The following is a 57,671-nucleotide window of genomic DNA, read 5'->3' as shown; positions in this document are numbered from 1 at the left end:
CAACGGCAAATCGGAAACTGTATTGTTCTCGAGAGGTTTGCCGCAGCTCTCGCATAGTACGGTGCCAATCGAATTTTGATGGCCGCATTCACACTTTGTGTTTTCAACCACTAACACAATAAAACCTCCTACGGCTGAAGCAGCCGTTCAATCCGTTCATCAATTTCCTCTTCTGTCATGCCTCCTACTTTTATTTCCATAATCGACCCGTTCGGTTTAATGAAAAAAGTAGTAGGGTATGACTTTAGACCATAGATGCGTTCTGTTTTGCGATTTACATCGCGTAAAATCGGATAGTTCAATTCAAATCGGCGAACGAAATTGTTCACGGTCAACGTGTCCTCGCTTAAATTTATAGCTAAGATCACAAGGCCTTGATCCTTCCATTTTGCATACTGTCGTTCAAACTCCGGCATTTCCTTCACGCAAGGTGGACAGAACGTACCCCAGAAATTAATGACGACAGCTTTACCTTCATAATCAGATAGTTTTCGCAAATTGCCTTCTAAATCGACAAGTTCAAATGCAGGCGGCTTCCCGCCTTCCTTTAGAGGACCTTTGTCATCCGCGTCAAATAAGGTAGATCCAATAGCGTACCCACCTATGATCAAGACGGCTATCAAAATGACAATTTGTACCGTCTTGCGCGATTTTCCCATAATTGTTTTTCACCACCAGCTTCTTTCTATGCAGCCACGAATATTACCATTATAACGAAAAGTCGACGGCAATTACTGCCGCCGTCGATTACTTTTTATGAACTTTATGTGTCTTGCTTTGCGCGATTGCAAGCAATTCTTTAATTTCCTGAGGCGTTAGATGACGATACTTTCCTCTGCCTAGGTTTTCAAGTCCAACCTCACCAAAACGAATCCTTTTCAGCCGAATAACCTTATGTCCAATTGCTTCAAACATTCGGCGAACCTGACGGTTACGACCTTCAAAAATCGTTATTGTAATCGTTGCTTCATTTCCGTCCGTGTCTACATCATGATACTCCACTTCAGCAGGCGCGGTCATGCCATCCTCTAGCTTAATTCCCTTTTGCAACTGCTCCAATGCCGTTCCATGAGGAACGCCCTTGACGGTCGCACGATAAGTTTTAGGAACATGATGGCTCGGATGTGTTAACAAATTAGCGAATTCGCCATCATTTGTTAGGATGAGAAGTCCTTCCGTATCATAATCCAATCGACCGACCGGATATACTCTCTCTTTAATACCTGGCAAGAAATCAGAAACCACCTTGCGGCCTTGCGGATCCTTGGCGCTTGTGATGACTCCCTTGGATTTGTTAAGCATGAGATAGAGCTTCTTCTCGCTCCGAATCGGCTTGCCGTTAACCGTAATGGCATCTACAGCTGGATCGGCCTTAACGCCAAGCGTCGTAACCTTCTCACCATTAACCTCAACCATTCCTGCCAAAATCATTTCTTCACATTTGCGACGGGATGCGATTCCCGCTGCTGCTAATATTTTCTGTAAACGTTCCAATGCTTTCACCTCAATCTCCATCATAACGATATGACGAAGAAAGCACAAGCTTCACTACCCGAATATGTATAAGCAAATGAAAATTGCAGCAAAAAATCCTACTATATCCGAAAATAAACCAACTTTTAACGCATATCGTGACTTTCTTATGCCAATGGCTCCAAAATATACAGTAAGTACATACAAGGTTGTATCTGTGCTGCCTTGAATCGTTGAAGCAATTCTGCCAATCATGGAATCCGGACCGAAATTTTGAATGAGATCTGTCGTGAAGGCTAATGAACCAGCGCCAGTCAATGGCCGTAAAATCCCGAGCGGCAGTACTTCACTTGGTATGCCCACCCAGTCAAAAAGGGGCCGCACCGTTGACAGTAGTAATTCCAAAGCGCCAGATGCGCGAAACATACTGATAGCAACCATCATTCCGACTAAATGAGGAATGATATTGATGGCAGTACCAAAGCCATCCTTAGCCCCCTCAACAAACGTTTCATAAACAGGCACCTTACGTCTTAAAGCGGCATAAAGCGGAATAAATACAATAATGGCAGGAATCATCCAAGCTGATAGGTTTGTAAAAAGATTATACAACCGCCTCACCTCCAGCAACTGGTGAACCCGCCTTCTTGTTCTCCGTTCTTGGTGGAGAAGGCGCTATCGGCGGCGGTGGAGATTTTCTTCGATACCAGCGGTCGGCAAGTATTGCAGCCGTGGTGGCAACGAACGTCGCTGCTAACGTCGTACCAATAATTTCAGCAGGGTTAGCTGAACCATAATTCATACGAATGGCAATAAGCGTGGTCGGAATGATCGTAATGCTTGATGTATTCAGTGCAAGCAGCGTGCACATTGCTGGTGTTGCCGTTGCAGGATCAGGATTAAGTTTCTGCAGCTCCTGCATCGCTTTTATTCCCATTGGCGTAGCTGCATTTCCTAACCCGAAGAGGTTGGCACTTAAATTACTCATAATGTAGCCGATAGCCGGGTGATTGGGAGGTACGTCAGGAAAAAGTTTGCGCACCGCAGGCCCGAGCATTCGAGCCAAGGTACGCAGCAGCCCCGCGTCCTCCGCAATTCGCATCATTCCGAGCCAAAAGACCATTATACTAATTAATCCGAAACTAACGGTGACACCCGACTTGGCTCCCTCGAAAGCTGCTTGCGTCACCGCATCCATCTTGCCTGTTATCGCAGCTACTACTACACTCGCTACGATGAAAAACAACCAAATCCAGTTAACCATTTAGGCCGCCTCCCCCTCTACGCACCCGTACTATTTTGCTATCAGTCCGCGTCTCCCTCGCAGAATGTAAGCTAATGCTCAAATAATGCATCTAAAACTTTAATGATGGAACCAAACAACGGTCCTTGCTGGTCTAGCTTGTTTACCTTTTGGAAATCTGCTAACGATTGCATGGATTTTTGCGAAATCGTCGATAGTTGAAGTCTGCTGCTGTTTGGATCATATACGGGAACGGATCCAATTTGAATATTGTTCAAATACCATTCCAAAAATCCGCGGTCCCCTAACAAATATCGCGTTGTACCAGCATCAAGCAGTACCAAGCGTGATTGAACATTATCAATTTCTTGCTCAGCTAAAGGATATTTAAACGATTGTCCAATCGCGTACGGATATCCGGTAATTAGTTGGCCTTTGGCAGCAATCTCCTGCAGCGGATAATGACCGAAGCCCCAATCGAGCATTTTTCGATGATCTGCCCAGTCATCGCTATCATTTATCGTAACAGCAGCCAGCTGTTGCCCATTTCTAGTTGCTGAGCTAACCAAACAACGCAGCGCTTTTTTTGTATAGCCGGTCTTTACGCCGTCTGCTCCCTCATACATTGTTAGCATTTTATTTTTGTTCGTATAGCTGTACTCCCATTTCTCATGAGGATTAGGCACTTTTTTGACGCGTGTGCTTACGATTTCTGCAAATACATCATTTTTCAAAGCATATGCAGTCAGCTTGGCCAAATCATTGGCTGAGGAATAATGACCATCATCATCCAAACCATGTGGATTTTTAAATTGCGTGTGCTCCAAACCTAGAAAAGCTGCTTTCTCGTTCATTAGATGTACAAAACCTTCCTCTGATCCTCCTACATGCTCTGCGATTGCTGTTGCTGCATCGTTGCCGGATCTGAGCATAAGTCCATATAACATATGAAGCAGACTCATTTCTTCCCCAAGCTGAAGATAAATGGACGAGCCCTCTTTACCGACCGCACGTTTGCTTGTTTTCACCATATCAGTCAGCTTCCCATGATCTATAGCAACAATAGCCGTCATGATCTTCGTTAAGCTTGCAATTCTCATCGAGGTATCACCATTACTGCTATACAATAATCTGCCAGACTCAACATCAATTAGAGCCGATGCTTTAGCATTCGTATACAGCTTGCTTGGATCTGCACTAACTGAGGGCAATACGCTTGTCCCAATCAACAAAGCAGCCAACAATCCCACTGCAATAACCCTTTGCAGCTTTTTGAAATACATATTCATACTTGCCCCTCCCGCAGCGTTAGTAGATAAAGCTTGTGTGTGCGTATTTCAGTATATGCCTGTACATGTTACTCTAGACGAAAAGTAGCTAACAAAAATGAAAAACTGCCCTCTCGGGCAGTTATGTCATCAGTATTGCTCGCTTGCTTCGAATCGGTCACTGATCACAGTCTGGGACGTATCCAAGTTTACACCAGTGCTCGAAGGCTGCTTCATCATCGATTGAAGCTTATCAAATACATGCGGTGCGGAGTCGATGACCCGCTCAAGCAGATGTGTTTGATTATCGAGCGGAACAATTTTTACGCCATGCGTTCCTACAACCAGAAAGGCAATTGGCGTAATCGATACGCCGCCCCCGCTGCCCCCGCCGAATGGCAGTGCGACTGAAGCATGCTGTGCATCAGATTGAGAGCCGTTCTTATGATCGGCTTCATCTAATCGAATGTCACTACCTCCCGCAACAAATCCAAAACCGACTTTGGAGATTGGCATAATAATGCTGCCATCCGGCGTTTGGACTGGGTCACCTACAATTGTATTGACGTCAACCATCTCTTTAATATTTTCCATTGCAGTTTGCATTAAGCCTTGAATAGGATGTTCTGCCATACCTTGACGCCTCCTTTCAATTTCCTCATCCGAACTAAAAGCTGCAGTCCGGCAAGAATAGCATAACCGAAGCGGATTTGAGCTATGCATGACCATTCGGTTGTAAAAGCAGATCGTTGATAAATAGGTTGAACATTCATTTTCGGCTCCGTTTTGAGCTTAACCATTTGGGATAATACTCCAATGATTGATGTTTTTACTGACCAAACTAACCCTGTAGTCATAGCCGTCCACATCGCGTCCCCGGTTCCGACTGATGTTGTCCAGTTCCATTCTAAAAGGCGTACCCTCGTAAGCGACTTTCTGACCCACCCTGTTAAGTTTTTCGTCATGTGCAACAGATGTTTTGATTTTTCGATCAGATTTGCTATTTTTTCAGCGTCAATATCCTCATTAAATTGTTTCCATGTGTCTACGGCCACGTTCTTCTTCGAAACCTGTTCCTTCAGTTGGATGGAGGTTCCTGTGAACTGAATAATCGGCACTTTAATACGGTATCTGAGGATTCCAAATAAGGCCTTTATATTCAACTCAAAATCATCGTTATTTTCTATTCTCCTCAGATGGCCTCTTAATTCGACCTGTGAGGTAAGGCCGACAACCAAAATGAGCAAAAAAAAGAGACCGACCGCCGTCATCCAACCGTAAGGGTAACCGAGCATCATGATGCTTCCTCCGTTTCCCTAATATGGGTTGAATATAGTATGACCCGGCGGCCAAATCTCATTCTTTTATTTCTTCAATTGTCATCTGCTTGCCATCCAAACGTTCGAATAGCAGCTGAGTTTGTTCCTCCAGGGCATCATCGATATCAACGCTGCCTGGTTCTGGCAATTCTTTTATAGAAGGCAATCCAAAATAATCTAAAAATGATTTCGTTGTTCCATACAAGATGGGTCTACCAATCTGCTCGGCGCGACCAACCTCTTCGATTAAATCCTTCGATACAAGCGATTGTATCGCTCTATCACTCTTTACGCCCCGAATCTCTTCTATCGATATTCTCGTTATCGGCTGGCGATATGCGACGATAGAAAGCGTTTCTAGTGCGGCTTGTGATAGCTGTGATCTCGTAGGAGTGTAAGCCATGCGCTCAAAATAAGGTGCATGCTCCAAATGAGTCGTCAGCCGATATGAAGCTGCTACTTCTGCGATTTGAATACCGCGCCCCTCGCGCTCCAAATCCCGTTGCAAATCATAAACCAGATCAGAGGCCAGTTCGGCATCCAGCTCCAAAATATCTGCGAGCTGTCGCTTCGTAAGACCCTCATCACCTGCCATAAACAGCAGACCCTCAATAATTGTCTTCAACTTCGGATAATCCAATTTGCGACGACTCTCCTCTCCAATGAATGACGATGTCGTCAAATAACTGATGCTGAAAACAACGAATATGCTTCATTTTCATTAACTCCAGAATCGCTAGAAAAGTAACCACGATTTCATGCCTGTCCATATTCTCTCGAATAAGCCGTGAAAAACGAACCGTTTCAAATTGCTTCAGCACTTCGACAATGTCCCGTATTCGATCCTTAACGGAAATTTCATCACGATGTATGGTCGCAACAACATTACGTCTTGAAGCGCGTCGCAGCGCTTTTTGAAAGGCATTAATGAGATCCGACAAGTGTAGTCCCTCAACCGGATTTACAATCTCTTCCTTCAAAAATGGCGTCATATCCTCTGGTTCCCTTGAATAGACAAGACTGCGCTCGAATTCCTTCTCGCGCAGCTGCTCGGCAATTTGCTTGAATTTCCGGTATTCTACGAGCTTCTGGATGAGCTCATCTCGTGGATCCAATCCATCATCCGGCCAATCCTCATAGTCTTCCTCAAATATAGGCGGCTTTGGAAGTAGCTGCTTGCTCTTTATCGCCAAGAGGGTTGCCGCCATAACTAAAAACTCACTCGTGACCTCAAGCTCGAGCTCCTTCATCGCATGCAGGTAATCCATGTATTGAATCGTAATCTCACTGATAGACACCTCATGGATATCGATCTCAGCCTTGTCGATCAAGTGAAGCAGTAGATCTAGCGGCCCCTCAAAAGAATCCAGCTTATAAAGCACTGACACTTACATTTCCTCCCGCCTAGCCTTATCTTCGCTGCTTAGCCTTGCAATTGTTTGGTTAGATTCGCCATTTCAATCGCGCTTGTAGCAGCCTCATAACCTTTGTTGCCAGCTTTCGTGCCTGCACGCTCTATAGCCTGTTCGATCGAGTCAACTGTCAATACCCCGAAAATTGTCGGTATACCCGTCTTCAAAGCGATTGCCGCAACGCCTTTAGCTGCTTCGTTGCAAACAAAATCGAAATGCGGAGTTGAACCACGAATAACAGCGCCAAGCGTAATTACAGCATCATACTTTCCGCTTTCCGCCATTTTTTGGGCAATCAAAGGAATTTCAAATGCTCCTGGTACCCATGCTACCTCAACATCCGAATCTTGTGCGCCATGACGTTTGAAAGCATCGAGTGCGCCTCCAAGCAGCTTGCTTGAAATAAACTCATTAAAACGTCCTACTACTACTCCATATTTTAAACCTTCTGATACTAAATGTCCCTCATAAATTCGTGTCATTTTTCATCTTCCTTCCATTATTTTAAATGATGTAGTCAATATCTTCAAAGCTAAGTAAATGACCAAGCTTGGATTTCTTTGTGCGGAGATAACTTTTATTATCTTCCTTTAACTCCATTTGTATAGGAATACGCTCTACAACTTCTAGTCCGTAGCCTTCAAGACCTTTAATTTTTCTTGGATTGTTCGTCATCAAACGCATTTGGCGTACGCCAAGATCTTTCAAAATTTGCGCGCCTATACCATAATCGCGCAAATCAGCCGGAAAGCCAAGCTTTAAATTAGCATCTACCGTATCAAAACCTTCTTCTTGCAGTGCATAAGCCTTCAATTTGTTAATCAGACCAATGCCTCTACCTTCTTGACGCATATAAAGCAATACGCCGCTGCCTGCTTCTTCGATCTGTTTAAGCGCAGCCTCTAGCTGCGGTCCGCAGTCGCAACGATGAGAATGGAAAACATCGCCTGTTAAGCATTCAGAGTGAACTCGCACAAGCAGTGGACGCTCAGGATCGATGTCGCCTTTTACGAGTGCGATATGCTCTTTATTATCAACTAAATTCGTATAGGCAATCGCACGGAAAGTACCAAAATCAGTCGGCAGCTTCACATCAACCGCACGCTCAACAAGCTTTTCCTTCTCATTGCGATATTGAATAAGCTCTTGAATGGTGATGAGTTTCAGATTGTGCTTTTTTTTGAAGGCTAGCAAATCTGGTAAACGAGACATCGTGCCGTCTTCGTTAATAATTTCGCAAATAGCCGCAGCAGGCGCTGAGCCGCACATGACCGCAAGATCTATTGCCGCTTCTGTATGTCCTGCACGACGGAGTACGCCTCCAGGTCTTGCAATTAAGGGGAAAATATGACCAGGCCTGCGGAAATCTGCTGCTTTTGTCGTTGGATCAATAAGCGCTTTAACGGTTTCCGAACGCTCAAATGCGGAAATTCCCGTCGTTGTTCCAATATAATCAACCGATACAGTAAATGCCGTACCATGATAATCGGTATTATGCGTAACCATTGGCGGAAGATCAAGCTGGTCTGCTCGCTCTTGTGTAATCGGAACACACACTAGACCTCTAGCTTCCGTAATCATAAAATTAATAACCTCAGGCGTCATTGTATCCGCAAGCGCAATAAGGTCACCTTCATTTTCCCGATCCTCGTCATCCACGACAATAATCGGCTTGCCTAGCTTAAGATCAGCAAGTGCTTCTTCAATCAAATCAAATGGTTTTTTATCTGTTTGTTCCATGTGGGTTTCCCTCCTTTGTGACAACCAAACCTTTATAAGGCTTCTACCTAACCTTCAAAGGAATTTTAAAGTTTAAAGGCTACTACAACCTTAAAGGCTACTTCAAACCTTAAAGGCCACTTCAAACCTTAAAGGTTACTACCAACCTTAAAGGCCATTTCCAACCTTAAAGCTTTTCGAACCCACCCAAACCCTCCCTTCCAAGGGAGGGCCCCAAGGACTGCGTCCTCTGGACACCTGCAATTGGACTAACGTAGGCATTACTCAGGTGGTTGTGTGTTAACTTTGGTTTAGGATCGCTTTCGTCCCTGTGGGACACGCTTACGGTTTGAGCGGCCTATTAGTTAGTTCATTAGTTAGTTCAGTAGTTACATAAAAACTACTTACCTGTTAGTTGGGTTTCACCTCATCTTCAAAGGCCATTTCCAACCTTAAAACCTTTCGAACCCACCCAAACCCTCCCTTCCAAGGGAGGGCCCCAAGGACTGCGTCCTCTGGACACCTGCAACTGGACTAACGTAGGCATTACTAAGGTGGTTGTGTGCTAACTTTGGTTTAGGATCGCTTTCGTCCCTGGGGGACACGCTTACTGTTTGAGTGGCCTAGTAGGTAGTTCAGTAGTTACATAAAACTAAATACCTGTTAGTTGGGTTTAACTTCATCTTCAAAGGCCATTTCCAACCTAAAGCTTTTCGAACCCCCCCAAACCCTCCAGCACCAAAGCAAATACCTGCTTACACTAGTATTAGACCACTTACGTCTTGCGCTCCATAGTTAAATGGAAAAACTCCATCTAATTCGCTTGATTAGCCGTTTATTCTTTAATTAGCTGGAATTTATCATGTTAATTCAGCACATTATTCGAAAATGTGATGTTTCTGTCCAATTTACATGGAGTATTTCCTGTTAAATGGAATCTAGAGCTGATTAGAACTAAACTAACAGGAGGTTTTACCGTTAAATTGAGAACTTACTAGTAAGTTAAGAAAGCTAACCTATTTTCACATCGACTTACAAAAAACCATTTTCCATAAGGAATGATGTGGTGAGCTTGGACTTGGCTGATGCCGCTTCAGGTTGCTTGAAATGAAGCAGGTGATCAACATACTTGCCGATGACATCACACTCGATATTTACGGTATCGCCTGCACGCTTATGCTGTAAGGCCGTTTCGCCTAATGTGTGTGGAATGATCGATACGGAAAAGGAATGTGACGATGTATCCACTACAGTAAGACTAATGCCATCAATCGTAATCGAGCCTTTTGGAATCACATAACGCAGCATGTCTGCGTCGTCGATATGGATTTTATAAACAACAGCATTGGCATCCGTTTCTCGCGAAATGATTTTGCCTGTTCCATCGACATGGCCTTGAACAATATGTCCGCCAAAGCGCCCGCCAGCTTGCATCGCTCTTTCTAAATTCACCTGTTCGCCAGCACGAAGCTGATGAAGATTAGACTTGCGATAAGTCTCAGGCATCACATCAGCAGCAAATGATGCTCCATCAAACGACGTAACCGTTAAACATACACCGTTTACCGATATACTATCACCAAGCATAACGCCATCCGTCACTCGAGCAGCTCCGATTACTAACCTCATTGCTTCGCCCTGCTTCGTGATTCCTTTCATCTTTCCCACTTCTTCCACTAATCCGGTAAACATGGGGCTTCCTCCTCAAAGATCCGCTAATGCAGCGAACCTACTTCAAAACAACATAAAATTTCACTCTGATGTTGAAGCAACTTTCAGTCTCATTTTAATAAACAGGATATCCAGAGACACAAATGTCCTCGCCCGCCATCTCTACACTTACACGATCCAATGAAATAGCATCAGCCATTTTGTCGAATCCAGCGAAAGTAAATGTACCTGGCGCATCAATTCCGCCGATAATCTTGGTCGCATAATAAAGCATGATTTTATCGATAAGACCTGCCTCTAACATTGCGCCGTTTAATTGCCCGCCGCCCTCAAGTAAAATTGAACCGATCTCGAGCTCACCCAGCTTTTTCATCGCGTCAGTGAGATCTACTCTCGCTTCTGTTCCGCATGTGATGACCTCAATTCCCGCTGCTTCAAGCGCTTGACGATTTTCCGTGCTTGCTTGGCTAGAAGTTAAAACGATCGTTCTTATCGAGCGATCCGTTACAACCCTTGCACTAGTTGGTAACCGCAGCGTTGAATCCACGATGATGCGAATCGGATTAATGGCCGGGACAGATGCCCTCGTGTTGAGCAGCGGATCATCTGCAAGCAAAGTTCCTATGCCAACCATAATGGCCTCATGCTGATGACGGAGCGTATGAACCTGCTCACGAGCAATTGCACCTGTAACCCAGCGGCTATCACCTGTATGGGAAGCAATTTTACCATCTAGCGTACTTGCGGTTTTTAAAGTAACGAATGGAAGGCGTGTCGTAATGTACTTATTAAATTTTTCATTCATTTGTTGCGATTTTTGCTCGAATACACCAACCGTAACATCGATTCCTTCTTCACGAAGCCTTGCAATGCCTCGACCTGACACTGCTGGATTGGGGTCGCCACTTGCGACTACAACCCTAGCAGCCTTCGCATCGATAATTCTTTCACAGCATGGCGGTGTCTTTCCAAAATGACTGCATGGCTCTAACGTTACATAAACGGTAGCTCCTTCAGCCGCATCTCCCGCCATCTGAAGAGCATGCACTTCAGCATGACCGGTTCCTCGCTTTAGATGAGTGCCAATTCCGACAATTGTTCCATCCTTTACGACTACACAGCCGACAACAGGATTAATTCCGGTTTGGCCTGAAGCTTTTGCAGCCATTTCTAGCGCTAACCCCATATAATATTCGTCATTTAAAATGTCCATGAACAAAAAACACCCCCATCGGCATACGATCCGACAGGGGTGATGAAAGATAAATCGAGAACTACGACAAAACCGATCGACGTTGTCGGCTTTGAATTCCGACGTTATCGTTAATCGCAAAATCTGCGAAAATGGTTTGTAAAATACGCCAAATAAACACACCTATTTTGCATGTGAAATAAAACACATACAAATAAGCAGTAAATTGTAGCTGTCGAAGCATCCCCTTCTCCCATCCAGACTGTACTGTCGGTCCCGGAGTTTCACCAGGTCCACCGTTCTAATCGTATTATATCCGAATTCATTCGGATATAATGCCGTTTAGACGGGTCACGGACTGACGAGGGGCACAGAAATTCGGTTATCCGATATTCTGTGCCTTCTCGATCACCGCCGGTTAGGAATTTCACCTACCCCGAAGGATTGCTGCACTTACAATATTATAGTTAGTATCTTAACATTAAATCGTTTCAACTTCAACCTTTTCCATTTTGTCTCCGCCTTTGAAAGCATCAACAAACTCCATACCTTTTGAAACCTTGCCAAAAACAGTATGTCCGCCATCCAAATGCGGTTGTGGAGCATAACCGATATAGAATTGGCTGCCGCCTGTATTGCGACCAGCATGTGCCATTGCAAGTGAACCGCGCTCATGCTTATTAGGGTTGATTTCACAATTGATTTGGTAACCAGGACCGCCTGTACCTGTTCCGCTTGGACATCCGCCTTGTGCTACGAAACCTGGGATAACGCGGTGGAATGTAAGCCCATTGTAAAAGCCATCATTAGCAAGCTTCTCAAAGTTTGCTACTGTGTTTGGAGCATCTTGGTCGAATAGATCGATTAGTACCTCTCCGCCGTTTGCTAGTGTGATTTTTGCTTGTTTAGCCATTGCTGCATCTACCTTTCTTTTATCCGAATAAGACTACGTTACCAATTTCGCTCTTATTTCGCAAGCGATGATTTTTGAAGTCTAGCCGGAATGACGTCATTGCATACGATATTTTCAAGCGATTCACGCTTAACTGCAAGGTCTGCCTGACCATCTTTAACGAATACGACAGCCGGACGACGAATGCGGTTGTAGTTGCTCGCCATTGCATAATTATAAGCACCCGTACAGAAAACAGCAAGTAAGTCGCCATTTTTTGCTTTAGGCAATTCCAAATCCCAAATTAGCATGTCGCCGCTTTCGCAGCATTTGCCTGCGATAGAAACCGTTTCTTCAGCAGCTTCATTCGCACGATTAGCAAGCACTGCTTCATATTTGGATTGGTAAAGCGCTGGGCGAGGGTTGTCCGTCATACCACCGTCTACCGCAATGTATTTACGTACGCCTGGAATATTTTTGCTTGTACCTACTGTATACAATGTTGTTCCTGCATCGCCAACCATACTACGGCCTGGCTCTACCCAAATCTCAGGCAACGGGAACTCGGCATTCGTAAACTTCGAAATAATTGCACCTGTAATTGCTGCTACATATTCACTGATTGGCAAAGGAGTGTCGCCTTCAACATAACGAATACCGAAGCCACCGCCAAGATTGATTACCTTGAACGTAAGGTTAAGTTCATCGCGAATCGCAACCGCAAAATCAGCAACCTTATCTACAGCCATACGGAAGCCTTCAACTTCAAAAATTTGCGATCCAATATGTGAATGAACGCCCAAAATAATAAGGTTAGGCAAAGCAAGAGCTTCTTGAATCGCTTGTTTCGCAGCGCCGTTACCAAGGTCAAACCCAAACTTCGAATCCGTCTGGCCAGTTGAAATATAGTCATGCGTATGTGCTTCAACACCTGGTGTAATACGAAGCAGGATATTTACTTTCTTGCCTTTATCGCCAGCAAGTGCATTCAGAAGCTGAAGCTCCATGAAATTGTCAACAACGAAGCAGCCGATGCCAGCATCAAGCGCCATGTTGATTTCTTCAGGCGTTTTGTTGTTTCCGTGGAAATGAATGCGTTCTGCAGGGAAGCCTGCTTGCATAGCTGTGTAAAGCTCACCGTCGGATACAACATCCAGCGACAGCCCTTCTTGCTCAGCAATCGCACACATTGCCATTACACTGAACGCTTTGCTTGCGTAAGCGACTTGAAATCTAAGTCCTGATGCTTTGAAAGCTTCAACATACTCGCTTGCACGTTTACGAACAAGAGCCTCATCCACAATATATAGTGGCGTACCGAATTGTGCAGCCAAATCAGCTACATCACAACCGCCAATTTCCAAATGTCCTTTGTCGTTAATTTTACTAGTTCCATGCAGGTACATAATTTCCCCTCAGCTTTCTTCTATCTGCTTGCAGATAGAACGGATAGAATTTGCATTAATACGATTAGTATAACGCAACCTACCCGTATTTCGAAATGGATAAATCCACATTTCATTTGCATTTTATGAATTTACTCTGTATCTGGCAGCTTGTTTGACTGCTGCGGCTTCAAAATGTTTGGACGTGTTCGATTGTAAAGGACTGGCTGACGGATAATAATACTCCAAAGCGCGTGAATATCAAACGGAATAATTGGCCACATATATGGGCGGTTGAACGAGCGCTCTACGACCAGCATCAGCAGGATGGCCGTCGTCGCAATGACGAAACCCGGCACACTGAAGGCAGCCACCGCGATAATTAGCACGAGGCGTACAATACGGTTCGCAAGCCCCAGCTCATAGCTTGGTGTTGCAAACATGCCAATCGCTGAAATCGCCATATACAAAATAACCTCATTAATAAAGACGCCAGTCTTAACTGCAATATCGCCAATGAGAATCGCCGCGACTAACGACATAGCCGTTGCAAGCGAGGTCGGCGTATGGACCGAAGCCATCCTCAGCAAATCCACGCCAATCTCAGCAAGTAGAAATTGTACGACTAGCGGGAGCTTGCCTGTTTTATTCGGTCCAATAAAATCAAGCGCCAACGGCTTCATCTCAGGATGCATAACAAACAACAGCCATAACGGCAGCATAAACAACGATGCAAAAATACCTATAAATCGCACCCATCGCAAATAGGTTCCGATAAATGGTGTTTGTCGATTCTCCTCTGCATGCTGCATCAGATCGGTATAAGTAGTCGGTAGCGTCATTACACTTGGCGAAGTATCAACGAATACAGCTACAGATCCCTCCAGCAGATGTGCAGCCACCGTATCGGGCCTCTCTGAATATCGGACGAGTGGGAATGGATTCCAGCCCCTTTTTACTGTGGACTCCTCAAGCTGCTTGTCAGCAAGCGGCAGCCCGTCTATTTTCACCATTGAGATTTTATCTTTAACGGACTTAAGCAGCTCCTTGTCCACAATATCGTCAATATAAGCGATACAAACGTCAGTTTGTGTCCGATCACCCACCCGCATAATTTCATACCGAAGCTGGGGATCACGCAGTCGTCTGCGAACAAGCGATATGTTGACCATCAACGTTTCCACGAAACCATCCCTGCTGCCGCGTACGACTTTCTCAAGCGACGGTTCCTCTGGTCCTCTTGCGGGGAAAGCCTTTGCATCAATCATGAGAACACTAGATTCACCATCAATAAACAAAGCCGTTACACCCGATAATACGCACGTCAGCATATTATTCCAATCATCTTCCTTTATTACCTGCGCAGCAGGAACATACAAATCAAGGAAGGAATGAAAGGCGTGAGTAGACAAATCCTCGGGTTGGAGATATGTTAATCGCTTGAGTACATCTGACAGCAAAGTATCCTTAACCAAACCGTTCAGCGATAACATTGCTGTGCGCTTCTCACCAAACGTCATCTCTCTCACTACAACATCAAAGCTTACTTTATAACCGATCTCATTTTCCAATCTCGTCAGAACCTCATCCAAATCGCTAGGAATCGGCGTTATGTCATTGTTGCCGTTGCTATTTGAAACAGCTGTGCTAATATTATTTTTTTTATTACCACTAACGAATGATGCTTTATTTCCCGTAACTCCCGATTCCTCTTGCTGCTGATCGTTGTTGATTTCTAAAAATGGAGACCCTCCATTTTCTTCGTTATCTTTGTCATAATAATTTTCATTGTCTTTCATCTTCGCTCACTCCATCCTGACTGAATCACCATTGAAATACTAACCAATCGAACAACGAGCCCAACGTTTTCCCAAGAACCATCGCCATGACGAGACTGATCATGTAAGCAGATAAGTTCATTCTTTTTGCCAAAATAGGGAGAACATTCATTACCTCAGTTAAGGCAGCTGCGAGCATTCCGACAAACATGCCATCGATTAAACCTGTCACACTCAAAAATAATCCGGAGGGCAGTGAAAGCTTCCAGCTCATAAAATCAGCAAAGGTCCAGTACAACGATCCGCATATGACGGCTGTCTCAAACCACACCGACATCCGGTAAGCATTAGCAACCTGAGCAAGTCGTGGAATAAGATCAAGGACGATGAGCAAGGCCACCAATCCACTGCCTACAGCAAGTCCGCCTGCTAAGCCGAGCAGAGCAATAAAAATATTGGCCGCAGCATTAATCATGCTTGTTATCCTGTGTCTGATCGTAATCCGATTTTTTACGCATTTCGTCGGCGATGACATAGGCATTTACATTTTCTTGATACATATAGAGCTCAACCTCAAGCGGGTTAGGCTCCTCATTGAATCGTTTACGGAATAAATGGTTGAAAAACAACACCATTCCAAGACCGATGCCGAGCGAATACGGAATTTGAAACCACAGTGGATGCTCCGTCCGTTTCCCCGTTATCAACTCAACAATTCGAATATGAACCTCCTTCATACTGACGTCCGTATGAAAGTTCATAATAGCAAGTCCCGCTCCAAAAAACAGAAGCAGCCATGCAAAAATAAGCACAGCAATACGCGGCTTAACGGGCTTCTCCGCCACCATGACAAGAACCTGAGGATCTCCATAGGCTTCAACCGTTAAGCCCGGCTCAAGCTCTCGTATGGCTTTGACAATTTGCAGTAAGTCTATAACGACGCGATTGCCGTCCGCCTTCTTGTGCTCGTAGAGAACAAGGTCCTTCAGGCGATTCTCAAGCATATCGTCCTTTGCTAGCAGCCTTGCTGCTTGACCCAAGGAGACGCGTTGATTCGGTTTCGTATAAATCCGTTTTTTCAGACGCAGATAGAGGACCGAATGGTTGGGCTTTTCCATTTGTCAACTTCCCTTCTGCTGATATGTTGGTGTATGTTTCCCTTTTAGTATGATAAAAGGACGATTCGGATACTCATGCAAATAGAGGTAAAAAATAGAAAAAAACCAAACCGCCTTAAAGGGCGATTTGGTCTCGGATGGACTGCAATATTTTTTTCTCAAGTCGTGATACCTGCACCTGTGATATTCCCAGCCTGCTTGCTACTTCGGATTGCGTTTTGTCGCGGTAATACCGCAAGTACACAATTAATCGTTCACGCTCGCTTAGACCTTCAATGGCTTCCACAAGCGCTAGCTTGTCAAACCATCGATCTTGAGATTCATCGGCTATTTGGTCCATCAGTGTGATAGGGTCCCCATCATTTTCAAACACGGTTTCGTGTATGGACGTTGGCGGTTTATTCGCTTCTTGGGCGAACACGACATCCTCTGGGGTGATGCCCAGCCGCTCTGCAACCTCACTGATGGTGGGCAATCGACCTAATGTTTTGGAAAGCTCATCCTTCATTTTGCGCACCTTATTGGCTGTTTCCTTGAGGGATCTGCTAACTTTCAACGTACCATCATCGCGTAAAAACCGTTGGATTTCCCCAATGATCATAGGTACAGCATAGGTTGAAAACTTAACATCATAGGACAAGTCGAATTTGTCTACTGATTTAAGTAAACCGATGCAGCCGATTTGGAACAAATCATCGGGCTCATAACCACGATTGATGAACCGCTGCACGACTGACCAAACGAGCCGAATATTACACTGTACGAGTGTATCTCTTGCAAGCGTATCGCCGGATTGACTTAACGCAATAAGCCGCTTCACTTCCGCGTCATCCAAGTATGGCTGGGCCGTCTGCTTTAGATTGACATCCATGAGGTTCAACCCCTATACGCTAATTGTAGAGCGCTTTTTTCGATTCAATTCGTTTCAGCATTGTTACGCATGTGCCACCGTCTACCTGACTTGAAACCTCAAAACGATCCATAAAGTTTTCCATAATCGTAAAGCCCATACCAGAGCGTTCCAGTTCAGGCTTCGACGTGTAAAGCGGCTGACGAGCAAGCTCCAAATCTTCAATGCCAAGGCCATTATCCGACACCGTAATAGATACTGAATCTCCTTCGATTCTCGCCTCTATTTTGACCTGACAGGAGGGATCGTTCACGTAGCCATGTATGATCGCATTAGTAACAGCCTCAGACACAGCAGTCTTCAAATCATTCAGCTCCTCGAGCGTCGGATCCAGCTGTGACACAAATGCAGCTACCGCGATTCGTGCAAAGGCTTCGTTTTCCGATCGGGCGCTGAAGGAAAGCGTCATTTCATTGGAACCGTTCATGACACCACCTCCAAACTGGAAATTGCGGTACGTTCGTTTTCATGAATCGTCAGTATTTTGAACAGGCCCGACATTTCGAATAAGCGATGAACATTTGGATTCACATCACAGACGACCATTTTGCCGCCCTTGCTCTTCACCTGCTTGTATCGGCCCAATATGACACCGAGACCAGAGCTGTCCATGAATTGCAGCTCCTTCAAGCTAAGAATGATATGATCGCTGTTGCCGCGGAGAAGGGCCTCTTCCATCTTAAAGCGTACGACATCGGCTGTATGGTGATCCAACTCGCCCCGAAGCCTTACGATCAGCACATTGCGGTATTGCTCCAATTCTGCTTGCAGACTCATTATGCTGTTCATCTCCTCTAGGTTTTTTCAAACACAAGCAAAAACGCCTTCGGCGTCTTTCAGACGCTGATGCAGCTTTGACGGTGAAATATAAGACAAGTATGAGAAATTGATATACTTGCTTATATTTTAAGAAAGAATAGGCCTTACCTGTATGCCTTCCTTACATTTCACCGTAAAACATGGACTGATCTTCGATGAGTCAGATTCAGACGTTTACACTTGCCGAGATAGAACTAGCAATTCTCCAAAATGCTTCACGATTCCTGCATGCCGACAAAACTAGAAGCATACCGCTAACAGATGACAAAATACGAGTCGTTATCAGACATAAAGTTTATGTCTGCGTTAAGTAAATAGACCAGAGAAGGAACGCTTCAACAATCTCCACCAGCCTGCCCGTTCGATTGACAGCGGCGCATCCACATCAAATTCTTTGAGCACTTGATCACCTTGATAGACAACAAGTTTACCTATCTGCTGGCCAATTTGAACCGGCGCCTTAAGCGGGCCATCAATTTTCAGTTCATAACGAATATCTTTTGTTGGACTGCCTTTTTTAAGAAGTACGCTGTACGCATGCTTAGCTACAAGCGGGAGCTCAGGAGCGGTTCCCTTCTCGATTTTCAGCGTTCCCATCGACTCTCCTTCTTTGATAATCGAGTGATTCATATATTGTGCGAATGTATAATCGAACATTTGAGAGACTTCAGCATTTCTAGTCTTCGTATCCGGCTCTCCCATTACAACAGCAATTACACGCATATTATCGCGCCTTGCTGTAGCCGATAGACAATATTTCGCTTCACTCGTAAAGCCAGTCTTTAAACCGTCGGCTCCACTATAAAAACGTACTAGCTTATTCGTATTTACGAGCCAAAAAGGCTTCACAGACGTCTTCCGCAAATAATCCTGGTAAAGCCCTGTATATTTAGTGACTTCAGAATGCTTTAACAGCTCCCGAGACATAACCGCAATATCATGTGCCGAAGAATAATGATTGACTACAGGCAAGCCGTTTGGATTGGAAAACTGCGTATCGTTCATGCCTAGCTGCTGAGCCCTCTCGTTCATCATCGTAACGAATTGCTGTTCTGTACCAGCGAGCTTCTCAGCCATTGCCACGGATGCATCATTGCCGGAGGCAAGTGCTATGCCTTTGATCATATCTTCAACGGTCATTTCCTCTCCCGGCTCAAGAAAAATTTGGGATCCGCCCATAGAAGCTGCGTATTCGCTTGTTTGTACCTTGTCTGTTAATTTAATCTTGCCGTCATCAAGAGCCTCCATAATGAGCAACAGCGTCATTATTTTGGTAATGCTTGCAGGCGGAAGCTTATCATGACTGTTTTTTTCGTAAATAACCGTCCCGCTATCTGCATCCATAAGAATGGCAGAACGAGCTGAAGGTGCCAAATTCGCGTTAGAGGCTTGACTTTGTGGCGCAGGGGTCGGACCGGGAGCTGGTGTTGGCTCCACAGCGGCAAAAGCGGCTGTCGGCAGCACAAGCGCAAATGCAAGAATGAGTATACAGAACTTGATAGTACGATTTACCAACTAAATCTCCTCCTGTTAAAGTTTTGTGAAGCAAAACTTGCTTCATAAGCATACGCTTAGTTTTGAGAAGCAAAACTTGCTTCGTAAGCATACGCTTAGTTTTGAGAAGCAAAAAGTTTGCTGCACAATTCGCTTATATTTCTCTTTTTAGTGTTGACTCTTAAGTTGGAAATTATTCCATCAGCTAGAGTTAATTGCAAAGCAAAAAAATCCGCCCCTAATTTCGGGACGGATTTCATAATATATTTTTTAATTATACCGAGTTATGCCTTCAGCAGTTATGACGGATAGTAATAGTGCACGCGACTGCGGCTTCTCTGAAGAAATCGTATATGCATTCCTTACCCGGTCAGCAACAGCAAGCGCGGATTCATTTGATTCACGGACATGCAGCAGGGCAAGCGTTTCACCCGCATTAACCGGATCGCCAATTTTTTTGCGAAGCGTGACCCCAACCGCATAATCAATTTCTGCATCGTATGTTGCTCTTCCGGCACCAAGGAGCATAGCAGCAAGACCCAGCTGTTCGGCTTCAATTGCATTGACAAAGCCTGAATCTTCAGCTTTTACTTCAATAATTTCAGGTGCTTGTGGAAGCTTGGCATTATCGTCAACAATTGAAGCGTCTCCACCCTGCGCAGTAATAAACGCTTTGAACTTCTCAAGCGCAGCTCCGCTTGCGATCTGATTACGCAGCAGCTGCTTCGCATCCTCTACAGAATCGGATTTACCACCCAATACGACCATATGCGCCCCTAGTGTCAAGCAAAGCTCTGTAAGATCCTCTGGGCCGTTTCCTTTGAGCGTTTCAATTGATTCTTGTACTTCTAAAGCATTTCCGATTGCAAAGCCGAGAGGCTGATCCATGTCGCTTATAACAGCAGTCGTATTTCGACCGACCTCTGTCCCGATATCTACCATTGCTCGTGCCAATTGCTCTGAGTGCTCCAACGTTTTCATAAATGCTCCGCTGCCGGTTTTCACATCAAGCACAATCGCATCAGCGCCTGCAGCAATTTTCTTGCTCATCACGGAACTCGCAATAAGTGGTATCGACTCTACTGTAGCGGTAACATCACGCAGTGCGTAAAGCTTCTTGTCCGCTGGCGCAAGATTTCCGCTTTGCCCGATAACCGCTAACCCGATATCGTTCACCTGCGTCATGAACTTCTCGCGTGAGAGCTCGGTACGGAAGCCTTCGATGGATTCAAGCTTATCAATGGTGCCGCCGGTATGACCTAAGCCACGACCGGACATTTTGGCAACAGGAATGCCTACTGATGCAACTAATGGCGCAAGGATCAAAGTTGTTTTATCCCCCACGCCTCCTGTGCTATGTTTGTCTACTTTAATTCCGCTAATAGGACCAAGATCAACCTGATCACCTGAATTAGCCATCGCAAGCGTAAGCGCAGCTGTTTCTCTTGAGGTCATCCCACGAAAAAAAACAGCCATCGCCCATGCTGATAACTGATAATCCGGAATATCACCACGAGAATATCCGTCAATTAAAAAAGTCAGCTCCGAAGCGGTCAGCTCGCCGCCATCTCTTTTCTTCTGAATAAGATCTACCGACCGCATTTGTCTCTCTCCATTCACCATTACGTTGTTGATTAGTTATATAATGCACGTCGCTCCCTTTGCACCTGGACGATAATCTCATCTAAAGTTTGGCTTAGTACAAGCACGTCCAAGTGCTGAAGGCTTTCATTCAATAGAGCTGCTTCAATCATCTTTTTACGTAACTGCTCCATCTGCGTGAGAACTTGCTTGTCCATGTCATTGTCCACTCCATCTGTCTTTAATCATGGACATTATACGACGAATCATAAAAAAAACACTGTCATAATGAGTCGACGAAAATATTACAATTGTGTTACGAAATTGTTAGATTTGCGCAATTAATGCGTTAACAAGACCCAAAAATTGGGACTTGACACGTTCCGTCGTTTCCATAACTTCAGCATGCGACAACGGTTGATCCAAAATACCCGCTGCCATATTGCTAATACACGATATTCCAATGACTTCAATCCCTGAATGACGTGCTGCTATGACCTCGGCAACAGTCGACATTCCGACAGCGTCGGCTCCAAGAACACGCAGCATTCGAATTTCTGCAGGTGTCTCATAAGTTGGTCCTAGCAGACCTGCATATACACCTTCACGTAGTGTAAAACCTTGAGCTGTGGCAATATCGCGTGCTACTGTACGCAGACGCTTGCTATATGCTTCTGACATGTCTGGGAATCTTACGCCTAGCTCATTGTCATTTGGACCGATCAATGGATTTTTGCCAGTCATATTTAAATGGTCAGAAATTAACATCAGGTTGCCCGCTTCATAATCCAGATTGATGCCGCCTGCTGCATTTGTAACAAGCAATGTTTTCACCCCAAGCGCCTTCATGACACGAACAGGAAACGCCGTTAGTTCCGGTCCGTATCCTTCGTACATGTGAAAACGTCCGCGCATCAACAATACCGTTTTGCCTGAAAGTGTTCCAATCAACAGCTCACCCGCATGTCCTTCGACAGTGGAAATTGGGAAATGTGGGATATCATGATATTGAATCGTAACTGCATTCTCCAAATAGTCGCCAAGCACACCAAGTCCCGAGCCCATAATTAATCCAATTTCCGGTCTTTGCTCTGTTTGAGCCTCGATATATTTTGCTGCTTCCTTAATGTTCGCTGCTGTTAGTCCTGCTGATGTAATTGTAGTCATCCTATTTCCTCCTAAAGGTATGTTCATAAAACGATTGGTATCTATTCTAAAAAAAAATTACTCTTGTTCACTTGTGACAAGCTCAGATAGGAAGCTAGTTCCGTTAGGCGGTGCCACAACTCCAAAATTATCGGCAATTGTTGCTCCAAGATCTGAGAACGTTGAACGTATTTGGAGTGGTCCTGGTTCAATAAAAGCAGGACTCACGATCAATATCGGTACGTATTCACGAGTATGGTCTGTACCTGGATGTACAGGGTCATTCCCATGGTCCGCTGTCACAATAAGCAAGTCTCGCTCGCCAAGCTGCTGTTCAAGCAAAGGAATGGCGCGATCGAACTCTTCCAAAGCCGATGCATAACCAATTGGATCACGGCGATGTCCGTATAGCGAATCAAAATCAACAAGGTTCGTGAACAGCAGTCCTTTAAAAGGCTGTTTCAGCTGCTCGATTGTTTTTTCGATGCCGTCCGCATTGCTTTTTGTCGGTGTAGAAGCCGTAATGCCCTCTCCGTCAAAAATATCGTTTATTTTCCCGATTGCAATGGAATCAAAACCAGCATCTTTCATAGCATTCAATACCGTTGGCTGCGGAGGCTTCACTGCGTAATCATGACGATTAGGCGTGCGTTTGAAAGCTCCCGGCTCGCCAATATACGGCCTTGCAATAACGCGTCCTACCGTGAAACGCTCGTCCATTGTCAGTTCTCTTGCTATTTCACAAGCGCGATATAGTTCTTCCAAAGGAATGACATCCTCATGCGCAGCAATTTGAAAAACACTGTCAGCTGATGTATACACTATCCATGCACCAGTTTCCATTTGCTCGGCACCTAGCTCATCGAGAATATCTGTGCCGCTCGCTGGCTTGTTGCCAATGACTTTACGCCCCGTTCTCTCTTCGAAAGGAATAAGCAGCTCAGGCGGAAAACCATTTGGGAATGTTTGAAATGGCACCGTCATCTCTAGTCCCATAAGCTCCCAGTGACCAGTCATCGTATCTTTGCCAACCGACACCTCGGCCATTTTACCATAATAAGCTGCAGGCGCTTCAGAAGATGGACTCCAATCATGGATATTCGCTATACGATCAAGCCCCCATCTTCTGAGATTTGGAAGCTGCGTTAACGGAGCTCTCTCTATGATATGGCCAAGCGTGTGTGAGCCTAGATCACCGAATGCCTCAGCATCTGGCAGCTCACCGATTCCAACGCTATCCAGTACGATTACTGTAATTCGATTAAATCTCATATGTATGACTTCCTCCTCTGTAATTGGGATTTATCGACGTCGATCCCGTTAAGCACGCGGATGAGCTCGAGAATAAACTTCTTTCATACGCACTTTGGACACTTGTGTATACTTGAGCGTAGATGATATATCCGCATGTCCGAGCAATTCCTGAACAGATCGAATATCCGCGCCATTATCGAGTAAATGTGCTGCTACGGAATGTCTAAGGGTATGAGGCGTAATCTCTTCTTCAATCCCAGCTTCCTTCGCGTACTTCTTTATCGTCTTCCAAAATCCTTGTCTTGTCAAACGTGTCCCTAGATGGTTTAGAAACAACGCCGATTCAGACGATCTTTCTGTCAACAATTCATCTCGGCCCGATTGTAAATATTCTAATATCGCATCTGAGGCTAATTTTCCAAAAGGAACAAGCCTTTCCTTCTGTCCAGTGCCGATGCATTGTATAAACTCAAGCTGCATATTAACATGCTCAACATTAAGTGACACAAGCTCTGATACTCTAATTCCGGTTGCATAAATAAGCTCCAACATCGCTTTATCGCGTTTACCGGAAGCACTTGAGCTGTTAGGCGTCTCAAGCAGAGTATTCGTGACAGCCACACTTAATATGCTTGGCGGCTTCTTCTCCTGTTTGGGTGCCTCGATATAGATCGAAGGGTTATTCGGAATAACGCCCTCGGCAAGCAAATAATGAAAAAATGCTCGAACCGAAACGATATGCCTTGATAACGTAGCGACCTTTCTGCCCTGTTCCTTCAAATGGAGCATATACCTTGACATGTGATGACGCTGCACAGCAGTAATCTCGCTCAATCCTTGCTGATTCACATAAGTAATAAATTGATTCAAATCCCGCTCATAGGAAGAGAGCGTATTTGCTGACAAACCTCGTTCTACCCGCAAATATTGAATGTAACGATTTAAATGAGCCTTCATTGGACTTCCTTTCACATAAGACACCATTCTAACATGCTTTTCTACAAAAATATTCAACATTCGACTCTATTAATCCTGCTTGTAATCGTTTATCTGCACAACCTTAACAATCCATTACTCGCCGTACCAATAAAACCAGCGAAGCCGATCGGCAGCATCTTTACTGTCAGGCGAATTGGGATCCGTCACAAAAACCTTCATTGCATGCCCTTTAGGCTCGCGATAAGGATGTATAGGAGAAATCGCGTCGGCAAGCCAGCGATAGCCACCAGTGACGACAAAAAGCAGAACAACAAAAACAAAAATAAAGAAAATACGGCTCGTCCATCTCCGAATCGAGAAAACCATATAAACCAGCCTCCTTCATATGCTGATACGTTGTCGTTTGTCCATTCGTATCACCATATGAGGAGGCAGGTACTAATATGTCATTCATCCAGCAAATGCTCATAAGGAACGCTGTTCAACCAATTTTCTAAAGGTACATAAGGCTGGTTAGTCGCTGTTGCAACCGGTTTATAGGTTACCTTGCCGGCATGAGTGTTTACGCCTTTTTGCAACGGCAAGCTATCACGAACAGCCTTCAAGCCATTATTCGCCAAATCAAGCGCATACGAGATCGTTACGTTTGTTAAAGCGAGTGTTGAAGTCCGCGGCACTGCTCCTGGGATATTGGCAACTGCGTAATGAACGACACCATGCTTCACATAGATTGGGTCCTTATGGGTTGTCGGTCGATCTACGGTTGCAATCGATCCGCCTTGATCGACTGCAACATCCACGATAACGGCTCCTTTTTTCATACTTTGTACCATTTGCTCTGTCACCAGATGAGGTGCCCGTGCACCTGGAATGAGAACTGCCCCAATGAGCAAATCTGCTTTTGCGACAGCTTCAGCAATATGGTAGGGACTTGACATCAGCGTATGAACTCTGCCGCCAAAAATATCATCCAAATATCTCATGCGGTCCGCACTTTTCTCTAAAATAACTACATTGGCACCCATACCTAGAGCAATTTTGGCCGCATTCGTGCCTACAATTCCACCGCCAATGATTACAACCTCCGCAGGTGGAACACCGGGAACCCCGCCGAGCAGGACGCCTCTTCCTCCGTTAAATGCTTCTAAAAACTGTGCGCCTACCTGCACTGACATTCTTCCAGCCACTTCACTCATCGGAGTAAGCAGCGGCAGACTGCCGTTTGCAAGTTGTATCGTCTCATAAGCAATGCCAGTAACACCACTATCAACGAGCGCTTTCGTCAATTCAGGTGCCGCTGCCAAATGCAAGTACGTAAACAGCAATAAACCTTCGCGAAAATAACCAAACTCCTCGGAAAGAGGCTCTTTCACTTTCATGATCATTTCCGCGCGCGACCATACTTCTGCTGCTGTTGCAACGAGCTCTGCTCCTTCACGCTCATAATCGTTGTCTTCAAAACCGCTGCCACTGCCCGCCCCTGTTTCTACAAGTACTTGATGACCAGCTGCAGACAGCATCGTAACGCCTGCGGGCGTTAAAGCAACGCGATACTCGCTTTGTTTAATTTCTTTCGGTACTCCTACAATCATACCCATTTCCTCCTCTAAAGCTTTTGTGATTGAAATGCTTAAATAATCGCTTTCTATGTTGTATGAGAGTTCTAGATGGAATGATCGTCCTTTTCGTGATCTTCACAGTGAAATATATGTAGAACATAAACTTCATTTCTATACTTTGTTATATTTCGAAAAATATGTGCGCGAATGACAAGTACCCATACCAAAAAGCAAGCTATCCCATAGACTGAGAAAGGAATTGCTTGATTAGGGGGTTCTAGGTCATTGTCAAAACTTAAAGGTATTTATAAAAGCTGTATTTCTTGCAAATCATCCCGAAACACCCACCGCAAGCTAATAACACTCCAATCAGCTAAATCCTATAAACGCTGTCTTCGGCATCTTAAACAATTAGGGATTACACCGTTCAAAACCGTCTCAAAAAGCCGAATAATCGGTTGTCATTTTCATAAAAACTCTTCTTTACAGTCATTACTAAGTCTTCCGCAAATTAAGCTTGTTGAAAAAGACTATAGAATCCGTGCTCACGGTCTTCCCGTTAGTAAACCACGAAAGTGCAGCTATTCAATGCCTTTGCTCACACCAGCTACTATACCCGCCCTTGTGCCATGGAATATTAACCTTGTAAAAGCACCAGACGCTTGGGCTACAACACGAGGTAAATCCATTAATGTTGCAATCCTCGACACCGGGATCGCGAGCCACCCCGATTTGCAAATAGCAGGTGGGATCAATACGATCAATAGAGGCTCATACGCTGACGATAATGGTCATGGGACCCATGTAGCTGGAATCGTAGCAGCAGTAGGGAAAGCAGGTAATCTCATAGGTACCGCGCCTGAAGTGAATTTATATGCGGTTAAAGCACTGAATAAGGACGGAGAAGGATTTGTTTCGGATATTATCGAGGGAATCAATTGGTGCGTCAAAAACCGCATGCATGTCATTAACATGAGCTTTGGCATCCTCGGATCAGAAAACAGTGATACGTTGCACAACGCGATAAAACGTGCAGCGAAGCAAGGTATTGTCATCGTTGCTTCTGCTGGAAATGAAGGAAGTACAAGCCAAAAAATTGACGTGCCGGCTTCATTTAATGAAACGATTGCGGTTGCTGCTACAACACGGGCGAATAAAATTGCTAGTTTTAGCAGCAGAGGCAGCGGTATCGGCGTTTCAGCACCTGGTGAAAATATTACGTCCACTTGGCTAGGCAACAAATATGAGAAGCTCTCTGGCACAAGCATGGCCTCTCCTCATGTTGCAGGCGGAGCAGCTTTGCTTCTAGCTGAGAAACCTGGACTCCGCCCCAATTCAGTAAAAACAATGCTGCGAAAACATGCGCTCAAGCTGAATGATTATAGTACGATCGCACAAGGAGCAGGTTTAATGCAGCTTGATCATATTTTTGAAGCTTAATAGAATGCCAAAACGGCTTGCCGTCCAGTTATGCTGGGCAGCCAAGCCGTTTATGATTGATTTTCATTTGGGTTTGCATTATCGTTCTTTTCTTTGCATCGATGGCAGATCCCTTGAAAGTCAAGGCGATGATCGACTACAAAAAATCCATACTCCTGCTCAAGCCTTTCTTCTAAAGGCAATAGCCAGTCTTCCTTGATCTCATCCATAGTTCCACATTGTACACATATAAGGTGATGGTGATGATGCTTATTGCTGTCCGTACGAAGATCGTACCGCGCTACCCCGTCGCCAAAATTCAATTTTTCGACAACATGCATTTCACTAAGCAATTCCAATGTCCGATAAACCGTTGCAAGTCCGATTTCTGGGGCTTTATCCTTAACTAGCATAAATACATCTTCAGCGCTAAGATGGTCATCTTCATTTTCAAGTAAAACTCGTACCGTTGCTTCGCGCTGCGGGGTTAATTTGTAGCCCTGCGACTGCAACTGTTGTTTAATCTTATCAATCCGGGCTTCCATGATTTCCCCCCTACCACATGACTGCGCCTTTTTCAGGAAAGGTTTCCTCTCATTATAGGGGCTAACATGCCGTAAAGTCAAACATTTTGGTGTCAGATTGTGGCGCTAACGGACGCAAGAAGTGGCGAAACCCAGCTGATCATTGCAGGTGAAATATAAGCTTCAAATAATGCTGCACCTGCAAAAACTAACAACATCAGCACAGCTGTGGATGTAAACGAGCCTAGCTCAGGCGCAAGTTCCCCTTTTTGCCGGAGGAGCCTATTTTTGATAACGAACATGGAAAATGAGATCGCAGCTGCGCTCATAATAACCATCGCTGGAACTGCAATGATGTTCTGAGGTGCGATGGACACCAGTGAAAACAACACTCCTTTCCATGCATATTGATTGATGAGCGTTCCAACAGAAAATCCAACTAATGCTCCCTTCAAAAAATTAAGAGCGAGCACTCCCGGTATGCCTATAACCGTAATCCCAAGCAACCACAACACAAGAAGCCACTTGCTATGGAAAAAAAATCGATCCCAAAACGAATCCGCAGCTCCAGAACCAATCCCCTGGTTGATCATTTGAACATATTGATCTACATCTAGAGCTAGATCCTGCTGCTGCTCCAGCGTAAGTGCATTCACCATCAAAGCGCCAAAAATGACACCCACAATAAATAATACGGACACAAAAACGTATAACGACAATTGATTTTTGGCCATGGTCACCGGACCTTTCGGAGTTGTTTGACCCCGCCCTAAATTTAGGGCTTCTACCAAACCTACATAGGCTTTTTCTTCGTTTAATAGGCTTTACACCAAACCTTTAAAGGCTTAGTGCTAAACCTTTGAATGCTTAAATCTTAACCTTTGAAGGCTTAATACTGAACCTTTAAAAGCTTTTATGAAAATCTGTAAACATTTTTTTGTAAAGATTTGTAATAACAGTATCATTAGAAACTTACCCTACCCCAAGGGCTTTTCGAACCCACCCAAACCCTCCCTTCCAAGGGAGGGCCCCAAGGGTTGCACCCTCTGGACACCCGCAACTCGACTAACGTTGGAGAAAATCTGGCTCGGGATGCTAGGTTTACTTTGGAGCGCTTTCGTCCCTTTGGGACACGCTGGAAGCTTCTCGTTGGCTGTTGCTCATTTCAATTTTGATTGGCTTCTTCCAGACTTTAATGGCTAGTACCATACATTCAAACAAACTTTCAAAGGCTCATCTTTTATCTAAATCTTCTGTCTCCCAAGTACTTTTCGAACCCTCCCAAACCCTCCCTTCCAAGGGAGGGCCCCAAGGGTTGCACCCTCTGGACACCCGCAACTCGACTAACGTTGGAGAAAATCTGGCGCGGGATGCTAAGTTTTCTTTGGAGCGCTTTCGTCCCTTTGGGACACGCTGGAAGTTTGTGGTCTTTCTTTTGTTTAAGTTCAGTAAAAACAAAAAGCAGAGCGTGAAAAAAATGAATATTTTTGAAGAAAGAAATCCATGTTTTGTTTTATTTCAATACTCCAATGAAGATAACTATCGCTACCAAATGTCTATTCCGATGAAGTTAATGGACACTAGGGATCTTATTTTTCTTGATTCCACACTTTTGCAGCACTAACGGACATAGAAGCCCTTATTAGGTTCAAAAGTTACGTTTAGGCTCCATTTCACCTATATAACGGCTTCTGTGTCCGTTAGGTGTTCGTTTGCACCTTAATTCTCGCAATTAGCGCCTCTTATGTCCGTTAGGGTCGAGTTTAAACACATCAATTACTGATTCATAACCTAAATCAAGAAAAGGATAAGGGTTGTCTTACTTTTTATTATATGAGGAGTTATAGAGAGGTATGACGGGTATGTTGTGGGAAGACAAGGTCGGTTAGAACCGACCTGTCAAGTTGTATAGTTTCCATGCGTAGACAGCTAGAATCGTTTTGGCGTCGCTGATGCGGCCTTCTTGAATATAGGCTTCAGCTTGTTCAAGAGTGATCGCTTCAACCTTCAAGTCTTCATCGTCATCAGGGTTTATGACACCCTGCTCCACTTTATCTGTGAAATATATATATAGCTTCTCATCCGCAAAACCTGGTGAAGTATAGAAAGCGCTAAGGAGTGTCAAGTCGTTTGAGCGATACCCCGTCTCTTCTTCTAGCTCACGGGCTGCTGCTGTCATCGGATCTTCTCCTGGATCAAGCTTGCCTGCAGGAATTTCGATTTGGAATTTTTCCAACGGCTTGCGGAATTGCTCCACGACAAGCAGCTTTCCATCCAAAAGAGCCATAACTGCAGCAGCTCCCGGGTGTTTGACGATCTCTCTTGTCGCGGTTCTGCCATCTGCAAGCGTGACTGTATCTACCTGCAACGTTATCATTTTACCTTCAAAAATAGGCTCTGTCTTAATCGTTTCCTCGCGCCATAGTTCAGCTCTTTGTTGCTCTTCCACTCGTAATCGCCCCTTAAATTGAATTTGCTTCTTTCGCATAACTTGTCCTGACTCTGCATAACTATCATTATATCAAATCGGCAGGGGGAGATTAATATGAAACAATATGTTGCACTCAATCACTTGCGTTTAGTAGGAAAAGGCTGGGAAATACGGCATCAGCTGCGAAAGCTTTCTGCTTCATCCCTATCAAGAACACCTATGTCCGAATATACAAATGTCATCAGCGTACGCCGTATTCCTTTGGAAAAAACGAATTAAGCACACCATATCACGCAAGTAGACAAAAACCCTCCCTCCGCGACCAGCCAAAGCTGAACCGCAGGATTGAAGGGCTTTCTGTCATGTTACGGTGTACTACTGTGCTTCGGACGCTTGTTTAATAATTTCTACGACAAGCTCAGTCGTTTTAACCAAATCTTCAACCTTGATCTGCTCTTTAGTTGTATGAATATGCTCATAGCCAACTGCGAGATTGACAGTAGGTATGCCTAAGCCGTTAAAAATATTTGCATCGCTTCCCCCGCCGGAATGGAACGTACGCGGCGTGCGGCCGATCGCAATGATTGCTTTTTTCGCGAGCTGTACCACCGGATCTGCATCATCATACTGATACGCTGGGTAAATCACTTCACTCTCCAGCTCTCCCCGTGCTCCAAACTCTTCTGCAGCGCTCTCAACCGCTTTACGCATCGCATCAATCTGATTGTCCAGCTTATGCTGTACAATACTTCTCGCTTCAGCATATAGCGTAACAAAATCACAGACAATATTTGTAGCGCCACCGCCCTCGAATCGACCGATATTCGCAGTTGTTTCTTTATCTATACGCCCAAGTGGCATTCTCGCGATTGCCTTTGCTGCAACTTGAATGGCACTGATGCCATCCTCAGGATTAACGCCAGCATGAGCTGAACGGCCATACATTTTGATCGTGACCTTCGCCTGAGTTGGCGCTGCCACCGCTATATCACCAACTGCACCATTTGAATCAAGTGCATAGCCAAACTTAGCCTCCAGCTTCGATGCATCAAGTGAACGTGCACCAAGAAGACCTGATTCTTCTCCGACAGTGATGACAAATTGAATGCGACCATGCGGAATGGATTGCTCCTGAACGACACGGATTGCTTCGAATATTGCAGAAATACCTGCTTTATCATCAGCGCCGAGAATCGTTGTTCCATCGCTTCTTATGTAGCCATCCTCGTCAAGCTGTGGCTTGATGCCAACACCAGGTGTAACTGTGTCCATATGGCATGTAAAAAAAATCGTAGGTACCGATGCTGCTGTTCCCTCTGCTTCCCATATGGCAAACAGATTGCCTGCACCATGCCCCGTCTTGGCTGCTGCATCATCTTCGCTAATTTGCAAGCCAAGTGCTTCGAACTTTTGCTTAAGTACACGGCTTATTTCCTGCTCGTGTTTTGTTTCACTATCAATCTTCACTAATTCCATAAATTCGTTCACTAAACGATCTTTTGCAATCATTAACGTTTCCTCCGTCCATTACTTTCGTATACAATAGAGTAAATGACAAGCTCATAGCATGCTATGACGTTCCAAATCAAGAAAGGGGTTTTTCATATGCGCAGACAGCGATTGATTCGAATTGTTGCCATCGTTCTCGTATCGGCATTAGTTTTGTCATCCTTGCTAGCTGGTCTAGGATCACTATTTCTTTACTAGATCTACTTCATATTTGAATTCTTTCACAAAATGAGGGAGCAATTGGTTCGCCGCTTCTTCAACCGATAATTCAAGACCTGTTAAATCATTAAAGGATGTTACGCCGAATTGCTCGATTCCACATGGAATAATTCCGCGAAACCCTTCTTCGGCAATTCCAGATTTAATATTGAGTGCAAATCCATGACTCGTAATAAAGCCCCGCTGATGGCGGGCTTTATTAAATTTCACGCCTATTGCCGCTATTTTCAGATCACCGACCCATACTCCTGTATATTCCGGCTTTCTACCCGCTTCTATACCATGCTCGCTGAGCCAATTAATAATGACTTGCTCCAAGCTACGCAAATACGCATGCAAATTAAGACCCACTGCATCCAAATAAAGAATCGGGTAACCCACCAGCTGGCCAGGTCCATGATAAGTAATATCCCCGCCACGATCAATTTGATAAAAAGAAATGCCTCTTTCCTTCAGCTGAGCTTCATCAAGAAGAAGATGCTCAGGATGTTTGTCAGAACCCATCGTATACGTAGGCGGATGCTGAAGAAGGAGCAGCGACTGCTTGCGCTCCTCCTGATCTATTTGCTTTATATATGTTTTTTGCAGCTCCCACGCTTCCGCGTAATCGAGCATGCCTATATAATGGGCATCCAGCCGTCTCAAGCTTTTTGCGTTATCCGCTTCAGCCATGATCGTGCTCCCCTTTTCTAATACAATTTGCTTTCTAGATTAAAGCTCTCCAAGTTATCCTTTACGCGCTGTAAGAATCGTCCACAAATAACACCATCCAAAATCCGATGATCAAGTGATAAACATAAATTTGCCATTGAACGAACAGCAATCATGTCATTGATGACGACGGGACGTTTCACGATCGATTCAAACGTTAAGATCGCAGCCTGCGGGTAGTTAATAATCGGATAGGACAAAATCGAACCAAATGAACCTGTATTATTAACGGTAAAAGTACCGCCCTGCATATCAGACAGTGTCAGCTTACCTTCTCTTGTTTTTCGGGCTAGCTCTTCAATTTCCTTTGCAAGACCGGCAACATTTTTGTGGTCAGCATTTTTGATAACAGGTGTTAGCACAGAATCCTCAGTACCAACTGCTAGTGCGATGTTAATATCCCGCTTCACAATAATTTTATCAACAGCCCACATGGAATTCATGATTGGCACATCTTTGATTGCATTTACGACGGCTTTGAGCAAGAAAGCCAAATACGTCAAATTAATGCCTTCGCGCTTCATGAAGTCATCCTTAAGCTTATTGCGAAGAAGTACGAGATTCGTAACATCTACTTCAATCATTGTCCAAGCATGTGGAATTTCACTTACGCTCTGTCTCATATTGCGAGCAATCGTATTCCGAATCGGCGTTACGTCAATGAAGCTATCACCACGACCAGCTCCGGACGCACCTTCCACTTCGATTTTTGGGAACCTTGGCGTTTCTGTCAAATGAAGTCCCGAGGAGCGAACCTGTGCAGCTGCATCAACTGTGCGAGCTGCTGGCACAGCTGTATTGCCGCTTGAAGTTTGATTGCCTTTACCACCACCAGCCGCTACAAAAGCGAGAACGTCTTTACGTGTGATACGTCCGCCTAAACCGGTTCCTGGAACATCGGTTAGACGAATAGCATGTTCAACTGCCAGCTGCTGTACAGCTGGTGAGAAACGATTACGCATTGGAGCGTCTTGCAAGTCAATTTCATTAACTTGTGATGCAGAAGCTTCTCCTGAAGCAATCGGCTGGGATTCCGCAGCCCCGATACCGGCATCATCAGCTGAACCTTCTGTTTCAATGATGCAGATCGCAGTGCCGACAGGTACAGTCTCACCCTTTTCGACTAGGATACTTACAAGCTTGCCAGCTACAGTGGAAGGCAATTCAGCATTCACTTTATCTGTTATAATCTCGCAGACAGGCTCATATACATCAATCCAATCGCCAGGCTGCTTCAGCCATTTATCAATGGTAGCCGACACGAGTGATTCTGCTAGTTGAGGCACGACGATTTCCGTCATAGTTTTCATTATTCACATCTCCCTACTGGCCGAGGCGTAAACGGCTACCGCCGTCCTCTGGCGGCGCAGCATACGTTTCGCAGTGACATATAAGCTTAGTACTCAAGCAATGCCCATACTTCATTTCTTCTAATAGAGTGCTAGCTGTCTCATTGCTTCTTTTACTTTATCTTTGTTGAGCATAAAAAACTTCTCGCCCGGAGGGTTAATTGGCATCGCGGGCACATCCGGTCCGCAAAGTCTCATAATCGGAGCATCAAGTTCATAAAGCAGCTCTTCTGCGATGATCGCTGAGACTTCGGCACCTACGCCGCCAGTCTTATTGTCCTCATGGATAATAAGTACCTTACCCGTCTTTCTCACCGCTTCAAGAATACCTTCTTTATCAAGCGGTTGAAGCGTCCTTAAATCTAGAATATGTGCGCTAATGCCCTCAGTCGCTAGATCAGCAGCTGCCTGCTCAACAAAATGAAGTGGAAGGCTATAACCGATAACCGTAATGTCATCGCCTTCGCGAAGTACATTCGCTTTGCCGATAGGAACAATGTAATCCTCATCTGGAACTTCACCCGTGATGAGTTTGTAGCATTTTTTGTTTTCAAAATATAGCACGGGATCTGGATCGCGCACCGCTGCCTTCAGTAAACCCTTCGCATCGTACGCGCGGTATGGGGCAACTATTTTCAGACCAGGCGTGCCGAAAAACACCGATTCTGGACATTGTGAATGGTACAGTCCGCCAAAAATACCGCCGCCAATTGGTGCACGTATAACGAGCGGACAAGACCAATCATTATTAGAACGGTAACGTATCTTGGCCGCTTCGCTAATAATTTGATTGGTGGCCGGAAACATAAAATCAGAATATTGCATTTCTGCAATCGGCTTCATGCCATACATTGCTGCACCGATTGCAACACCTGCAATTGCTGACTCAGCAAGCGGTGTATCTAGTGCACGATGCTCACCGAATTGCTCCTGTAATCCCTTCGTTGTCGTGAACACGCCGCCTTTGAGGCCCACATCCTCACCTAAAACGAAAACATCCTCATCTCGTTCCATTTCTTCCTTCATCGCTTGGCGAATTGCATCAATATACTCTATAACTGCCATTATACCCTTCCTCCTTGCTCAGCATCATCCGCATATACATGCAGCAATGTAGATTCAGGCGTCGGGAACGGCGCTTTATCGCCATATTCAGTAGCCTCGTCAAGTAGCTTGCGAATTTTGGCTAGAAGCTCAGTTTCCAGCTCCTCTGACCAAATATTGCAATCAATCAGGTATTGCTTATATTTAGGTATGCCATCTTTCGCACGATTGTGTTCAACCTCTTCCTTCGTACGATAAGCGAGATCGTTATCTGAAGTGGAATGTGGTGAAATGCGGTACATTAACGCTTCAATTAGCGTTGGACCTTCCCCAGCAATTGCTCGCTCACGAGCTTCCTTCACGACGCGGAACACTTCAAGCGCATCGTTGCCGTCAACCTGAAGCCCCGGGAAGCCATATCCAAGCGCACGATCTGCAACCGTACCCGCTAGCTGCTTGTGAACAGGAACGGAGATTGCATATTGATTGTTTTCACACATAAAAATAACCGGCAGCTTATGTACACCTGCAAAGTTACAGCCCTCATGGAAATCACCTTGATTGCTCGATCCTTCACCGAAGGTTACAAAGCTAACAATAGGATTGTTTTTCATTTTCGCCGCAAGCGCTATGCCTACTGCATGTGGAACCTGCGTGGTAACTGGGCTGGAACCCGTCACGATACGCAGCTTCTTCGAGCCAAAATGGCCCGGCATCTGGCGACCTCCGCTATTAGGATCCTCCTCTTTCGCGAAGACCGACAACAACAGATCACGCAGCGTCATGCCCACTGAGAGCACGAAGCCGTAGTCCCGATAATACGGTAAAAAATAATCCGTTTCACGATTAAGCGCATAAGCCGCGGCAACCTGCGCCACCTCTTGGCCAACACCAGATACGTGAAAATTAATTTTCCCTGCACGCTGCAGAAGCAGCATACGCTCATCAAACTTGCGTGCAGTCACCATCGTTGCATACATATCAATTGCTTGCTCATCGCTAAGCCCTATTTCCAAATGACGAACATTTCGCCCAGTAGAAGCAGATTGGGTCATAAGGTGTTCCTCCTTTTTATCGCACTATTATAACCTGGTACTAAGACTTGATCATATATATTATAACTCCATTTGATCCAAAAAGAAAACAGTCTTCATCAGAACGATATCGCCTTGCCATCCACCGCTAGCATCGCTTCACCTAGAGCCTCTGAAAGCGTCGGATGAGGATGAATCATTTGGCCGACCTCCCACGGTGTTGCGTTAAGTATTCCCGCCAGTGCTGCTTCGGATATGAGGTCAGTCGCATGAGCTCCGATCATATGAACACCAACAATATCATTGGTCTTCCGATCAGCTATCACCTTGACGAAACCATCCTTCTCCCCTAACACGATAGCTTTGCCGATCGCTTGAAACGGAATTTTCCCAGTCTTGATGTCATGCCCTTTCGCGCGAGCGCCATCCTCCGTCAAACCATAGGAAGCAATTTCGGGTCGTGAATAAATACATCTTGGGATCAAATGCGCTTCAATCGCAACGGGCTTCTCACCGCAAATATGCTCAGCTGCCATTAAACCCTCATGTGCAGCAGCATGAGCAAGTTGGACACCGCCAATAACATCGCCGATCGCATAAATATGAGGCTCGCTCGTCTGACCGAACGTATTCACCTCAATCACGCCGTTAGATGTGCGAATATCCGTATTTTCAAGACCAATATTTTCCACGTTAGCTTGTCGTCCTACTGAGACCAACAGCTTATCCGCTGTCAACAATACATCACCGTCTTGCGTAGCTGCCACTATGGAAACTTCACCATTTTCACCTTTGTATTGATCCGTTTGCAGTTGAACGCCAGTCAACACGCGTACACCGCGTCCTCGCAGCACTCTAGTCAGCTCAGCAGAAACCTCTGTATCTTCGCCTGGCAGCAGACGTGAGCCCGCTTCAACTAGGATGACCTGAACGCCAAAATCATGCAGCAGCGACGCCCATTCTACTCCGATAACGCCTCCGCCGACAATAATCATTGATTTAGGCAATTTGTCCATGACTAGCGCTTCGTCGCTTGACATAATATATTCGCCATCCGGCATCAAACCATTCAATATACGAGGCCTAGAGCCCGTCGCAATGATGAGATTAGTCGATACAACCGATTCCATTTCCCCATCAGGCAGCTCAACTGCTAACGATCCACTTTTTGGAGAGAAGATTGAGGGACCAATTACTCTGCCCTTGCCTTGAATAATTTGAATTCCATTCTTTTTCATCAGACTTTGAAGCCCGCGGTATAACTGATCCACAGTTTGATCTTTACGTTCCTGTACTTTATCGTAATCGAGCGATATGGCTCCTTCCGTCACTTGTATGCCGTATGAGCTCGCTTCAAGCAATGTTGAATATACCTCAGCGCTCCGGAGCAGCGATTTACTCGGTATGCATCCTTTATGTAAGCAAGTACCGCCAAGCTTGTCCATTTCAATAATGGCAACTGATTTTCCTAGTTGTGCAGCACGAATGGCTGCTGTATATCCACCAGGCCCGCCTCCGAGCACTGCTACGTCTACCTGTATAGCCATAAAATCATTCCCTTCTAATAAACCATTACTATATACTGTTTTTGCCTATTACTATTATTCTTAAGCATGCCCATTCGCATTGTAACATGACATCCATCCCTATTGTACCTGTTTTTACCGATGATGACATCGTCGTTTTACGAAATAGACACTCTACACGTAAAAAGGTATGATAGAGCTAACTGTATATATTGACCGATAAGGAGACACTGTATTTATGAAATTAGTTGCCGCTCGTTTTATTGCCATCCTCATGCTCGTTATTCCAGGCTTACTTGCTTGCTTCGGTTTTCTGAAAATGAAAGATTCCGTTTTTGTCTACTTCTCCGAATTCGGAAACGAAACCATTACGCCAGACTTTGAATGGCTGAAATTTTTACTTGGATTTATCATGTTTGCTGCTGGTGCAGGCTTTATCGCCGGCTGGACTTTTTTTCGCGACCGCAAACGAAACTACGTTGCTCCTAGATTCAAGCAGAAGCGTCCTCGTCCGCCTAAACCACAAAGTTAATTCGTGTAAAACAATAATAATTAAAACCGCTTAAGTTCGGATCATATTGATCCTAGCTTGGCGGTTTTTTTGTTTGTATAGCGTTGTAAAAACTATGTATACTCCACGTAATCAAGCATTTTCATATATGCTTTAGGCACCATATAGGAAGCAGCCAGCTCCGTCTTATCGGACATGAGGAACATTCTGACGAGTGAGCTGCTCGTTTGCATGTAATGCGTATAAGGAGATAAATAAATGGTATCCGCCATCGTTGTATTACGAATATATTGCTCAAGCTGCAGCTCGTATTCTAAATCCGTTGCATTTCTAATTCCCCGTATGACAACGTTAATATCATATTCATTTATATAATCAGCTACAATGCCTTCATAAGGAATAATTTGGATTTTATCATCCTGCGGAACGGATAGAACGACTAGCTCCGTACGCTGCTCAATTGTAAAATGATGCTTTTTCGATCGATTATTGGCTACTATAATGTGAACCTCGCTAAATAATTGGAAGGCTCTCTCAATAACGGACACATGTCCAAGGGTAATCGGGTCAAAGCTTCCTGCGTATACGGCTCTCATCCTGTCACCTCTTCTGATATATTTTACATTGCGATGATGCTTTCCAGAAATAATTACAATTGTCCACATTTCATTTTATTATCTCATCATACAACAACACTATTATGAAATTAACCAAAAGAAATGAGGTGCAATCATGAAAATTGTATTCGATGTTACTGTAGATGGAAAAGTAAAAGAGACCATCCAGCCACAAACACAGCGCCTAAAAGAAATTCATAGCTTTATAAAAGCAGAATCACATGGTTTAATCAAGAAATACGGCAGCAACGTGTATTTAAACCGCAGAGTAGTTTACAACTGAGGCATCCATGATGGCCTTTTTTTTTTCGAAAAAAACACTACTCGACTGCTAACTGTAATTCCTCGAAGTTCTGTTCTACTCAACAATTATCAATGTCTTCACTCGGTTATTTAGACCGTTTGTAGGACATCCTCAGCATATAGAAAACGATTCACTAAACGTAAGCAAACGGCTTGAAGCAGCACGCACGATTTTGTGTTTCATTCCCATAGGTCTGATTTGTTTGCACTTCTGAGGGATGATACATTACTTGGATATGTTTAAATAAATGGAGGTCATCACCTATGAGTCGACGGAAGTTGCAAGATAGACTCAAGATAAAAAAAATCGAAACCGAGCATGGCGAACAATTCAACAATTTATTACGCTATGTTTTTCAAGTGACCAATCGCGATTTACAAACCTTTGGCTGGGAAAACAGAGAGATTGCACAGGCAAAGCTTCCCGTACTTCAGTATGCCGATGTACAAGGGTGGTTTGATGGAGATAAGCTTATTTCTCAGCTTGCTGTTTATCCTTTTCAGGTAAACATCTACGGACATATTTATGAGATGGGTGGACTGACAGGTGTTGGTACTTATCCCGAATATGCCAATTTGGGCTTAATGAATAAGCTCATGCTGCTTGCCTTGAGCAAAATGCGGGAGAGAAAACAATCGATCTCTTACTTATACCCCTATTCCATCCCCTACTACAGGCGCAAAGGCTGGGAGATCATTTCCGATAAAATTTCATTTGAAGTGCCTGACACCCAGCTGCCAAAATTAAAAAATGTGGCTGGTCATGTCGAGCGTGTAACCACTGAACATCCTGACATCAAAACGATATATGAGCAGTTCGCCCTGCTGCACCACGGTGCCATGCTGCGAAACGAGCTAGCTTGGGAAGAGTATTTACGTTGGGATTTAGATGATATGACCGTTGCTATCTATTATGACAACAACGATTCACCTATGGGGTATTTGCTGTATTGGATTGCCGAAGAGATCTTTCAAATGAAAGAAATGATTTACATTAACGAAGAAGCGCGGATTGGTTTATGGAACTTTGTCAGTGCCCATTTCTCAATGATTACGCTAGTAAAAGGGGATATCTATAAGGATGAACCTCTTGCATTCATATTAGACGACGGGGATATTAAGGAAACCATTGCTCCTTACTACATGGCACGAATTGTAGATATCGTATTGTTCATCGAGCAATATCCATTCCATAGTCTGGAAAAGGAATGCCGACTAGTTATCAATCTGCATGATCCCATGCTTGAATGGAATCAAGGAACCTTTACATTAACTGTAGACACAAAAGGAAAAGGACATATGGCTCAAGGCGGCGTCGCGCCATCTGTAGTCATAGACATACCCGCTTTAACGACGATGTTAATGGGTTACAAGCGACCAACCTATCTGGCGCGCATTGGCCGTATGCAGGCTGATGATACTTCCATCCGTATACTTGAACAATTGATTAATCAGGAGCGTCCTTATTTCTCTGATTACTTTTGATTTGGGAGCCCAAGTTACTCTCTTGATTATAAATAAGCACCTTGTTTCCATGGAAATGAGGTGCTTATTTTGTATTTATCTGATAAAAAACTAAAACCCTTTCCATGAGAAGAACACTTCAAAAAAAAGACGTTTTGGTGTTATAAGGATATGCTCACAATTATCATCAATTCTAAACTGCATCGCTTTAAAAAATCCACTCCTCTTATGGGTTTTGAATACCCCATAAAGCAGTGGATTTATAATATTACTAATTGTAGTTAATCGATTTGAAAATGTATTACCACCTAGTCCTCTTAACCCCTTCCCCTTCTAAGTTCAGCTAACTTTAAGCTCAATCCTCAGCTTATCAACCTCCATCGCGATAAATTCGCTATTAGTAGGCTTCGATTTGCTGATGTTGATTATGTAGTCAAAAAGATGGCTGATACTGTCGATGTTGCCGAAGCCTAACGCATCAGGGCTTTTAAGGGGTTAGAGCACTACTTATGGAGAGCAAACGCTTACATCATTGTAACCCACATCTTACGATGCGAATACTTCTCTTGCTCCTTACTGTTTCTTAATGGTATACGTAGAACCTATTTGATTGATAATTACCCAGCCACTCGGTATTGGTGAACCAATCAGAATGGTGACCGTTGCACCTGTAGGTGCCCCAATTAGGTTTTTGATCCACACGACACTGTCCGTTCTGTTTATCGTCACCCAGCCGTTTGGGAGCGGCGAGATGGGTACTACCGTGTACGTTTCGCCGTAACTTGCTCCGTTTGCATTTTTGAGATTAAGCCAAGTACTTGTTTGATAGATGACCACCCAACCGCTCGGAATCGCAGAACCCAGCATAGCGATAGTCGTTTCGCCTGTCGGTGCCCCGATCAAGCACTTGGCAGTTATTATGCTGCCGATATTATTCGCAATGATCCAGCCTGCAGGCAGTGTCGTGCCGACTGGTACCGAGGTGGTCACACCATAGCTAGTGCAATTGAACGTCGTACTTGTTGCAGCAGCTTCTGCAATAGGTGAGAACGCACCAACGTTTACCCATAGAGAAAAGTTCAACAGCAGTGCGAGTATCATCACCCTTGATATACCCTTTTTAATCATCCATCAGTCATCCCTTCTTATATTTGTTTACACGATTGAATACTATAAGTCTATTCCATTAATTTCCATAGGTCAATAAAAAAATCATATTACCACTATCAAGGACATCATAAAAACACCGCTAATAATTTGGTTATAAACAACCAATATATAAGCGGTGTCTGTTGATTTATGATCATGAAGTTTGTACGTTTGAAACGCCTCGTTCGGATATTTACCGCCATAATTGTTCCGGCTGTAAACGCCTTCCAAAACCTCTCAACACTAACCGATACGCTAATCGTCCCCCTCTTAGCTAACTTTATGCTCAATCCTCAGCTTATCAGCCACCATCGCGATGAATTCGCTATTAGTAGGCTTCGATTTGCTGATGTTGATTGTGTAGCCGAACAGGTGAGAAATGCTGTCGATGTTACCGCGTGTCCAAGCTACTTCAATCGCATGACGGATAGCGCGTTCAACGCGGGAAGGCGTTGTTTTGAACTTTTCGGCAATTGCAGGGTAAAGGGTTTTTGTAATGGCTCCAAGAATTTCGATATTGTTATAAACCATCGTAATGGCTTCACGCAGGTATTGATAACCTTTAATGTGAGCTGGCACTCCGATTTCATGAATAATGCTCGTAATGTTCGCATCCAGGTTTTTCCCTTTAGGGATAGGAACGACGTTGGATTTCATCGAGGAGGAGCTAGTTGTGAAACTGCCCGTCGACGAGTAAGTTGGGTTCCCAACAAGCTGACGAATACGATTAGCTAAAATATCCATGTCGAACGGCTTCAAAATATAATAGGAAGCTCCAAGCTGTACCGCTTTTTGAGTGATGTTTTCTTGGCCGAAAGCAGTCAGCATAATGATCTTAGGCATAGGGGATAGGTTAATTTCTTTCAACCGTTCAAGAACACCTAGTCCATCCAAATGAGGCATAATAATATCAAGGATAAGCACATCAGGAACTTTTCTTGTTTCCTCCAGATGTCTCAAAACCTCTTCTCCATTATACGCGACTCCACTCACACTCATATCACTTTGTTCGGATATGTATTCCGATAACAAGTTAGTAAATTCCCGGTTGTCATCTGCCAATAATACTTCGATCTTATGCAAGTTGTGGTCCTCCCTTAAATGATATTCATGATATCGCTCACTAGTTGTCTAATCTAAAGTTTTCGACATGTGGAGTTCAATTCCTTCTGTCGAAAATTATTTTTCTTTATTTTTTTACGGAGATTCGATATAATAAAAAATTTATTACATGTACCGATTATGTTCGTTCTTCTTCGACAAAATTCATTGCTCTTCCAAGCATTCACGCGGTTTTTAGTTATGAAGCTTCAATTAAAAAAAACGCCCGCCTAAGCTAAGTTTCAGCTCAAGTGAGCGTTATTTTCTAATGGCCTTCGTTATGCAGCTTCACCTATATGACCATTTGCCGACTTCAACAATACTCCTGCATCCTGCAGCATCCATTCGATAAAGCAACCGTAACCTGAAGAGGGATCATTTACGAATACATGAGTAACAGCTCCAACTAATTTGCCATCTTGAATGATCGGACTTCCAGACATACCTTGAACGATACCCCCGGTTTTACTTAACAACCGTTTGTCCGTAATCTTGATAACCAAACCTTTTGTCGCTGGACCAGATTGCTTCGATACGTGTACGATTTCAATATCAAAGCGCTCAACCTTCTGTCCATTCACAACAGTCAAAATTTGCGCTGGCCCTTCCTTAACATCTTCAGCAAAAGCGACAGGAACAGATTTTTCACTATAGCTGTGCGTAGGAACTTCATTCATTTTGCCGAAAATGCCAAATGGAGTATTTCGCTCTACATTGCCTAAGATTTTGCTTTCTTTCACAAAATGCGCTCTTTTTTCTCCCGGCTCGCCATTTTGGCTTTTGTTAATGGACGTAACGCTGGACTGTAAAATCTGACCCTCACCGACATCAATCGGTGTTTGTGTGTCCATATCCGTAATTACGTGACCTAGTGCACCATATACACCTTGATCAGGAGCATAGAACGTTAGTGTGCCCACGCCAGCTGCTGAATCTCGAATATATAACCCTAACCGCCAAGCCTTATCTTCCGCATCAAATACTGGATTTAAAAGCGTTTTACCTAATCGTCCATCTCGCTTATAGGTCACTTCGAGCGGCTTCTTGTTGTTGCCAGCCTTCTCACTTAGCTCCGCAATCCTGTTAACTTGATTAATGCTTGTACCATCAATCTTCACAATCAAATCGCCTAGGCGCAGTCCTGCGGCCTCACCAGGGGATTGCTTCATGCCGTTGCTGCCAGCTACCTGATGATGTCCAACAACTAATATGCCGGATGATTTAACTTTGACTCCAATCGTCTGACCTCCTGGAATGACGCGTAGATCAGGCACAACATTAACCTTTACAGTCTTGAATGGAATTTTACCAAATAATTTCACTTTCATCTTGGTTTGACCGCTTTGACTTGACTGCAGTGACAGTGGTTCGTTCAAATTTACGGATAAAGAATGACTGGTTGATCCGTTAATCTGAAGCATTTGAGGGTCGACCGTTACTTCAGCATGAACGGGCACTCCATATTGTAAACGTTTCAGTTGCCCGGAGAATAAACGAAGTTCATTCGGGATTGCGGCAAAATGTTGAAACGGGGTGGAGCTTCCGATCATGCAAATGAAGAAAACGAGAACCAGGCCAAACCATCGCTTCCTTTGACTGGAGTTCAATGATTTCACGCTCCCTGTATTTCCATCGCATGACGAAGAAGGATAAGTCGCCAATGGCGTACCTTTAAGTTACCCTCACCCGGTCGTTTTATGTCCGCAAAAACATTCCCTAATTGGCTTCCATTACGCTCCTTTCTGTCTATGTGCCAAATCAAGCATTTCTTGTGCATGATTCCTTGTTTTTTCCGTTACCTCTACACCACCGAGCATACGTGCCAGCTCTTCAATACGTACAGAATCAAGCAGCTCCGATACAGATGTAGAAGTACGTAAACCAATAACTTGCTTACGTATTTCATAATGATGATCAGCCATGCAAGCTACCTGAGGTAAATGCGTAATAGAAAAAACTTGGCACTTGGATGCGAGCTGTGACATTTTCTCTGCAATGGCCTGAGCAGCTCTACCGCTGACGCCTGTGTCGACTTCGTCAAAGATGAGCACTGGAACTTGATCGATTTCTGCGAAGATACTCTTTAGAGCAAGCATAATACGAGACATCTCTCCTCCTGAAGCAATCTTACTTAACTGCTTCAATGGCTCGCCTGGGTTGGTGGAGAGCATAAAGATAGCCTCGTCCATTCCATTAATGTGCAAGCGGATCTGCTTCGTTTCACCCGATCCTCCGACAGTCGTATCGATTTGCACGCGGAACTTAGCTGATGGCATTTGAAGCTGTCCTAACTCATTCTCTATCGCTTCAGATAGCTTTGTTGCTGCATGCTCCCGTAGCTGAGATAATTCCTGCGCCAAGATCAGTGCTTGATCGTAAAGTTTTATTTCTTCTGCTTTCAACTCTTCCAGCAGCTGATCACGATTTTCGATTTTGTCGCGATCCACGATTGTCCGCTCTAAATAAGCAAGTATATCGGGTATTGTCTCCCCGTATTTGCGCTTCATACTATTTATTAAATCAAGTCTGTCTTCAACCTGTGAGAGCTGATCAGGATCAGACTCAATGCCATCTCGATAATCACGAAGTTGGAAAGCAGCGTCCTCTGCTTGATAAAAGGCAGATTGAAGCTGTTCAAGAAGCGGATTAAGTTTCGCAGCGTCGTAAGTTTGAATATCTATCAGCTTAGCTACTGCTTTGCTGACCATATCAAGCCCCTTGCCTCCATACAATAGCGAATAAGCCTCTGACACGGCATCCATTCTCTTCCCTGCATACATTAGCTTGCGCCGTTGCTCTGCAAGTAATTCATCTTCCATCGGTTTAAGCTGAGCATTCGTAATTTCTTCAATTTGAAAACGATACAAATCAAGCATTTGTACATTATGTCTCGTCGAATTTTCTAATTCACGCAGTGATGCCCTTGCCTGCTGCAGCTGTGAAAATATGCTCCGATAGATTTGCTTGCGTTCAATTAGCAAATCACCAGCGAATAAATCCAACCATTCCAAATGCTGCTCTGTCCGAAGGAGCGATTGATGCTCATGTTGACCATGAATATTAACAAGACATTCGCCAATTTCCCTTAGCATCGTCATCGTAACAAGCTGACCATTAACGCGACTGCTGCTCTTTCCATTAGAAGTTAGCTCTCTTCTGATGACTAACATCTCTTCACAAGATGCATGCACACCGAGCTTATTCAAAACTACCCATACAGGATGATTTCCTGGAAGGTCGAATAAAGCTTCCATCTCTGCTTTATCACAACCGTACCGTACCATGTCTGCGGAGCCTCTACCGCCGACCAGCAAGCTTAGCGCATCAATTAGTATCGATTTACCTGCTCCTGTTTCTCCTGTCAACACATGAAATCCATGATGAAATGTAACGTTCACTTCTTCAATTACCGCTAAATTCCTTATTGACAACTCACACAGCATGGCCCTAACATCCTCCTTAGTTCAATAACTCAAGTAATCGTTCTACGACTTCATTGCTCTGCTTCTTCGTTCGGCAAATCATCAAGATCGTATCATCTCCACAGATTGTACCCATAACTTCTGTCCATTCCATATTATCAACCAATGCGCAAATGGTATTTGCCGTCCCTGGCAAACATTTCATAACAACAAGATTATCTGTAAAGTCAATATGTACAAAATGATCAAGCAAAGCACGTTTCAACTTATGAATAGGGTTCTGCTTCTGATGCTCTTGCGGAATGGAATACTTATATTTGCCTTCACCTGCCGGCACTTTAATCAGCATTAATTCCTTCATATCGCGTGAGACGGTCGCTTGAGTTACTTGCATGCCTGTAGTGCGAAGCGCCTCCACCAGATCTTCTTGCGTCTCAATCACACTATTGCTAATAATTTCCTTGATTCGATATTGACGAAGCCCCTTCATAAAAAAACCTCCATGATTAATTAATCTGCGATGTGAAACGTAATTTTGCGTATCAGCTTTTCCCTCGCGTCTACGAATAAGATTCCGTCACATTCAGGCAATAGCAGGGAATATACAAGCAATCGATCTCTCACCCCGCTCGGCGACCAGTCGATTGGCATCCGTTCACGAGCAGTTTTCACTATATACGTGCAATTATTCATTTCCGCAATATAATCAATATATAATCGGCTGCCCTTTCCAAGCGGCACATCATCCAGCTTGATCGGAATCGGTACTAAATGTTTTCCTGAGCTTACCTCGTATCCGGCTTGCTCCAGCAACAATATATTTTCGTCATCTGCTGCGAGAACACCGCCCTTGCCGAGTTTGAGCCGATTGACACTCGCAGGCTCATGAAGCCAGCGGTGAAACACTCTAAACAGCCATAAAATGAACAAGCAACCAGCAATCAGCATAATAGCCCAATCACCGTAAGTTCCCATCAGCATCCCCCATTCGCAAATGGATTGTATACCTATTCGTTCGCTATGCTGGGGTCATATTCCTGTTTATGCCGATTACCGAACGTTTGTTTGCTTTTCTATAGTTTAACAAATGAAGCACTATGCTGTAAAGTAAAAAAGATGCCGGCAGTTATGACTCTGCCAGGCACCTTCCTCATTTATTTATTAGTTGTAAAGGTCTCATTCGCTTGTTTCACTAGCTCCGTTAACGCATTGTCATCTGGCACAGCAGCATTTGGTTCAGCAGACCAGTGCCAATAGGCTAAAAATTCAATATTGCCCTCTCCGCCCGTAATGGGAGAGAAGGTAATATCCTGCAATGAAAAGCCAATTTCCGCTGCTCCAGTCAAAACGGTACGAAGCACATCTCTGTGCACGCCAGAGTCACGAACAACACCCGATTTCCCTACTTTTTCACGTCCAGCCTCGAATTGCGGCTTAATCAAAGCAACAATGCCAGAACCAACCGTTAATAAAGTAGATAAAGCAGGCAAAATATGTTTTAACGATATAAAGGATACATCGATTGTAGCGAATGTTGGCGGTGGACCAACTAAATCAGCCGGCTGCGTATAACGAAAATTAGTTCGCTCCATAACATGAACACGGTCATCTTGTCTTAGCGACCAATCAAGTTGGTTGTAACCAACATCAATAGCATAAACATAAGATGCTCCATTCTGTAAAGCACAGTCGGTAAAACCGCCTGTCGATGCACCGATATCGAGCATAACACGTTCGCGCAAATCGATATTGAACACACGAATCGCTTTCTCGAGCTTTAACCCACCACGGCTTACATAAGGATGCAAAGCGCCTTTCACCTTGATGTCTGCCGAACGAGCTACCTTCATACCGCTTTTGTCAACAGGCTCGTCGTTTACTAGCACGAGACCCGCCATCAAAGCCGCTTTTGCTTTTTCTCTACTTTCATAAAAGCCGCGCTCAACAAGCAATACGTCTATTCGTTCTTTAGTTGTTGTTGTTGTCATCTTTCACCCTCAGACGTCACTGTTTGCCAGTAACTCGTTTCATGCGCCTTGGCTGCATCGTTTTTAGCTCAGTTGCAACTCTTTCAGCCGTTAATCCAATCTCTTTCCGCTGTTCCTTAATCGATCCGTGTTCAACGAATACATCAGGCACTCCAATGATTCGAATAGTTAGGCCGTAAATGCCTTTGAGTGAAAAGAACTCAAGCACTGAGCTGCCAAAACCACCAAGCTCAGCGTTTTCCTCAAGCACAATCATGTGCCTGCCTTCTGCGGCAAACGATAGAAGCATTTTTTCATCAAGCGGTTTAATAAACCGAGCATTTACAATTTGTACATTTATGCCTTCACGTTTGAGAAGGTCTGCAGCTTCTTCGGCTACCTGCAGCATCGGTCCAATGGCCATAATTACGGTGGATTCGCCTTCGCGAACCGTTTCCCACGTACCTATAGGCAATGCTTGCGGATGGGCTTCCATCTCTACGCCTAATCCCGCAATACGCGGATAACGAACAGCTATGGGTCCATCATTATAATCTACAGCGGTCTTCAACATTTGTCTAAGCTCATTCTCATCCTTAGGCATCATGATGACCAAATTCGGAATATGTCTTAAGAAAGAAATATCATAAACACCATGATGCGTTTCACCATCCGGACCAACGAAGCCAGCACGGTCTATGGCAAAAATAACATTTAGGTTCTGACGGCAAATATCATGAACGACTTGATCATATGCGCGCTGCAAGAAAGTAGAATATACAGCAAATACAGGCTTCATACCTTCAATGGCTAACGCAGCAGACATCGTAGCAGCATGCTGCTCTGCAATGCCTACATCGATCATCCGGTTCGGGAATCTTGTGGCGAATGGCAGCAAACCAGAACCACCTGGCATTGCTGGAGTAACAGCAACGATGCGCTCATCCTTCTCAGCAAGCTCGATTAACATTTGACCAAAAACGTCAGTATACATTGGTGGGCCAACTGCCTTGACCACTTGGCCAGATTCAATTTTGTATGGCGTGATGCCATGCCATTTGAATGAATCAGCTTCGGCAGGTGAATAGCCTTTACCTTTTACAGTCAATACATGGACAAGAACAGGACCCGGCATTGCATCCGCTTGGCGCATAATATCAAGTACTTGCTCGATATCATGTCCATCAACGGGACCAAGGTAAGTAAATCCGAATTGCTCGAATAAAATACCGCTAACGAGCAAATATTTCAAGCTGTCTTTGAAACGTTCTGCCGTCTTGGCAAGCTTGCCGCCAATCGCTGGTATCTTGTTCAGCAGCTGTTGCAGCTCATCCTTAGCTTTGTGATAATGACGATCTGTACGAATTTTCCCTAAATAGTGATGCAGTGCACCTACATTTGGAGCAATGGACATTTCATTATCATTCAAGATAACGATCAAGTCTTTGTTCTCGTGTCCAATATGATTAAGTGCTTCTAAAGCCATACCGCCAGTTAGAGCACCGTCGCCGATAACAGCAACTACACGATTGCTCTCACCCTTAAGATCACGAGCAAGCGCCATACCCATAGCGGCAGACAAAGATGTACTGCTATGTCCGGCTTCCCATACATCATGCTCGCTTTCTGCACGTTTGACGAATCCGCACAGACCTTTGTATTGTCGCAGCGTATCAAACCGATCCATGCGGCCGGTTAAAATTTTATGCACGTAGGATTGATGACCAACATCAAAAATAAACTTATCTTCTGGACTATTAAATAAATAATGCATGGCTAGGGTCAGCTCAACGACTCCTAAGTTAGGAGCGAGATGACCACCCGTAACGGAAAGCTTCTCAATAAGGAACTGACGGATTTCAGCAGCCAGTTGCTCAAGTTGAGCGGTTGTCAAAGCTTTCAAATCTTGAGGTCCGTTAATCTGGTCAAGCAGCACGTTACTTTCCTCGCTTTCGCGGACAGCTTATAGTTGCCGTCCCATGTACATCTACATTTTTCCTATTATAGCATACAGAGCTTTTTTTCCCAACCAAAATGGAAAAAGCATCACATACTCAATGATCGCGTCCAACGAGATAATCTGCAATTTCAAGCAGTCGATCTGGAGCCAAGAACTCCGCTTCCAGCACTGCTGACTTCGCTTCCTGGGTTAGCCGTTCAACCTGAGCTTTGCTTTCTTCTATTCCGATAAGGAACGGATACGTTACTTTATTTTGCTGTACATCGCTATTCGTCTTTTTGCCCAGCTTCTTTTCATCACCGATCAAATCCAAAATATCATCCTGAATTTGAAAAGCAAGACCGATATTGCGGCCATAAAGTGCGAGCAGTTCAAGCTGCTTCTCTGTTGCTCCTCCAATGCGGCCACCGGCCATTACCGTGAATGCAATAAGATCGCTTGTTTTATGAAGATGAATATACTCCAGTTCATGAATTGAAGTGATGCCTTGTTCGCCAAGCATATCTGCAACTTGACCGCCTACCATCCCGGGAGCTCCTGCTAACTTAGCCAAATCTTCGACGATAGCAAGTGCAACATCTGCTCCGACGCCACCTTGACGGGCCGCTTGCGGAATTAAATGAAAAGCGTGCGTTAGCAGCGCATCACCAGCCAAAATTGCCATTGCTTCACCAAAAACCTTGTGGTTAGTTGGCTTGCCTCTGCGGAAATCATCGTCATCCATAGCAGGTAAATCATCATGAACTAATGAGTAGGTGTGTATAAACTCCACCGCACATGCAACAGGCATTGCTGCGTTTATTGTTTCTGTTTTACCAAAGACAGCCTCGGCTGCTGCAATAACAAGTGCAGGTCTTAAACGCTTTCCACCTGCTTCAAGGGAATAGAGCATTGCCTCCCGCAGACGCAGGGGAACATCCCATGAGCTTGGTAACGCTTGTTTTAGCGAAGCTTCTATAAGCTCTATGCATTGCGATAAATACGCTTTTATTGCTACCCTCTCGTTCAAGCTTATTCCCCTTTATTTTCGATTGCATCCGCAAACGGTTTTTTCTGGAAGCCTTGTTCTGTTTCAATCAACAGTTCGATTTTTTGCTCTACTTGCTCAAGCTTGCCCCCGCAAAGCTGAGATAACTTCATGCCTTCTTGGAACAACTCAATCGCAGTCTCAAGCGGAACATCACCGTTCTCAAGCTTCGATACAATGGAATCTAATCGTTCCATCGCTTGCTCAAAAGTAAGCTCACTTTGATTCGTTGCTGCCATCCATTTGATCTCCTCTCAATGAACCTACATGACAATCTAGCTGACCGTCTGCTACTTTCACCTTTACGATGTCGCCTAGCTTCACATCGCGAATCGATTTAATTAATCGTTGCTCTCGCTCGTCATACACGAGACTATAACCTCTAGACATAACTTTTAATGGACTTAAAGCGTCTAGCTGCTTCATTGAGCTATACAGCTTGTTTTTCTTATCCTTTACGACAACGTTCATAGCAAGCTCGAGCTGCTTGTTTGCCGTCTGCAAGCGTTTAGCGGCGAATGCAACCCGCTCGCCTGGATGATGGGCAGAAAGTGTTGCTTGTTGCCTTGCTAGTCGTGAATGACTACGTTCTGTAATTCTTTTTGTTCGCTGTACCAGCTGCTCTGACAATCGATCCAGCCGTTCTGCTTGCTCAAGTAAATACCTGCGCGGGTGTAAGAAAAAAGGCGAGCGGCGTATGCGTTGCAGCCTCTCCTTCTCATCCATTACACGGTACTGAATGCCTTGAATAAGCCGTTGCTGCTGCCGATTTAGCTGCTGCTTTAATTCTGCAATGCTCGGAACAGCGAGCTCTGCCGCAGCTGTTGGAGTGGCCGCGCGTAAATCAGATACAAAATCAGCAATGGTGAAATCAGTTTCATGTCCTACTGCACTGATAATCGGTATCTCTGAGTTAGCGATGCTTCGAGCAACAGCTTCCTCATTGAAAGCCCACAACTCCTCAAGCGACCCTCCGCCGCGCCCTACAATTAATACGTCGGCTTCGCCAAAACGGTTCATTGCTTCTATCGCTTTCACAATAGCTGGTGCTGCCCCAGTTCCTTGAACGAGTACGGGATATACATAAATTGGAATTAATGGATAACGACGCTGCAAAGTAATGATAATATCGCGTACAGCTGCTCCCGTTGGCGATGTGATGACACCAATTGCCCGTGGGAAAAGCGGAATCTCCCGCTTGCGGGACTCCGCGAAGAGCCCTTCATTGCTCAGCTTGCTCTTCAGCTGCTCAAACGCGAGGTACAAGCTTCCAATGCCATCAGGCTGCATCGAATTCACATAAAATTGATAATTTCCATCGCGCTCGTATACCGTTATATTCCCTCTTGCAATGACTTTTGTTCCTTCTTTAGGTATAAACGGAAGACGCTGATTATGAGATGCGAACATAATGGATTTTATCCGGCTATCGCTATCCTTCAGCGTAAAATACATATGCCCGCTTGAATGATGCGTAAAATTGGAAATCTCACCGCGCAGCCAAATATCGCCAAGCAGTGAATCCGACTCCATTTTCATTCGAATATACCGATTAAGCTCTTTTATGGAATAAATTCGTGGCTGATCCGCCATGCCCGCCATCACTCCTTAATTCCGTTTGCCCTTTTTGCCGCTGTAATTGTATTTTTCATTAGGAGTGTAATCGTCATAGGACCAACTCCGCCTGGTACTGGTGTAATGAATCCTGCTGTTTCCAAGCAATCGTCAAAATCAACATCACCCGCGAGCTTGCCATTCTCCAAACGGTTAATGCCGACATCAATAACGATAGCGCCTGGCTTAACGAATTTACTATCAATAGCTTTCGCTTTCCCGATAGCGACGACTAGAATATCTGCCTGTTTGGCGATTTCTTCCATGTTGGCAGTACGAGAATGACATATCGTAACAGTAGCATGTTCACGGAGCAGCAGCATGGCAACTGGCTTGCCAACGATGTTGCTTCTGCCGATAACAACTGCATGTTTCCCCGAAATGTCAACGCCACTGCGTTTAATAAGCTCAATGACTCCTGCTGGCGTACACGGCAGCAAGCTGTCGTCGCCAATAACCAAATTGCCAACGCTTTCTGGATGGAAGCCATCGACATCTTTATCAACGGCAATGGCATCAATAACAGCCTTCTCGTTGATATGTTTCGGAAGCGGTAATTGAACTAGAATTCCATTAATCGTAGATTGGTTATTCAAACGTTCAATGACAGCAAGTAAATCTTCTTCACTTGTGTCTGCGGCTAAACGATGTACCTCTGAATAGAAACCAAGCTGCTGGCAAGCTTTTTCCTTTGAGCCAACGTATACTTTTGAGGCAGGATCTTCGCCTACGAGTACGACTGCCAAACCAGGGATGACCCCTTTTTCTTTCAAGGCTGCAGTTTCCGTAATCATCTCCTCACGGATAAGGTCGGATATTTTCTTTCCTTCAATGATTTGTGCACACATAGCTCCAGTCTCCTTTTACATCGATGAATGTTTGATCACTTACATGCAATTATGATTTTAATTCTTCAATTTCCAAAAGCAATTTTCCAAGTACGCCATTGACAAACTTGCCGGATTCCTCTGTACCAAAATGTTTCGCAAGCTCAATCGCTTCATTGATCGTTGCTTTTGGCGGAACATCGTCACGGAATACCATCTCGTACGTAGCAAGTCTTAGAACTTGACGGTCTACGCGCGATAACCGGTCGATATGCCAGCCCGTCAAAAACTGCTGCAGCATACCGTCAATCGCTTGCTTATGTTCCATTACGCCTGCTACAATCTCTCGCGCAAACGCATCTGTGCTGCCAATCTCAGCAGGATCAGCACCCATTTCATTATCTAGACTCATTTCTTCCACAAGCATGTCAACTGCATCTGAAGCCGTAACTTCGTTCATTTCCATCTGATATAAGCTTGAAATCGCTATTTCCCGTGCTAATCTACGTTTCATGTGACCTCCGCGGCAGTTTCATGCCGATAAAATGGTTTTATTCTTGTAAACTCTATAGTTCAAGCCAAAACGCCTTCGGCGTCCTCTTGACGCCGAACTTCAAAAAAAACCTATGATCTCCTCCCTGCCCCGAATAAGCGGCTTTCCGAAATCCGGAGTACGGAGGAGACCACAGGATCATTTAAACGGTCGAAATCTTTCCAACAACGAATACCAAAGCCGCTGCCATGGAAAAACAGGTCCGTCACTTGTTTCCTTTTGTAAGCCGATCCAATAACCGATTGAGACGAGCAACCCTACAAAAAGCATGTCCCAAAAACCGACAAACAAATATAGCAATCCGAAAAACAACCCAATCGCTGCGCCAATAGCACGCTTGCGATAGATGTCCCAGAATTCCCTCCACATGAGCAAACTCACCTCTATTCCACGCGACTCTTGAACGTCCCCGTTTGAATGATGTTCGCAACATATACCGCAACGTTAGTTACGGGTATACCGGCTATTTCCTCTACATGCTCTTTCACCGTACGTTGAATCTCTTCAGTCAGCACCGGTATGGAACTTTCACCATCAACTACAGCGCGTATCACAATATCTAGACCAGCATCCGTCGCCCGAATGCGAGCGCGCAAGTCCTTTACGCCGCGTTGGCGTGAAGCTGCCTTCAATGTCAAATTTTCAATAGTTTCAAGAGAGATACGAATATCACCGAAATCCGTTCTTTGATCAATTGACGGAGCTGAAGCTGATCCGCGATGAAGAGATACAACAAAAAACCTTAAGCTAAGAATGAATAAGATGACTCCGACTACTGCGAACGTAATTTGTATGGAGTCGATACGATATAAATCGCCTACTAAATCGTTCAATAAATCTCGCGATATCCAGCCAAATCCAATGGATAGCAGAAAAACGGATACACATCCAATCACGATGCTATACAAAAACAAAAGCAGCTTGTCCACGACCTTAATCAAGCGTAGCGCCTCCTCCTGCCAAGCCGAATGAAAACCCCCTTGCGCCGAGCGGCATGCCCATTCACGAGGGGGTTGTACGGGATTTAATTAAACCATTTTTATTTATTTCACTCTGTGAAGCACTTCTTCTTCTTCCGGTTTATCAAGCGTCTTGAAATGTACATCGTGAATATGTACGTTCACTTCAACAACGTGGAGTCCCGTCATCATCTCAATAGAGCGTTTCACATTTCGTTGAATTTCCGAAGCAATCTCCGGAATACGGTTGCCGTACTCAACGATAATGGATACATCTACTGCAGCTTCACGCTGACCCACTTCAACTTTAACACCTTTGGATAAATTTTTGCGTCCAAGAAGCTCTACAATGCCTCCTGCAAATCCGCCGCTCATTCCAGCGACTCCATCCACTTCAATCGTAGCTAATCCAGCGATTACTTCGATGACTTCAGGTGCAATTTGAATCGTGCCAATGTCCGTTTTCTCATACTCCGCAGCTATCGTACTCATGATGGCTGTACACCTCCTTAAAGTTGCGCGTACTCGGCTTTAAGCCAAGCAATAAACCGCATCTTGTTAATATACTATAACATTCGGTAAGAAATATGACAAACGATACTACTTGTTCACATCTTTGTCGTATCTTCATTCAGGAGCGTTAATATCATGCTCTTCAAGAAACTTAATGTCGAAGTTTCCACTAACGAATTTCGGATGATTCAGCAGCTTCAAATGGAATGGAATCGTTGTCCGAATGCCTTCAATAGCGAATTCAGACAATGCCCGTTTCATTCTTGCAATTGCTTCTTCACGGGTTGATCCCCAAACGATTAACTTAGCAATCATCGAGTCATAATGCGGTGAAATCGTGTAGCCTGGATAAACTGCGCTGTCTACGCGAACACCGGCTCCGCCTGGCGGCAAGTAAAAAGGAATCAAACCAGGAGAAGGCATGAAATTTCTTTCTGAATCCTCTGCATTGATCCGGCATTCAATGGACCAACCATTAATCTTAAGATCGCTTTGCGAGAAGGAAAGTGGATTCCCTTCTGCTACAGAGATCATTTCTTTAATTAAATCCACGTTTGTGATCATCTCTGTTACGGGATGCTCAACTTGAATACGTGTATTCATCTCCATGAAATAAAACATCTCGTCAGGGCCAAGTAAAAACTCCAACGTTCCAGCACCTGAGTAGTTTACCGCTAAAGCTGCACGAACAGCTGCTTGTCCCATGCGATCACGAAGTTCAGGAGTTAGTACAGAGCAAGGCGCCTCTTCGACTAGCTTTTGGCGTCTGCGCTGCACGGAGCAATCACGTTCAAACAAATGAACAGCATTGCCATGCTTGTCTGCCATAATTTGAATTTCAACGTGCTTCATGCCCGTTAAATATTTTTCTAAATATACACCAGCATTGCCGAAGGCTTTTTGAGCCTCTTGCTGTGCAGTTGTAATTTGCGCTACTAGCGTGGTCTCGTCATCCGCAATCCGAATGCCTTTGCCTCCGCCGCCCGCAGTCGCTTTAATAATAACGGGGTAGCCGATTTCGCGAGCAACGCGGATCGCTTCATCCATATTCTCTACAAGACCGTCAGAACCCGGAATGATTGGCACATCAGCCGTTCTCATCGTCAGCTTGGCAACCGCTTTGTCGCCCATTTTGTTAATAGCTTCGGGTGATGGTCCGATGAAAGTGATATTGCATGATTCGCAGATTTCTGCAAAGTCAGCGTTTTCAGCTAGAAAACCATAACCTGGATGAATAGCATCGCATTCGGTTATTGTAGCTACGCTCATAATATTTGTTAAGTTTAAATAGCTGTCTTTAGATGCGGTAGGCCCGATGCAATAGGCTTCGTCGGCTAACCGTACATGAAGCGAATCACGATCCGCTTCGGAATAGACCGCAACGGTGCTAATACCTAGTTCGCGACAAGCACGAATAATACGTACAGCAATTTCACCGCGGTTTGCAATTAATATTTTGTGAAATTTCACGTAGGAACCCCTTTCAAACGACAGTTTCCCTGTTCGGACGTTAACTCACTACATTATTCAGGCTTTACAAGGAACAATGGCTGGCCGTACTCGACAAGCTGGCCGTTAGATACCAAAATTTCCACAATTTCGCCGCGAACCTCTGCTTCGAGTTCATTCATCAGCTTCATAGCTTCCAAAATACATACAACGCTCTTATCATTTACGCGATCGCCAACTTTTACGAAAGCACTTGCTTCCGGAGTCGGAGAACTATAGAACGTTCCTACCATTGGA

General features: G+C 44.6%; 65 protein-coding genes, 1 pseudogene and 1 riboswitch (2 of these 67 only partly in view). Of the genes and pseudogenes, 7 read left to right on the top strand and 59 right to left on the bottom strand.

Annotation, left to right across the window (positions count from 1 at the left end):
* The 30 genes from AC787_RS08260 to ald form a co-directional block, all read right to left on the bottom strand.
* Nucleotides 1-111 carry the 5' portion of a cytochrome c biogenesis protein ResB gene (locus tag AC787_RS08260; protein ID WP_054026971.1) on the bottom strand. The gene continues 1,548 nt to the left of window position 1, outside the view, so 111 of the gene's 1,659 nt are visible here — the first part of the coding sequence; the start codon lies at nt 109-111; the stop codon falls past the left edge of the window.
* A 17-nt stretch (nt 112-128) separates the two neighbouring features.
* Nucleotides 129-659 (bottom strand): redoxin domain-containing protein, encoded by a 531-nt coding sequence (locus tag AC787_RS08255; RefSeq protein WP_054024339.1) that lies wholly within the window; start codon nt 657-659, stop codon nt 129-131.
* 88 nt (nt 660-747) lie between these two features.
* Nucleotides 748-1,494 carry a pseudouridine synthase gene (locus tag AC787_RS08250; protein ID WP_054026970.1) on the bottom strand — a complete coding sequence of 249 codons (747 nt, stop codon included), beginning with the start codon at nt 1,492-1,494 and terminating at the stop codon, nt 748-750.
* 54 nt (nt 1,495-1,548) lie between these two features.
* Nucleotides 1,549-2,052 carry a spore maturation protein gene (locus AC787_RS08245; protein ID WP_200930737.1) on the bottom strand — a complete coding sequence of 168 codons (504 nt, stop codon included), beginning with the start codon at nt 2,050-2,052 and terminating at the stop codon, nt 1,549-1,551.
* Nucleotides 2,053-2,077: 25 nt separating this feature from the next.
* Complete coding sequence (locus AC787_RS08240; RefSeq protein ID WP_054024337.1) at nt 2,078-2,737, bottom strand: nucleoside recognition domain-containing protein; 660 nt, start codon at nt 2,735-2,737, stop codon at nt 2,078-2,080.
* A gap of 71 nt (nt 2,738-2,808) precedes the next feature.
* Nucleotides 2,809-4,005: a D-alanyl-D-alanine carboxypeptidase family protein gene (locus AC787_RS08235; RefSeq protein ID WP_414730934.1), complete on the bottom strand. Its 1,197-nt coding sequence runs from the start codon at nt 4,003-4,005 to the stop codon at nt 2,809-2,811.
* Between the two features lie 129 nt (nt 4,006-4,134).
* Nucleotides 4,135-4,617 (bottom strand): GerW family sporulation protein, encoded by a 483-nt coding sequence (gene ytfJ, locus AC787_RS08230; RefSeq protein WP_054024336.1) that lies wholly within the window; start codon nt 4,615-4,617, stop codon nt 4,135-4,137.
* Nucleotides 4,590-5,282, bottom strand: a complete 693-nt coding sequence (locus tag AC787_RS08225; RefSeq protein ID WP_054024335.1) for a DUF2953 domain-containing protein — start codon at nt 5,280-5,282, stop codon at nt 4,590-4,592. Before AC787_RS08225 ends, ytfJ begins: the two co-directional genes overlap by 28 nt.
* Nucleotides 5,283-5,340: 58 nt before the next feature.
* On the bottom strand, nt 5,341-5,943 hold the full coding sequence (gene scpB / locus AC787_RS08220) for an SMC-Scp complex subunit ScpB (RefSeq protein WP_054024334.1): 603 nt from the start codon (nt 5,941-5,943) through the stop codon (nt 5,341-5,343).
* Nucleotides 5,912-6,691 carry a segregation and condensation protein A gene (locus tag AC787_RS08215; RefSeq protein ID WP_054024333.1) on the bottom strand — a complete coding sequence of 260 codons (780 nt, stop codon included), beginning with the start codon at nt 6,689-6,691 and terminating at the stop codon, nt 5,912-5,914. Before AC787_RS08215 ends, scpB begins: the two co-directional genes overlap by 32 nt.
* A 35-nt stretch (nt 6,692-6,726) precedes the next feature.
* Nucleotides 6,727-7,197, bottom strand: a complete 471-nt coding sequence (gene ribE, locus AC787_RS08210; protein WP_053376708.1) for a 6,7-dimethyl-8-ribityllumazine synthase — start codon at nt 7,195-7,197, stop codon at nt 6,727-6,729.
* Between the two features lie 22 nt (nt 7,198-7,219).
* The gene (locus AC787_RS08205; protein ID WP_054024332.1) at nt 7,220-8,455 is read right to left on the bottom strand and encodes a bifunctional 3,4-dihydroxy-2-butanone-4-phosphate synthase/GTP cyclohydrolase II; all 1,236 of its coding nucleotides are present in this window, start codon (nt 8,453-8,455) and stop codon (nt 7,220-7,222) included.
* 1,011 nt (nt 8,456-9,466) lie between these two features.
* Complete coding sequence (gene ribE, locus AC787_RS08200) at nt 9,467-10,126, bottom strand: riboflavin synthase (protein ID WP_054024331.1); 660 nt, start codon at nt 10,124-10,126, stop codon at nt 9,467-9,469.
* 94 nt (nt 10,127-10,220) lie between these two features.
* Nucleotides 10,221-11,318, bottom strand: coding sequence for a bifunctional diaminohydroxyphosphoribosylaminopyrimidine deaminase/5-amino-6-(5-phosphoribosylamino)uracil reductase RibD (gene ribD, locus AC787_RS08195; RefSeq protein ID WP_054024330.1), 1,098 nt, complete (start codon nt 11,316-11,318; stop codon nt 10,221-10,223).
* A 220-nt stretch (nt 11,319-11,538) separates the two neighbouring features.
* Nucleotides 11,539-11,745, bottom strand: a riboswitch (FMN riboswitch).
* Between the two features lie 33 nt (nt 11,746-11,778).
* Nucleotides 11,779-12,210, bottom strand: a complete 432-nt coding sequence (locus AC787_RS08190; RefSeq protein ID WP_054024329.1) for a peptidylprolyl isomerase — start codon at nt 12,208-12,210, stop codon at nt 11,779-11,781.
* A gap of 53 nt (nt 12,211-12,263) precedes the next feature.
* Nucleotides 12,264-13,595, bottom strand: a complete 1,332-nt coding sequence (lysA, locus tag AC787_RS08185) for a diaminopimelate decarboxylase (RefSeq protein ID WP_054024328.1) — start codon at nt 13,593-13,595, stop codon at nt 12,264-12,266.
* Between the two features lie 131 nt (nt 13,596-13,726).
* Nucleotides 13,727-15,373 (bottom strand): spore germination protein, encoded by a 1,647-nt coding sequence (locus AC787_RS08180; RefSeq protein ID WP_054024327.1) that lies wholly within the window; start codon nt 15,371-15,373, stop codon nt 13,727-13,729.
* Nucleotides 15,374-15,398: 25 nt separating this feature from the next.
* Entirely contained in the window at nt 15,399-15,827 is a 429-nt protein-coding gene (locus AC787_RS08175) for a stage V sporulation protein AB (protein ID WP_054024326.1), read from the bottom strand.
* Nucleotides 15,820-16,470: a stage V sporulation protein AA gene (locus AC787_RS08170; RefSeq protein WP_054024325.1), complete on the bottom strand. Its 651-nt coding sequence runs from the start codon at nt 16,468-16,470 to the stop codon at nt 15,820-15,822. The genes AC787_RS08175 and AC787_RS08170 overlap by 8 nt, the downstream gene beginning before the upstream one ends.
* A gap of 115 nt (nt 16,471-16,585) precedes the next feature.
* Nucleotides 16,586-17,341 carry an RNA polymerase sporulation sigma factor SigF gene (sigF, locus tag AC787_RS08165; protein WP_054024324.1) on the bottom strand — a complete coding sequence of 252 codons (756 nt, stop codon included), beginning with the start codon at nt 17,339-17,341 and terminating at the stop codon, nt 16,586-16,588.
* Nucleotides 17,342-17,360: 19 nt separating this feature from the next.
* A complete protein-coding gene (spoIIAB, locus tag AC787_RS08160) occupies nt 17,361-17,807 on the bottom strand; it encodes an anti-sigma F factor (protein ID WP_054024323.1) in 447 nt (148 codons plus the stop codon).
* On the bottom strand, nt 17,804-18,157 hold the full coding sequence (gene spoIIAA, locus AC787_RS08155; protein ID WP_054024322.1) for an anti-sigma F factor antagonist: 354 nt from the start codon (nt 18,155-18,157) through the stop codon (nt 17,804-17,806). The genes spoIIAB and spoIIAA overlap by 4 nt, the downstream gene beginning before the upstream one ends.
* 348 nt (nt 18,158-18,505) lie before the next feature.
* On the bottom strand, nt 18,506-19,714 hold the full coding sequence (locus tag AC787_RS08150; protein WP_082360675.1) for a D-alanyl-D-alanine carboxypeptidase family protein: 1,209 nt from the start codon (nt 19,712-19,714) through the stop codon (nt 18,506-18,508).
* Between the two features lie 249 nt (nt 19,715-19,963).
* On the bottom strand, nt 19,964-21,295 hold the full coding sequence (locus AC787_RS08145; protein WP_054024321.1) for a pyrimidine-nucleoside phosphorylase: 1,332 nt from the start codon (nt 21,293-21,295) through the stop codon (nt 19,964-19,966).
* 32 nt (nt 21,296-21,327) lie between these two features.
* On the bottom strand, nt 21,328-21,492 hold the full coding sequence (locus tag AC787_RS33120) for an aspartyl-phosphate phosphatase Spo0E family protein (protein WP_082360674.1): 165 nt from the start codon (nt 21,490-21,492) through the stop codon (nt 21,328-21,330).
* A gap of 109 nt (nt 21,493-21,601) precedes the next feature.
* Complete coding sequence (locus tag AC787_RS08140; protein ID WP_054024320.1) at nt 21,602-22,441, bottom strand: purine-nucleoside phosphorylase; 840 nt, start codon at nt 22,439-22,441, stop codon at nt 21,602-21,604.
* Between the two features lie 57 nt (nt 22,442-22,498).
* The gene (deoB, locus tag AC787_RS08135) at nt 22,499-23,692 is read right to left on the bottom strand and encodes a phosphopentomutase (RefSeq protein ID WP_054024319.1); all 1,194 of its coding nucleotides are present in this window, start codon (nt 23,690-23,692) and stop codon (nt 22,499-22,501) included.
* Nucleotides 23,693-23,740: 48 nt separating this feature from the next.
* A complete protein-coding gene (xerD, locus tag AC787_RS08130) occupies nt 23,741-24,691 on the bottom strand; it encodes a site-specific tyrosine recombinase XerD (RefSeq protein ID WP_321166108.1) in 951 nt (316 codons plus the stop codon).
* 54 nt (nt 24,692-24,745) lie between these two features.
* On the bottom strand, nt 24,746-24,979 hold the full coding sequence (locus tag AC787_RS08125) for a DUF4227 family protein (protein ID WP_054024318.1): 234 nt from the start codon (nt 24,977-24,979) through the stop codon (nt 24,746-24,748).
* 80 nt (nt 24,980-25,059) lie between these two features.
* Nucleotides 25,060-26,205 carry an alanine dehydrogenase gene (gene ald / locus AC787_RS08120; protein ID WP_054024317.1) on the bottom strand — a complete coding sequence of 382 codons (1,146 nt, stop codon included), beginning with the start codon at nt 26,203-26,205 and terminating at the stop codon, nt 25,060-25,062.
* Nucleotides 26,206-26,760: 555 nt separating this feature from the next.
* On the opposite strand from ald, the gene AC787_RS08115 reads away from it, so the two are divergent.
* The gene (locus AC787_RS08115; protein ID WP_054024316.1) at nt 26,761-27,612 is read left to right on the top strand and encodes a S8 family peptidase; all 852 of its coding nucleotides are present in this window, start codon (nt 26,761-26,763) and stop codon (nt 27,610-27,612) included.
* Nucleotides 27,613-27,662: 50 nt separating this feature from the next.
* Here AC787_RS08115 and AC787_RS08110 read toward each other — a convergent pair whose 3' ends face one another.
* Together AC787_RS08110 and spoIIM are read right to left on the bottom strand one after the other, a co-directional pair.
* Entirely contained in the window at nt 27,663-28,136 is a 474-nt protein-coding gene (locus AC787_RS08110; RefSeq protein ID WP_054024315.1) for a Fur family transcriptional regulator, read from the bottom strand.
* 92 nt (nt 28,137-28,228) lie between these two features.
* On the bottom strand, nt 28,229-28,849 hold the full coding sequence (spoIIM, locus tag AC787_RS08105) for a stage II sporulation protein M (protein ID WP_054024314.1): 621 nt from the start codon (nt 28,847-28,849) through the stop codon (nt 28,229-28,231).
* Between the two features lie 581 nt (nt 28,850-29,430).
* Here spoIIM and AC787_RS08100 point away from each other — a divergent pair.
* Nucleotides 29,431-29,739 (top strand): hypothetical protein, encoded by a 309-nt coding sequence (locus AC787_RS08100; protein ID WP_054024313.1) that lies wholly within the window; start codon nt 29,431-29,433, stop codon nt 29,737-29,739.
* Between the two features lie 261 nt (nt 29,740-30,000).
* Here the strand turns inward: AC787_RS08100 and AC787_RS08095 are convergent, their stop codons facing one another.
* Nucleotides 30,001-30,492, bottom strand: a complete 492-nt coding sequence (locus tag AC787_RS08095) for an NUDIX hydrolase (RefSeq protein ID WP_235561056.1) — start codon at nt 30,490-30,492, stop codon at nt 30,001-30,003.
* Nucleotides 30,493-30,660: 168 nt separating this feature from the next.
* Here AC787_RS08095 and mciZ point away from each other — a divergent pair, with 168 nt between their 5' ends.
* Nucleotides 30,661-30,825 (top strand): Z-ring formation inhibitor MciZ, encoded by a 165-nt coding sequence (gene mciZ, locus AC787_RS33115; protein WP_082360673.1) that lies wholly within the window; start codon nt 30,661-30,663, stop codon nt 30,823-30,825.
* Nucleotides 30,826-30,921: 96 nt separating this feature from the next.
* Here the strand turns inward: mciZ and AC787_RS08090 are convergent, their stop codons facing one another.
* On the bottom strand, nt 30,922-32,055 hold the full coding sequence (locus tag AC787_RS08090; RefSeq protein WP_054024311.1) for a M20/M25/M40 family metallo-hydrolase: 1,134 nt from the start codon (nt 32,053-32,055) through the stop codon (nt 30,922-30,924).
* Between the two features lie 96 nt (nt 32,056-32,151).
* Here AC787_RS08090 and prli42 point away from each other — a divergent pair, with 96 nt between their 5' ends.
* Entirely contained in the window at nt 32,152-32,253 is a 102-nt protein-coding gene (gene prli42, locus AC787_RS33715; RefSeq protein ID WP_161807522.1) for a stressosome-associated protein Prli42, read from the top strand.
* Here the strand turns inward: prli42 and lipB are convergent.
* From lipB to lpdA, 5 genes are all read right to left on the bottom strand, one after another.
* Nucleotides 32,239-32,946 carry a lipoyl(octanoyl) transferase LipB gene (gene lipB, locus AC787_RS08085; protein WP_054024310.1) on the bottom strand — a complete coding sequence of 236 codons (708 nt, stop codon included), beginning with the start codon at nt 32,944-32,946 and terminating at the stop codon, nt 32,239-32,241. The genes prli42 and lipB overlap by 15 nt on opposite strands.
* A gap of 17 nt (nt 32,947-32,963) precedes the next feature.
* Nucleotides 32,964-34,295 carry a dihydrolipoamide acetyltransferase family protein gene (locus tag AC787_RS08080; protein ID WP_054024309.1) on the bottom strand — a complete coding sequence of 444 codons (1,332 nt, stop codon included), beginning with the start codon at nt 34,293-34,295 and terminating at the stop codon, nt 32,964-32,966.
* Between the two features lie 120 nt (nt 34,296-34,415).
* Entirely contained in the window at nt 34,416-35,399 is a 984-nt protein-coding gene (locus AC787_RS08075; protein ID WP_054024308.1) for an alpha-ketoacid dehydrogenase subunit beta, read from the bottom strand.
* Complete coding sequence (locus AC787_RS08070) at nt 35,399-36,433, bottom strand: thiamine pyrophosphate-dependent dehydrogenase E1 component subunit alpha (protein WP_054024307.1); 1,035 nt, start codon at nt 36,431-36,433, stop codon at nt 35,399-35,401. The genes AC787_RS08075 and AC787_RS08070 overlap by 1 nt, the downstream gene beginning before the upstream one ends.
* Nucleotides 36,434-36,531: 98 nt before the next feature.
* Nucleotides 36,532-37,959: a dihydrolipoyl dehydrogenase gene (gene lpdA, locus AC787_RS08065; protein ID WP_054024306.1), complete on the bottom strand. Its 1,428-nt coding sequence runs from the start codon at nt 37,957-37,959 to the stop codon at nt 36,532-36,534.
* A 217-nt stretch (nt 37,960-38,176) separates the two neighbouring features.
* Here lpdA and AC787_RS08060 point away from each other — a divergent pair, with 217 nt between their 5' ends.
* The gene (locus tag AC787_RS08060) at nt 38,177-38,470 is read left to right on the top strand and encodes a DUF2627 domain-containing protein (RefSeq protein ID WP_054024305.1); all 294 of its coding nucleotides are present in this window, start codon (nt 38,177-38,179) and stop codon (nt 38,468-38,470) included.
* A 92-nt stretch (nt 38,471-38,562) separates the two neighbouring features.
* Here the strand turns inward: AC787_RS08060 and coaD are convergent, their stop codons facing one another.
* Complete coding sequence (gene coaD / locus AC787_RS08055; RefSeq protein WP_054024304.1) at nt 38,563-39,045, bottom strand: pantetheine-phosphate adenylyltransferase; 483 nt, start codon at nt 39,043-39,045, stop codon at nt 38,563-38,565.
* A gap of 136 nt (nt 39,046-39,181) precedes the next feature.
* Here coaD and AC787_RS33710 point away from each other — a divergent pair, with 136 nt between their 5' ends.
* Entirely contained in the window at nt 39,182-39,349 is a 168-nt protein-coding gene (locus AC787_RS33710; protein ID WP_144376707.1) for a mechanosensitive ion channel protein MscL, read from the top strand.
* Between the two features lie 284 nt (nt 39,350-39,633).
* Nucleotides 39,634-40,854, top strand: a complete 1,221-nt coding sequence (gene eis / locus AC787_RS08050; protein ID WP_054024303.1) for an enhanced intracellular survival protein Eis — start codon at nt 39,634-39,636, stop codon at nt 40,852-40,854.
* A 318-nt stretch (nt 40,855-41,172) separates the two neighbouring features.
* Here eis and AC787_RS33705 read toward each other — a convergent pair.
* The 19 genes and pseudogenes from AC787_RS33705 to accB all read right to left on the bottom strand — a co-directional run.
* Nucleotides 41,173-41,298: pseudogene (locus AC787_RS33705) on the bottom strand (sporulation initiation factor Spo0A C-terminal domain-containing protein); the annotation flags it as partial.
* A gap of 108 nt (nt 41,299-41,406) precedes the next feature.
* Nucleotides 41,407-41,961, bottom strand: a complete 555-nt coding sequence (locus AC787_RS08045; RefSeq protein WP_054024302.1) for a hypothetical protein — start codon at nt 41,959-41,961, stop codon at nt 41,407-41,409.
* 291 nt (nt 41,962-42,252) lie between these two features.
* Nucleotides 42,253-43,065: a sporulation transcription factor Spo0A gene (spo0A, locus tag AC787_RS08040; protein WP_054024301.1), complete on the bottom strand. Its 813-nt coding sequence runs from the start codon at nt 43,063-43,065 to the stop codon at nt 42,253-42,255.
* Between the two features lie 296 nt (nt 43,066-43,361).
* Entirely contained in the window at nt 43,362-44,690 is a 1,329-nt protein-coding gene (spoIVB, locus tag AC787_RS08035; protein ID WP_054024300.1) for a SpoIVB peptidase, read from the bottom strand.
* Nucleotides 44,691-44,813: 123 nt separating this feature from the next.
* Nucleotides 44,814-46,526, bottom strand: a complete 1,713-nt coding sequence (recN, locus tag AC787_RS08030) for a DNA repair protein RecN (protein WP_054024299.1) — start codon at nt 46,524-46,526, stop codon at nt 44,814-44,816.
* Nucleotides 46,527-46,542: 16 nt separating this feature from the next.
* The gene (ahrC, locus tag AC787_RS08025; protein ID WP_054024298.1) at nt 46,543-46,995 is read right to left on the bottom strand and encodes a transcriptional regulator AhrC/ArgR; all 453 of its coding nucleotides are present in this window, start codon (nt 46,993-46,995) and stop codon (nt 46,543-46,545) included.
* A 20-nt stretch (nt 46,996-47,015) separates the two neighbouring features.
* Complete coding sequence (locus AC787_RS08020; RefSeq protein WP_054024297.1) at nt 47,016-47,480, bottom strand: hypothetical protein; 465 nt, start codon at nt 47,478-47,480, stop codon at nt 47,016-47,018.
* Nucleotides 47,481-47,659: 179 nt separating this feature from the next.
* Nucleotides 47,660-48,493 (bottom strand): TlyA family RNA methyltransferase, encoded by an 834-nt coding sequence (locus AC787_RS08015; protein ID WP_054024296.1) that lies wholly within the window; start codon nt 48,491-48,493, stop codon nt 47,660-47,662.
* A 16-nt stretch (nt 48,494-48,509) separates the two neighbouring features.
* Complete coding sequence (gene dxs / locus AC787_RS08010; protein ID WP_054024295.1) at nt 48,510-50,408, bottom strand: 1-deoxy-D-xylulose-5-phosphate synthase; 1,899 nt, start codon at nt 50,406-50,408, stop codon at nt 48,510-48,512.
* Nucleotides 50,409-50,526: 118 nt separating this feature from the next.
* Nucleotides 50,527-51,441 carry a polyprenyl synthetase family protein gene (locus tag AC787_RS08005; protein WP_054024294.1) on the bottom strand — a complete coding sequence of 305 codons (915 nt, stop codon included), beginning with the start codon at nt 51,439-51,441 and terminating at the stop codon, nt 50,527-50,529.
* A gap of 2 nt (nt 51,442-51,443) precedes the next feature.
* Nucleotides 51,444-51,698 (bottom strand): exodeoxyribonuclease VII small subunit, encoded by a 255-nt coding sequence (gene xseB, locus AC787_RS08000; RefSeq protein ID WP_054024293.1) that lies wholly within the window; start codon nt 51,696-51,698, stop codon nt 51,444-51,446.
* The gene (gene xseA / locus AC787_RS07995; protein ID WP_054024292.1) at nt 51,676-53,052 is read right to left on the bottom strand and encodes an exodeoxyribonuclease VII large subunit; all 1,377 of its coding nucleotides are present in this window, start codon (nt 53,050-53,052) and stop codon (nt 51,676-51,678) included. Before xseA ends, xseB begins: the two co-directional genes overlap by 23 nt.
* An 8-nt stretch (nt 53,053-53,060) precedes the next feature.
* Complete coding sequence (folD, locus tag AC787_RS07990; protein WP_054024291.1) at nt 53,061-53,921, bottom strand: bifunctional methylenetetrahydrofolate dehydrogenase/methenyltetrahydrofolate cyclohydrolase FolD; 861 nt, start codon at nt 53,919-53,921, stop codon at nt 53,061-53,063.
* Between the two features lie 49 nt (nt 53,922-53,970).
* A complete protein-coding gene (gene nusB / locus AC787_RS07985; protein ID WP_054024290.1) occupies nt 53,971-54,414 on the bottom strand; it encodes a transcription antitermination factor NusB in 444 nt (147 codons plus the stop codon).
* 177 nt (nt 54,415-54,591) lie between these two features.
* Nucleotides 54,592-54,822 (bottom strand): DUF2273 domain-containing protein, encoded by a 231-nt coding sequence (locus AC787_RS07980; RefSeq protein ID WP_054024289.1) that lies wholly within the window; start codon nt 54,820-54,822, stop codon nt 54,592-54,594.
* 14 nt (nt 54,823-54,836) lie between these two features.
* The gene (gene amaP, locus AC787_RS07975) at nt 54,837-55,394 is read right to left on the bottom strand and encodes an alkaline shock response membrane anchor protein AmaP (protein ID WP_054024288.1); all 558 of its coding nucleotides are present in this window, start codon (nt 55,392-55,394) and stop codon (nt 54,837-54,839) included.
* A 102-nt stretch (nt 55,395-55,496) separates the two neighbouring features.
* A complete protein-coding gene (locus AC787_RS07970; RefSeq protein ID WP_054024287.1) occupies nt 55,497-55,904 on the bottom strand; it encodes an Asp23/Gls24 family envelope stress response protein in 408 nt (135 codons plus the stop codon).
* Between the two features lie 135 nt (nt 55,905-56,039).
* Nucleotides 56,040-57,395, bottom strand: coding sequence for an acetyl-CoA carboxylase biotin carboxylase subunit (gene accC / locus AC787_RS07965; protein ID WP_054024286.1), 1,356 nt, complete (start codon nt 57,393-57,395; stop codon nt 56,040-56,042).
* 53 nt (nt 57,396-57,448) lie between these two features.
* Nucleotides 57,449-57,671, bottom strand: the 3' end of a protein-coding gene (gene accB / locus AC787_RS07960; RefSeq protein ID WP_054024285.1) for an acetyl-CoA carboxylase biotin carboxyl carrier protein. 269 nt of this gene lie beyond the right edge of the window; only the last 223 of its 492 coding nucleotides appear in the window; its start codon lies off the right edge, out of view; the stop codon is at nt 57,449-57,451.

The organism is Bacillus sp. FJAT-28004, from assembly GCF_001280845.1.
GTDB lineage: Bacteria > Bacillota > Bacilli > Paenibacillales > Paenibacillaceae > Pristimantibacillus.
Note: the sequence above shows the minus strand (reverse complement) of the source record. Positions and strands in the feature narration are given on the sequence as shown.

Coding starts and splice junctions, on each gene's coding strand:
- AC787_RS08255 (WP_054024339.1), bottom strand. CDS start 659: ATGGGAAAATCGCGCAAGACGGTACAAATTGTCATTTTGATAGCCGTC.
- AC787_RS08245 (WP_200930737.1), bottom strand. CDS start 2,052: ATGATTCCTGCCATTATTGTATTTATTCCGCTTTATGCCGCTTTAAGA.
- AC787_RS08240 (WP_054024337.1), bottom strand. CDS start 2,737: ATGGTTAACTGGATTTGGTTGTTTTTCATCGTAGCGAGTGTAGTAGTA.
- AC787_RS08235 (WP_414730934.1), bottom strand. CDS start 4,005: ATGAATATGTATTTCAAAAAGCTGCAAAGGGTTATTGCAGTGGGATTG.
- ytfJ (WP_054024336.1), bottom strand. CDS start 4,617: ATGGCAGAACATCCTATTCAAGGCTTAATGCAAACTGCAATGGAAAAT.
- AC787_RS08225 (WP_054024335.1), bottom strand. CDS start 5,282: ATGATGCTCGGTTACCCTTACGGTTGGATGACGGCGGTCGGTCTCTTT.
- ribE (WP_053376708.1), bottom strand. CDS start 7,197: ATGACACGAATTTATGAGGGACATTTAGTATCAGAAGGTTTAAAATAT.
- AC787_RS08205 (WP_054024332.1), bottom strand. CDS start 8,455: ATGGAACAAACAGATAAAAAACCATTTGATTTGATTGAAGAAGCACTT.
- ribE (WP_054024331.1), bottom strand. CDS start 10,126: ATGTTTACCGGATTAGTGGAAGAAGTGGGAAAGATGAAAGGAATCACG.
- ribD (WP_054024330.1), bottom strand. CDS start 11,318: ATGGACATTTTAAATGACGAATATTATATGGGGTTAGCGCTAGAAATG.
- AC787_RS08190 (WP_054024329.1), bottom strand. CDS start 12,210: ATGGCTAAACAAGCAAAAATCACACTAGCAAACGGCGGAGAGGTACTA.
- lysA (WP_054024328.1), bottom strand. CDS start 13,595: ATGTACCTGCATGGAACTAGTAAAATTAACGACAAAGGACATTTGGAA.
- AC787_RS08180 (WP_054024327.1), bottom strand. CDS start 15,373: ATGAAAGACAATGAAAATTATTATGACAAAGATAACGAAGAAAATGGA.
- AC787_RS08175 (WP_054024326.1), bottom strand. CDS start 15,827: ATGATTAATGCTGCGGCCAATATTTTTATTGCTCTGCTCGGCTTAGCA.
- AC787_RS08170 (WP_054024325.1), bottom strand. CDS start 16,470: ATGGAAAAGCCCAACCATTCGGTCCTCTATCTGCGTCTGAAAAAACGG.
- sigF (WP_054024324.1), bottom strand. CDS start 17,341: ATGGATGTCAATCTAAAGCAGACGGCCCAGCCATACTTGGATGACGCG.
- spoIIAB (WP_054024323.1), bottom strand. CDS start 17,807: ATGAACGGTTCCAATGAAATGACGCTTTCCTTCAGCGCCCGATCGGAA.
- spoIIAA (WP_054024322.1), bottom strand. CDS start 18,157: ATGAGTCTGCAAGCAGAATTGGAGCAATACCGCAATGTGCTGATCGTA.
- AC787_RS08145 (WP_054024321.1), bottom strand. CDS start 21,295: ATGCGGTCGGTAGATCTTATTCAGAAGAAAAGAGATGGCGGCGAGCTG.
- AC787_RS33120 (WP_082360674.1), bottom strand. CDS start 21,492: ATGGACAAGCAAGTTCTCACGCAGATGGAGCAGTTACGTAAAAAGATG.
- AC787_RS08140 (WP_054024320.1), bottom strand. CDS start 22,441: ATGACTACAATTACATCAGCAGGACTAACAGCAGCGAACATTAAGGAA.
- deoB (WP_054024319.1), bottom strand. CDS start 23,692: ATGAGATTTAATCGAATTACAGTAATCGTACTGGATAGCGTTGGAATC.
- xerD (WP_321166108.1), bottom strand. CDS start 24,691: ATGTTGAATATTTTTGTAGAAAAGCATGTTAGAATGGTGTCTTATGTG.
- AC787_RS08125 (WP_054024318.1), bottom strand. CDS start 24,979: ATGGTTTTCTCGATTCGGAGATGGACGAGCCGTATTTTCTTTATTTTT.
- ald (WP_054024317.1), bottom strand. CDS start 26,205: ATGATTGTAGGAGTACCGAAAGAAATTAAACAAAGCGAGTATCGCGTT.
- AC787_RS08115 (WP_054024316.1), top strand. CDS start 26,761: ATGCCTTTGCTCACACCAGCTACTATACCCGCCCTTGTGCCATGGAAT.
- AC787_RS08110 (WP_054024315.1), bottom strand. CDS start 28,136: ATGGAAGCCCGGATTGATAAGATTAAACAACAGTTGCAGTCGCAGGGC.
- spoIIM (WP_054024314.1), bottom strand. CDS start 28,849: ATGGCCAAAAATCAATTGTCGTTATACGTTTTTGTGTCCGTATTATTT.
- AC787_RS08095 (WP_235561056.1), bottom strand. CDS start 30,492: ATGATAACGTTGCAGGTAGATACAGTCACGCTTGCAGATGGCAGAACC.
- mciZ (WP_082360673.1), top strand. CDS start 30,661: ATGAAACAATATGTTGCACTCAATCACTTGCGTTTAGTAGGAAAAGGC.
- AC787_RS08090 (WP_054024311.1), bottom strand. CDS start 32,055: ATGATTGCAAAAGATCGTTTAGTGAACGAATTTATGGAATTAGTGAAG.
- prli42 (WP_161807522.1), top strand. CDS start 32,152: ATGCGCAGACAGCGATTGATTCGAATTGTTGCCATCGTTCTCGTATCG.
- lipB (WP_054024310.1), bottom strand. CDS start 32,946: ATGGCTGAAGCGGATAACGCAAAAAGCTTGAGACGGCTGGATGCCCAT.
- AC787_RS08080 (WP_054024309.1), bottom strand. CDS start 34,295: ATGAAAACTATGACGGAAATCGTCGTGCCTCAACTAGCAGAATCACTC.
- AC787_RS08075 (WP_054024308.1), bottom strand. CDS start 35,399: ATGGCAGTTATAGAGTATATTGATGCAATTCGCCAAGCGATGAAGGAA.
- AC787_RS08070 (WP_054024307.1), bottom strand. CDS start 36,433: ATGACCCAATCTGCTTCTACTGGGCGAAATGTTCGTCATTTGGAAATA.
- lpdA (WP_054024306.1), bottom strand. CDS start 37,959: ATGGCTATACAGGTAGACGTAGCAGTGCTCGGAGGCGGGCCTGGTGGA.
- AC787_RS08060 (WP_054024305.1), top strand. CDS start 38,177: ATGAAATTAGTTGCCGCTCGTTTTATTGCCATCCTCATGCTCGTTATT.
- coaD (WP_054024304.1), bottom strand. CDS start 39,045: ATGAGAGCCGTATACGCAGGAAGCTTTGACCCGATTACCCTTGGACAT.
- AC787_RS33710 (WP_144376707.1), top strand. CDS start 39,182: ATGAAAATTGTATTCGATGTTACTGTAGATGGAAAAGTAAAAGAGACC.
- eis (WP_054024303.1), top strand. CDS start 39,634: ATGAGTCGACGGAAGTTGCAAGATAGACTCAAGATAAAAAAAATCGAA.
- AC787_RS08045 (WP_054024302.1), bottom strand. CDS start 41,961: ATGATTAAAAAGGGTATATCAAGGGTGATGATACTCGCACTGCTGTTG.
- recN (WP_054024299.1), bottom strand. CDS start 46,526: ATGCTGTGTGAGTTGTCAATAAGGAATTTAGCGGTAATTGAAGAAGTG.
- ahrC (WP_054024298.1), bottom strand. CDS start 46,995: ATGAAGGGGCTTCGTCAATATCGAATCAAGGAAATTATTAGCAATAGT.
- AC787_RS08020 (WP_054024297.1), bottom strand. CDS start 47,480: ATGGGAACTTACGGTGATTGGGCTATTATGCTGATTGCTGGTTGCTTG.
- AC787_RS08015 (WP_054024296.1), bottom strand. CDS start 48,493: ATGACAACAACAACAACTAAAGAACGAATAGACGTATTGCTTGTTGAG.
- xseB (WP_054024293.1), bottom strand. CDS start 51,698: ATGGCAGCAACGAATCAAAGTGAGCTTACTTTTGAGCAAGCGATGGAA.
- xseA (WP_054024292.1), bottom strand. CDS start 53,052: ATGGCGGATCAGCCACGAATTTATTCCATAAAAGAGCTTAATCGGTAT.
- folD (WP_054024291.1), bottom strand. CDS start 53,921: ATGTGTGCACAAATCATTGAAGGAAAGAAAATATCCGACCTTATCCGT.
- nusB (WP_054024290.1), bottom strand. CDS start 54,414: ATGAAACGTAGATTAGCACGGGAAATAGCGATTTCAAGCTTATATCAG.
- AC787_RS07980 (WP_054024289.1), bottom strand. CDS start 54,822: ATGTGGAGGGAATTCTGGGACATCTATCGCAAGCGTGCTATTGGCGCA.
- AC787_RS07970 (WP_054024287.1), bottom strand. CDS start 55,904: ATGAGTACGATAGCTGCGGAGTATGAGAAAACGGACATTGGCACGATT.